47 protein-coding genes (1 of these 47 running past the window's edge) are annotated in these 57,671 nt (G+C 38.8%); 7 read left to right on the top strand and 40 right to left on the bottom strand.

What is annotated here, in order from left to right:
- Both xylB and xylA read right to left on the bottom strand, forming a co-directional pair.
- Window positions 1-1,393: the 5' portion of a xylulokinase gene (gene xylB, locus QBK89_RS08035; RefSeq protein ID WP_284140523.1), read on the bottom strand. It extends 107 nt beyond the left edge of the window; the window shows 1,393 of its 1,500 coding nt (coding positions 1-1,393); the start codon lies at window positions 1,391-1,393; the stop codon falls past the left edge of the window.
- 79 nt (window positions 1,394-1,472) lie between these two features.
- Window positions 1,473-2,795, bottom strand: a complete 1,323-nt coding sequence (xylA, locus tag QBK89_RS08030) for a xylose isomerase (protein ID WP_284140615.1) — start codon at window positions 2,793-2,795, stop codon at window positions 1,473-1,475.
- A 209-nt stretch (window positions 2,796-3,004) separates the two neighbouring features.
- On the opposite strand from xylA, the gene QBK89_RS08025 reads away from it, so the two are divergent.
- Window positions 3,005-3,628 carry a YesL family protein gene (locus tag QBK89_RS08025; RefSeq protein ID WP_284140522.1) on the top strand — a complete coding sequence of 208 codons (624 nt, stop codon included), beginning with the start codon at window positions 3,005-3,007 and terminating at the stop codon, window positions 3,626-3,628.
- Window positions 3,629-3,697: 69 nt separating this feature from the next.
- Here QBK89_RS08025 and QBK89_RS08020 read toward each other — a convergent pair whose 3' ends face one another.
- The 3 genes from QBK89_RS08020 to QBK89_RS08010 form a co-directional block, all read right to left on the bottom strand.
- On the bottom strand, window positions 3,698-4,519 hold the full coding sequence (locus QBK89_RS08020; protein ID WP_284140521.1) for a carbohydrate ABC transporter permease: 822 nt from the start codon (window positions 4,517-4,519) through the stop codon (window positions 3,698-3,700).
- Between the two features lie 13 nt (window positions 4,520-4,532).
- The gene (locus QBK89_RS08015; protein WP_284140520.1) at window positions 4,533-5,411 is read right to left on the bottom strand and encodes a carbohydrate ABC transporter permease; all 879 of its coding nucleotides are present in this window, start codon (window positions 5,409-5,411) and stop codon (window positions 4,533-4,535) included.
- Between the two features lie 96 nt (window positions 5,412-5,507).
- Window positions 5,508-6,824 carry an extracellular solute-binding protein gene (locus QBK89_RS08010; RefSeq protein WP_284140519.1) on the bottom strand — a complete coding sequence of 439 codons (1,317 nt, stop codon included), beginning with the start codon at window positions 6,822-6,824 and terminating at the stop codon, window positions 5,508-5,510.
- A 266-nt stretch (window positions 6,825-7,090) separates the two neighbouring features.
- Here QBK89_RS08010 and QBK89_RS08005 point away from each other — a divergent pair, with 266 nt between their 5' ends.
- Both QBK89_RS08005 and QBK89_RS08000 read left to right on the top strand, forming a co-directional pair.
- Complete coding sequence (locus tag QBK89_RS08005; protein ID WP_284140518.1) at window positions 7,091-8,275, top strand: ROK family transcriptional regulator; 1,185 nt, start codon at window positions 7,091-7,093, stop codon at window positions 8,273-8,275.
- A gap of 87 nt (window positions 8,276-8,362) precedes the next feature.
- On the top strand, window positions 8,363-9,979 hold the full coding sequence (locus tag QBK89_RS08000) for a glycoside hydrolase family 43 protein (protein WP_284140517.1): 1,617 nt from the start codon (window positions 8,363-8,365) through the stop codon (window positions 9,977-9,979).
- Between the two features lie 112 nt (window positions 9,980-10,091).
- On the opposite strand, the gene QBK89_RS07995 is transcribed toward QBK89_RS08000, so the two are convergent.
- From QBK89_RS07995 to QBK89_RS07975, 5 genes are all read right to left on the bottom strand, one after another.
- Window positions 10,092-10,676, bottom strand: coding sequence for a class D sortase (locus tag QBK89_RS07995; RefSeq protein WP_284140516.1), 585 nt, complete (start codon window positions 10,674-10,676; stop codon window positions 10,092-10,094).
- Window positions 10,677-10,694: 18 nt separating this feature from the next.
- A complete protein-coding gene (locus QBK89_RS07990) occupies window positions 10,695-15,005 on the bottom strand; it encodes a SpaA isopeptide-forming pilin-related protein (RefSeq protein ID WP_284140515.1) in 4,311 nt (1,436 codons plus the stop codon).
- Between the two features lie 54 nt (window positions 15,006-15,059).
- Window positions 15,060-15,644, bottom strand: a complete 585-nt coding sequence (locus QBK89_RS07985) for an adhesive domain-containing protein (protein ID WP_284140514.1) — start codon at window positions 15,642-15,644, stop codon at window positions 15,060-15,062.
- A 344-nt stretch (window positions 15,645-15,988) separates the two neighbouring features.
- Window positions 15,989-17,485 (bottom strand): malate:quinone oxidoreductase, encoded by a 1,497-nt coding sequence (locus QBK89_RS07980; RefSeq protein WP_284140513.1) that lies wholly within the window; start codon window positions 17,483-17,485, stop codon window positions 15,989-15,991.
- Window positions 17,486-17,848: 363 nt separating this feature from the next.
- On the bottom strand, window positions 17,849-18,745 hold the full coding sequence (locus QBK89_RS07975; RefSeq protein WP_284140512.1) for a hypothetical protein: 897 nt from the start codon (window positions 18,743-18,745) through the stop codon (window positions 17,849-17,851).
- Window positions 18,746-19,013: 268 nt separating this feature from the next.
- Between QBK89_RS07975 and QBK89_RS07970 the strand changes: the two genes are divergently transcribed.
- Entirely contained in the window at window positions 19,014-19,472 is a 459-nt protein-coding gene (locus QBK89_RS07970) for a staygreen family protein (protein WP_284140511.1), read from the top strand.
- A gap of 114 nt (window positions 19,473-19,586) precedes the next feature.
- Here the strand turns inward: QBK89_RS07970 and QBK89_RS07965 are convergent, their stop codons facing one another.
- Window positions 19,587-20,024 carry an Rrf2 family transcriptional regulator gene (locus QBK89_RS07965; protein WP_284140510.1) on the bottom strand — a complete coding sequence of 146 codons (438 nt, stop codon included), beginning with the start codon at window positions 20,022-20,024 and terminating at the stop codon, window positions 19,587-19,589.
- Window positions 20,025-20,162: 138 nt separating this feature from the next.
- Between QBK89_RS07965 and hmpA the strand changes: the two genes are divergently transcribed.
- Complete coding sequence (gene hmpA, locus QBK89_RS07960) at window positions 20,163-21,392, top strand: NO-inducible flavohemoprotein (RefSeq protein WP_284140509.1); 1,230 nt, start codon at window positions 20,163-20,165, stop codon at window positions 21,390-21,392.
- Window positions 21,393-21,444: 52 nt separating this feature from the next.
- On the opposite strand, the gene QBK89_RS07955 is transcribed toward hmpA, so the two are convergent.
- The 5 genes from QBK89_RS07955 to QBK89_RS07935 all read right to left on the bottom strand — a co-directional run bounded on the left by QBK89_RS07955 (window position 21,445) and on the right by QBK89_RS07935 (window position 27,604).
- Window positions 21,445-21,885, bottom strand: a complete 441-nt coding sequence (locus QBK89_RS07955; protein ID WP_284140508.1) for a cell wall hydrolase — start codon at window positions 21,883-21,885, stop codon at window positions 21,445-21,447.
- A gap of 155 nt (window positions 21,886-22,040) precedes the next feature.
- On the bottom strand, window positions 22,041-24,938 hold the full coding sequence (locus tag QBK89_RS07950; RefSeq protein WP_284140507.1) for a DEAD/DEAH box helicase: 2,898 nt from the start codon (window positions 24,936-24,938) through the stop codon (window positions 22,041-22,043).
- A gap of 38 nt (window positions 24,939-24,976) precedes the next feature.
- Window positions 24,977-25,369: a (deoxy)nucleoside triphosphate pyrophosphohydrolase gene (locus tag QBK89_RS07945; protein ID WP_284140506.1), complete on the bottom strand. Its 393-nt coding sequence runs from the start codon at window positions 25,367-25,369 to the stop codon at window positions 24,977-24,979.
- A gap of 486 nt (window positions 25,370-25,855) precedes the next feature.
- Window positions 25,856-26,440, bottom strand: coding sequence for a choline uptake/conversion transcriptional regulator CudC (gene cudC, locus QBK89_RS07940; protein ID WP_284140505.1), 585 nt, complete (start codon window positions 26,438-26,440; stop codon window positions 25,856-25,858).
- Window positions 26,441-26,704: 264 nt separating this feature from the next.
- Window positions 26,705-27,604, bottom strand: a complete 900-nt coding sequence (locus QBK89_RS07935) for a glycine betaine ABC transporter substrate-binding protein (protein ID WP_284140504.1) — start codon at window positions 27,602-27,604, stop codon at window positions 26,705-26,707.
- Between the two features lie 471 nt (window positions 27,605-28,075).
- On the opposite strand from QBK89_RS07935, the gene betB reads away from it, so the two are divergent.
- Window positions 28,076-29,533 carry a betaine-aldehyde dehydrogenase gene (betB, locus tag QBK89_RS07930; protein WP_284140614.1) on the top strand — a complete coding sequence of 486 codons (1,458 nt, stop codon included), beginning with the start codon at window positions 28,076-28,078 and terminating at the stop codon, window positions 29,531-29,533.
- A 264-nt stretch (window positions 29,534-29,797) separates the two neighbouring features.
- Complete coding sequence (gene betA / locus QBK89_RS07925) at window positions 29,798-31,483, top strand: choline dehydrogenase (protein ID WP_284140503.1); 1,686 nt, start codon at window positions 29,798-29,800, stop codon at window positions 31,481-31,483.
- 197 nt (window positions 31,484-31,680) lie between these two features.
- Here the strand turns inward: betA and QBK89_RS07920 are convergent, their stop codons facing one another.
- The 24 genes from QBK89_RS07920 to QBK89_RS07805 form a co-directional block, all read right to left on the bottom strand.
- Entirely contained in the window at window positions 31,681-32,709 is a 1,029-nt protein-coding gene (locus QBK89_RS07920; protein ID WP_284140502.1) for a lactonase family protein, read from the bottom strand.
- Window positions 32,710-32,728: 19 nt separating this feature from the next.
- Complete coding sequence (locus QBK89_RS07915) at window positions 32,729-34,642, bottom strand: beta-N-acetylhexosaminidase (protein WP_284140501.1); 1,914 nt, start codon at window positions 34,640-34,642, stop codon at window positions 32,729-32,731.
- A gap of 189 nt (window positions 34,643-34,831) precedes the next feature.
- Window positions 34,832-35,644 (bottom strand): lytic polysaccharide monooxygenase, encoded by an 813-nt coding sequence (locus QBK89_RS07910; RefSeq protein ID WP_284140500.1) that lies wholly within the window; start codon window positions 35,642-35,644, stop codon window positions 34,832-34,834.
- Between the two features lie 279 nt (window positions 35,645-35,923).
- Window positions 35,924-36,634: a GntR family transcriptional regulator gene (locus tag QBK89_RS07905; protein WP_284140499.1), complete on the bottom strand. Its 711-nt coding sequence runs from the start codon at window positions 36,632-36,634 to the stop codon at window positions 35,924-35,926.
- Window positions 36,635-36,640: 6 nt separating this feature from the next.
- Entirely contained in the window at window positions 36,641-37,666 is a 1,026-nt protein-coding gene (locus QBK89_RS07900; RefSeq protein ID WP_284140498.1) for a sugar kinase, read from the bottom strand.
- 4 nt (window positions 37,667-37,670) lie between these two features.
- Entirely contained in the window at window positions 37,671-38,405 is a 735-nt protein-coding gene (dagF, locus tag QBK89_RS07895) for a 2-dehydro-3-deoxy-phosphogluconate aldolase (protein ID WP_284140497.1), read from the bottom strand.
- The gene (locus QBK89_RS07890) at window positions 38,405-39,517 is read right to left on the bottom strand and encodes a DgaE family pyridoxal phosphate-dependent ammonia lyase (RefSeq protein WP_349774624.1); all 1,113 of its coding nucleotides are present in this window, start codon (window positions 39,515-39,517) and stop codon (window positions 38,405-38,407) included. The genes dagF and QBK89_RS07890 overlap by 1 nt, the downstream gene beginning before the upstream one ends.
- Entirely contained in the window at window positions 39,468-40,592 is a 1,125-nt protein-coding gene (locus QBK89_RS07885) for an amidohydrolase/deacetylase family metallohydrolase (RefSeq protein ID WP_284140495.1), read from the bottom strand. The genes QBK89_RS07890 and QBK89_RS07885 overlap by 50 nt, the downstream gene beginning before the upstream one ends.
- Window positions 40,593-40,666: 74 nt before the next feature.
- Window positions 40,667-41,284: a YesL family protein gene (locus QBK89_RS07880; protein ID WP_284140494.1), complete on the bottom strand. Its 618-nt coding sequence runs from the start codon at window positions 41,282-41,284 to the stop codon at window positions 40,667-40,669.
- 42 nt (window positions 41,285-41,326) lie between these two features.
- The gene (locus tag QBK89_RS07875; protein WP_284140493.1) at window positions 41,327-42,223 is read right to left on the bottom strand and encodes a carbohydrate ABC transporter permease; all 897 of its coding nucleotides are present in this window, start codon (window positions 42,221-42,223) and stop codon (window positions 41,327-41,329) included.
- A 12-nt stretch (window positions 42,224-42,235) separates the two neighbouring features.
- On the bottom strand, window positions 42,236-43,207 hold the full coding sequence (locus QBK89_RS07870) for an ABC transporter permease (protein WP_481937827.1): 972 nt from the start codon (window positions 43,205-43,207) through the stop codon (window positions 42,236-42,238).
- Window positions 43,208-43,332: 125 nt separating this feature from the next.
- Window positions 43,333-44,964 (bottom strand): extracellular solute-binding protein, encoded by a 1,632-nt coding sequence (locus tag QBK89_RS07865; RefSeq protein WP_284140492.1) that lies wholly within the window; start codon window positions 44,962-44,964, stop codon window positions 43,333-43,335.
- 529 nt (window positions 44,965-45,493) lie between these two features.
- Entirely contained in the window at window positions 45,494-46,399 is a 906-nt protein-coding gene (locus QBK89_RS07860; protein ID WP_284140491.1) for a DMT family transporter, read from the bottom strand.
- Window positions 46,399-47,292, bottom strand: a complete 894-nt coding sequence (gene rbsK, locus QBK89_RS07855) for a ribokinase (RefSeq protein ID WP_284140490.1) — start codon at window positions 47,290-47,292, stop codon at window positions 46,399-46,401. The genes QBK89_RS07860 and rbsK overlap by 1 nt, the downstream gene beginning before the upstream one ends.
- Entirely contained in the window at window positions 47,289-48,116 is an 828-nt protein-coding gene (locus tag QBK89_RS07850) for an energy-coupling factor ABC transporter ATP-binding protein (protein ID WP_284140489.1), read from the bottom strand. Before QBK89_RS07850 ends, rbsK begins: the two co-directional genes overlap by 4 nt.
- Window positions 48,116-48,970 carry an energy-coupling factor ABC transporter ATP-binding protein gene (locus QBK89_RS07845; protein WP_284140488.1) on the bottom strand — a complete coding sequence of 285 codons (855 nt, stop codon included), beginning with the start codon at window positions 48,968-48,970 and terminating at the stop codon, window positions 48,116-48,118. The genes QBK89_RS07850 and QBK89_RS07845 overlap by 1 nt, the downstream gene beginning before the upstream one ends.
- Window positions 48,967-49,710: an energy-coupling factor transporter transmembrane component T family protein gene (locus tag QBK89_RS07840; protein WP_284140487.1), complete on the bottom strand. Its 744-nt coding sequence runs from the start codon at window positions 49,708-49,710 to the stop codon at window positions 48,967-48,969. Before QBK89_RS07840 ends, QBK89_RS07845 begins: the two co-directional genes overlap by 4 nt.
- Before the next feature lie 133 nt (window positions 49,711-49,843).
- A complete protein-coding gene (locus tag QBK89_RS07835) occupies window positions 49,844-50,482 on the bottom strand; it encodes an ECF transporter S component (RefSeq protein ID WP_284140486.1) in 639 nt (212 codons plus the stop codon).
- Window positions 50,466-51,452: a nucleoside hydrolase gene (locus tag QBK89_RS07830; RefSeq protein WP_284140485.1), complete on the bottom strand. Its 987-nt coding sequence runs from the start codon at window positions 51,450-51,452 to the stop codon at window positions 50,466-50,468. The genes QBK89_RS07835 and QBK89_RS07830 overlap by 17 nt, the downstream gene beginning before the upstream one ends.
- 364 nt (window positions 51,453-51,816) lie before the next feature.
- Window positions 51,817-52,842, bottom strand: a complete 1,026-nt coding sequence (locus tag QBK89_RS07825; protein ID WP_284140484.1) for a LacI family DNA-binding transcriptional regulator — start codon at window positions 52,840-52,842, stop codon at window positions 51,817-51,819.
- A 434-nt stretch (window positions 52,843-53,276) separates the two neighbouring features.
- Window positions 53,277-53,714, bottom strand: a complete 438-nt coding sequence (locus QBK89_RS07820) for a MarR family winged helix-turn-helix transcriptional regulator (protein ID WP_284140612.1) — start codon at window positions 53,712-53,714, stop codon at window positions 53,277-53,279.
- Window positions 53,715-53,870: 156 nt separating this feature from the next.
- On the bottom strand, window positions 53,871-55,562 hold the full coding sequence (gene lpdA / locus QBK89_RS07815) for a dihydrolipoyl dehydrogenase (protein ID WP_284140483.1): 1,692 nt from the start codon (window positions 55,560-55,562) through the stop codon (window positions 53,871-53,873).
- A 52-nt stretch (window positions 55,563-55,614) separates the two neighbouring features.
- Window positions 55,615-56,055, bottom strand: coding sequence for an OsmC family protein (locus QBK89_RS07810; RefSeq protein WP_284140482.1), 441 nt, complete (start codon window positions 56,053-56,055; stop codon window positions 55,615-55,617).
- 745 nt (window positions 56,056-56,800) lie between these two features.
- A complete protein-coding gene (locus QBK89_RS07805) occupies window positions 56,801-57,562 on the bottom strand; it encodes an IS3 family transposase (protein ID WP_284140481.1) in 762 nt (253 codons plus the stop codon).
- Window positions 57,563-57,671: the final 109 nt, after the last annotated feature.

Raw genomic sequence — 57,671 nt, 5'->3', positions numbered from 1 at the left:
GAGTAATAACCTTTTCTACCTGCAAAAATTGGTCTGCACAAGCAGCTAACGTTTTGAACCATCCACATCCATAAGCAGCTAACATCGCTGCCCCCATGCCTGGGCCCTGTTCACTTTTTAACTTTACAACTTTAGCATCGAAAATATCTGCCTGGATTTGAAGCCATACGTCACTTTTTGCTCCTCCACCAATAGAAACAATAGTATCAATCGTCTTACCACGCTCACGAAAAATCTGAACTGTTTCATTTAATGAAAATGTAATCCCTTCTAAAACAGCACGTACAAAATGCTTCTTCCCATGAGATGCATCTATTCCGATAAAGCTTCCCCGAATAATTGAATCAGCATATGGTGTTCGTTCACCTACTAAATATGGGGTAAATAACAGACCATTTGCACCAATTGGAATCATTTCTAACTCTGCCAGTAATTGATCAAATGATTCATTGTTTGCAAATGTTTCTTTAAACCAGTTTAAGCTATAGCCTGCAGCTAATGTAACACCCATTGTATAAAACACATCTGGTGCTCCGTGGTTAAAATAGTGAACCTTTCCTTGGAAATCTTTATCGCCTGCTGCCTCATATGATAAAATTACACCTGAAGTTCCAATACTACATAATGTTGTTCCATCCGATAGAATACCGGCTCCAATCGCACCGCATGCATTATCTGCACCACCTGCAAACACACTCGTGGTTGAAGATAACCCTGTCACCTCGGCAATTTCTGCTGTAATATACCCAACTTCCGCATCAGACCTCACTAATGGTGGACAGAGTTCTAAGTCAATGTCTAAGAGCTCACACAATTCAGTACTCCATGCTTTTTTTCTAATATCCAATAGCAATGTTCCAGCAGCATCAGAGTAATCCGTATGCAACCTTCCAGTTAGTCGAAAACGCACATAATCCTTTGGCAACAGGAAGGTGGCAGCTTGTTCAAAAAGCGCTGGCTCATGCTCCTTTACCCACATAATTTTAGGCAAGGTTAATCCTTCAAGTGCCGGGTTCTTTGTAATTTCCAATAATCGTTCCTTCCCAACAACTGCTTGGATCCGCTGGCACTGCTCAGTTGTACGAGTATCATTCCATAAAATTGCATTACGGAGGACACGATTCTTTTTATCTAACAATACAAGACCATGCATTTGCCCAGAAAAGCTGATTCCTTCAATTTCTTTCGGATTGCCTCGAAAAGTTAGAAGTAATTCCTTTAACCCAGCGATTGTTTGCGTAACCCATTCCTCTGGATCTTGTTCACTGTAGCCTGTTTTTTCTTGAATTAATGTAAGAGACTTTGAGACTTCTTGAACTACCTGTCCAAGCTGATCAACCAGTAGTAATTTAACCGCACTTGTGCCAAGGTCAATACCAATGACATACCGCATACGAGCACCTCATTCCATGCTAAAATCAACTAGCCAATACTGGATGGAATTAAAAACATCCCCTCCAGCGCTTATCTTATTATTTGTTAAATGCTGTTAATAAATATCGATTAATGGTAGCTTTTATTTCTTCTAGACGACCTGATTTATTTTCGATAGTTGTAAGCCCTAATGCATATTCTTCTAACTTATGAAAATCGGTTTCTCCATCTACAATCGCTTTACCAATTCCTTTTGTATAACTGCTGTAGCGTGTATCAATCACTCGCTCTAATACGCTATCATCTAATAATTGCTGAGCAACCTTTAAGCCGATTGCAAAGCTATCCATTCCAGCGATATGCGCATGAAATAAATCCTCCGCTTCAAAAGAACCACGACGTACTTTGGCATCAAAATTCAAACCTCCACGTCCAAGGCCCCCATTTTTCAAAATTTCATACATTGCTAGTGTAGTTGAATACAAATCTGTTGGAAATTCATCTGTATCCCAGCCTAGCAATGGATCGCCTTGATTCGCATCAACGGAACCAAGCATCCCATGAATCCGAGCATAACGCAGTTCATGCTCAAAGGTGTGGCCAGCAAGCGTAGCATGATTTGCTTCAATATTGAATTTAAAGTGGTCTTGTAAATCATTTGCTTGTAAGAAGGCGTAACCACTAGCAACATCGAAATCATACTGGTGTGTAGTAGGTTCTTTCGGCTTCGGTTCGATTAAAAACTGTCCGTCAAAGCCGATTTCTTTTGCGTAGTCAATTGCCATATGGAAGAAACGTGCTAGATTGTCTAATTCTAATTTTAAGTCTGTATTTAAAAGTGTTTCATAGCCCTCTCGTCCACCCCAGAACACATAGTTTTCAGCACCTAGCTCTTTTCCAACCTCCAACCCTTTTTTAGCTTTTGCTGCTGCATAAGCAAAAACATCAGCATTACAGGACGATGCTGCACCATGGACATAACGTGGATGTGTAAACATATTGGCCGTATTCCATAATAGCTTCGTTTTACTATCCTTCATATAGTCTTTAATCATCGCAACAATTGTATCTATATTTTTATATGTCTCACTTAAGTTACTTCCCTCTGGAGCAATATCTACATCATGAAAACAAAAATAAGGAACTCCAAGCTTTTCAAAAAATTCAAAAGCCGCCTCAACTCTTGCTTTTGCTAAATCCATTCCACTGAACTTATCCCAAGGTCGAATCATTGTACCTGCACCAAACGGATCACTTCCATCCTCCGTAAAGGTATGCCAATATGCGACCGCAAAGCGAAGATGTTCTTCCATTGTTTTTGCTCCAATTTTTTCTTGCGGATTATAAAATTTAAATGCAAACGGATTTGTTGAGGATGCTCCTTCGTATTTAATGTTTGATATATCTTTAAAATATGCCATCATTTCTTCCTCCTTCAGTATGCTGAACACGATTAATGTAATTGTTTTCAATTTCTATTGTACCAACGTTCAATAGTTTGTACAATCAACAAACTAAGTTTTGAAAAAAACAATCTTACCTCTGTTTTCATGCAAAAAAAGAATGCTTCCTTTATAATAAATGCATATTCTCATCCTAAGCGTTACAACCAAAGAGTGGAGGTAATATAATGAATTTATTTAGCAGTACACTTTATCGTATGATGGAATGGATCTCTCGTTTTGCCTATCTCAACCTTCTATGGATTCTTTTTTCCTTACTTGGACTTGTAGTGTTCGGTTTATTCCCTGCGACAATTGCAGTATTTGCTATTATGCGAGATTGGTTAAGAGGCTCAACTGATAGTCCAGTTTTTCAATCCTTTTGGAAATACGTTAAAGCTGATTTTGTTAAAAGTAATCTCATGGGACTTTTTGTTGTTGCTATCGTCCTGCTAATTCGTATAGATTTGTATTTTATTCAAATGAATATTGATGAAAATGTGACTTGGATGAACATACCTTTATTTGCATTCATAGTTCTATTTCTCCTTTTTCTATTTTACCTATTTCCTTCGTTTGTACATTTTGATTTGAATATTTTCAAACTAATTAAAAATGCATTCCTCATTATGCTCATTAGTCCAATACATAGCTTTCTTATCATTTTAAGTATCGGATCGATATTTTTTCTTTTTAAACTAATTCCTGCATTGGCATTTATATTTGGCTCAAGTATCTATGCATTTATTACCACTTGGCTATGCTTAGACGCTTTCCGAAGAATACAAATTAAACAAAGTAATGCTTCATAATAGAAAAAATTTTCATCTGCTATGGTGCTGTGTAATCGTAATGATTCACAGCATCAAACAAATTACCAACTATCCTTTAATTGCACTTGACGAAATACCTTCAACCACTTTATTACTAAAGAAAACAAAGGCTAAAAGAATGGGTAAAACACTAATGATCAATGTGGCTCCAATAGCGCCCCAGTCAGTCATATACTGCCCGATAAAGTTTTGAATTCCAACTGTTAAGGTTTTATACTTGTCCGAGCTAATAAATGTATTAACAAATACAAATTCATTCCAGTTGTAAATCATATTGATGATTACGGTGGTTGAAATAACTGGTCCTGTCATTGGTAAAATTATTCGGAAAAACATTCGATGAACGGAACACCCATCAATAATAGCCGCCTCTTCAATTTCACGAGGAAGTGTGTAATAAAACCCAAGCAGAATCATCATCGTAATTGGCAAATTATAAGCTGTATACGTAATCACGATGGACCATGGGCTGTCGATTAAGTTAACTTTTAAAAACATGCTAAAAAGTGGGATGATCGCAGAATGGATTGGGATCATTAACCCTACCATAAATAAGCCGAGTACAAGCTTGCTTAGCTTCCATTGCATTCTAGTAATAGCAAACGTAGCCATACTCGCTAGCACTACAGTTAGGATAATTGCTACAGCAGTTATCCAAACACTGTTCCAAAAATAAACACCTATTCCCCCATCCCAAACCTTTTGATAGTTTTCCCATCTAAATTCTGTTGGCAATGCAAATGGAGAGCCAGCAAAAATTTCACGGTTATCCTTTAAAGAAAAGAGGAATAACCATATAATCGGAAAAATTTGAAACAATGCTACAATCGCTAAAAAAACATATAGCAAATAATATCCTATTCGATTCATGATTGATCCCCCATTAATATTGAATTTCGTCTTTCGTAGCCGTTAGTTTACGAATAATCACCGTGACAATTAAGGTAATGATTAGCAACAGGAAGCCAATTGCACTTCCATAACCGAAGTCATTACTTGCAAATGCCAATTTGTACATATAAGAAGCCATTACTTCACTTGCCCCATTTGGTCCGCCACCTGTCATTACATAAATTAAATCGAAGTACTTTAATGAACCAACTATAGCGAGTACAATTGTTACTTTCACTATACCTTTAATTAACGGTAATTTAATTCGATAAGCTATTTGTAAAGGAGAAGCCCCATCAATCTTTGCTGCTTCAATAATCGATTCAGGTATGTTTTTTAATGCAGCATAATAGATAAGAATGTAGAAGCCAGCATATTGCCATAAGATTGGGATAAAGATGGCAAATAAAACAAAGCTTGGTTCAGCAAGCCATGCAGGCGGATTCTCTATACCTAGCTTCATCAGTACATAGTTTAACATCCCATTTGTAGGATTAAATACCTTAATCCAAAGCTGGGCAATCGCAACTGAAGATAACAGCATTGGAATTAGATATATTTTTCTTAAAAAGTCTGCTCCTTTTAATTTTGAAGCCAGTATCATCGAAATCATTAAATATATTGCTAAACTCAACGTAGAAAAGAATGCTAGTAATGTAGAATGCCATGCACTACTCCAAAACTTCCCATCTACGATTGCATTTTTATAATTTTCCAGCCCAATAAAACTCATATCCCCTATTCCATCCCAGTCCATCAAGCCATAATAGCCTGTCAAAACAAGCGGAATAAAGATTAGCACTCCAATTAATAACAAGGCTGGAAGCGTATATATTGCAATGATCCATTTATTGGACATCACTTTATTCATTACATTCAACCCCATATCATTTAATAAGAGGACATCCTTTCGGGAATGCCCTCTTATTTTTTTTACTTTCACCCGAAAGAAATTCGATATTATTAATTATTCTTTAGAAAGAGCTTCTTCATGAGCTTTTACAAATTCCTCCGGTGATGCATCCTTTCCGAATAGCGCTTGTATTTGGTCTAAATGAACCTGTGCTGTATCCGAGCTCATTTGTACATCTGCATATAGGGTGAGATTTGTTGCATTGTTTAAATCATTTAAGACATCCTCATACATTTGCGGAAGATCTAATTCATTCGGATCCACCTTTGTTGCTGGGATAACACCAACATCCGTGACCGCTCTTGCTCCCCATTGCTTTACAAAAAAGGATGCGAATTCTTTTGCTTCTGCTTTTACATCTGAGTCTTCAGAAACAAACAACCCTACCCCAGGACCACCTACAAAGCTATTCACATCGCCATTTCCATCGACTGTAGGAAATGGAAAGTAACCAACCGAATCTCTAAATGATTGTGGCACGTCTTCATTCGTCGTGTAGTTTGGTAAATCCCAAGTTGCTATTAAATACATTGCAGCCTGTTCATTCATAAACATACTTTTTGCTTCTTCATCAGACAATCCATTAAAACCTTTTACAAATGCATCCATGTCCACTAAATTCTGAATCTCCTCTGCAGCTTGTACAAGTGCCGGGCTTTCGAACGATTCTTCTCTATTAATTGCTTTTGTAAGTAATTCCCCTCCACCAATTCGATCCGCAAAATACATATACCACATCGAACCAGTCCAACGATCTTTATTTCCTAAAGCGATTGGAGCAACACCGTTACTTTTTAACGTTTTTACAACTTCCTTAAATTCATCATATGTTTTCGGTACATCAAGACCATTATCGTCAAAAATTTTCTTATTGTAATATACAGATACAATATTTAATTCTAAAGGTAAACCATATGTTTGCCCGTCAATCGCATATGCATCTGTTGTACCTGCAACAAACTCATTACCTAATCCACTATCAAGTATATCATTTAATGATGCAAATTTATTTCCGCTTACATATGGCGCTAAATATCCAGCAGCCCAAGTCATTCCGACATCAGGTAGTTCATTAGAAGTAGATAATACCTTAATCTTATCTTTATACTGTTCATTACTTAAAACTTCTACATCAACCGTTACATCCTTATGCTCTGCTTCAAAATCTGCAACAATGTCACTCACAATTTTATGGTGTTGTGCAGAGCTTCCTTCCGGCCAGAGATGCATAAATTTAACTGTTTTTTTATCTCCGGCATTCTTTCCGCCTTCTGTTGATTCATTATCATCTCCAGATCCGGAACATCCTGCCAATACCAAAACAAATAGTAACGCGGACAACAATAATGATAACGCTTTCTTTTTGCTCATCGTACCCCTCCTAATTTTTGGTCGGCATATAACCGTTAAATTTAGAATATCACCAATAACATAGTTTGTCTAGTGGATAAACTATGTTATTTTTATGAAGATTATGGTATGATTAGTTCAAGAGCTAGCCTAAATGAAAACGATTTACTTTCACTCCTTATTTGGAAGATAATTTAGAGCTAAAATAACATCCTTATTTTTCTTCTCACCAAAAGAGTGAAATGTTCTAATAAATAAAAAATACGAAAAGAGAGTTGATGTCCAGAATGAAAACAACCCAAACATGGAACCAGCACGTTGTTAAAAAAGAAAATAAAACACTCGTACTTGAGACTATTAAAAACAATAATCCTATTTCAAGAGCAGATATTGCTAATATGACAGGTTTAAACAAAGGTACCGTCTCCTCACTTGTTAGTGAATTAATTGATGAAAAATTAATTAATGAATCTGGTCCAGGGAAGTCAAAAGGTGGTAGAAGGCCTGTCATGCTGCTTTTTAATGAAGTAGCGGGTTATACAGTCGGCATTGACCTTGGCGTCAATTATATATTAGGGATATTAACAGATTTGGAAGGAAACATATGCCAAGAAACAGCTATCAGCTTTCAGGATCTGTCCTATCAAGAAATTCAAGATAAGCTATTCCAAATTATTGACACCCTTATTGCATCTGCCCCTTCTAGTCCGTATGGCATTATAGGCATTGGTATGGGTGTGCCAGGCACAGTTAATTTACATGGAGAAATTTTATTAGCACCTAACCTGAAATGGAAAAATGTTCATATAAAATCTATTTTAGAAGAAAAGTACCATGTTCCCGTTATTATTGAAAACGAAGCAAATGCAGGAGCATATGGAGAGAAGAAATTTGGCGCAGGAAAAAAATATAATCATATTATTTATGTAAGTGTAGGAATTGGACTAGGTGTAGGATTAATTTTAAATGGACAATTGTATAAAGGAAATAATGGATTCTCTGGAGAATTAGGACACATGACGATTGAAATGAATGGAAAAGAATGCCGATGTGGCAATCTTGGTTGTTGGGAATTATATGCATCAGAACAGTATTTGTATGAAACAGCTAGTAAACTTAACTTCCCGATTCCGCCTAGTGAAACCATTAGCTTAAATACACTGATAGCATTAGCTAAAAAAGGAAACAAGGATACAATTCATTTATTTGAAACGCTTGGCGACAATTTGGGGATTGGATTAACTAATATTGTAAACATTTTTAATCCTGAGCAAATTATTATTGGGAATCGGATTACCGCAGCCAAGGAATGGATTCAAGAACCAATAAACCATCGTATGAACCGAGCATTAACCTTTCAGCAAAAAGATTTAAAAATTGATTTTTCTTCTTTATCAAAGCATTCCAGTGCACTTGGTGTTGCTGCATTTTCTGTAGAAAACTTTTTCAATGGATATTTAAAGCAAGTTTAATCATACATGCTGAAGTCGAGAAAGCTAGTAATTTAATGTATGCATTAAATTCGCTATAAAAAATAAATATGAAAAGGTGGATCAACAATGACTATAATTCAGAACCCAATCTTGACTGGCTTTAATCCTGATCCAAGTATTTGTCGTGCAGGAGAAGACTACTACATCGCCGTTTCTACTTTTGAATGGTATCCTGGAGTCGGAATCTATCATTCGAAAGATTTAAAGAATTGGCGACTTGTTTCAAGACCACTCAATCGTTTAAGTCAATTAAACATGATTGGAAACCCTGATTCAGGTGGGGTATGGGCACCACAGCTATCCTACAGTGATGGTATGTTTTGGCTAATATATACGGACGTAAAAGTAACAGAAGGACAGTGGAAGGATTGTCATAACTACCTTGTGACATGTGATACGATTGATGGAGAATGGTCAGAACCTATTTATTTAAATAGCTCTGGATTTGACCCTTCATTATTTCACGATGAAGATGGAAAAAAATACTTAGCTAATATGTTTTGGGATCATCGGATTGGGAATCACAATTTCTATGGAATTATTTTACAGGAGTATAGCGTTGACAAGAAAAAGCTTATTGGTAGATCAGAGATCATTTTCAAAGGAACTGATATTAAACTAACAGAAGCTCCACACCTTTATAAAATAAATGGGTATTATTATTTATTAACCGCTGAAGGTGGTACGAAATATGATCATCAAGCAACTATTGCTAGATCCAAGCATTTATGGGGACCTTATGAGGTACATCCGGAAAATCCATTACTAACAGCATTTTCAAATCCACGAAATCCATTACAAAAAGCTGGACATGCTTCGATGGTTCATACACATACTGATGAATGGTTTCTAGTCCACCTTACCGGTCGGCCCTTACCACGAGACGGGCAAGCTTTGCTAGACCCTCGTGGATACTGTCCACTTGGTAGAGAAACTGCGATCCAGCGTCTCGAATGGAAAGATGATTGGCCATATGTTGTGGGAGGGAATCAGCCAGCGCTTACAATTGAAGGGCCGGCAATAAAAGAAATAAAGTGGGAAAGCGATTTTAAGGAGAAGGATCACTTTGATACAGAGAATTTAAATCTTCACTTTCAAACACTACGCATTCCTCTAGGCGAAGAAATTATATCCCTAAAGGAGAACCCTGGACATTTGCGAATTTATGGAAGAGAGTCATTAACGTCAAAGTTTACGCAAGCTTTTGTTGCACGACGCTGGCAGCACTTTAACTTTATTGCAGAAACAAAGGTCACTTTTCAACCTGACTCATTTCAGCAATCTGCTGGACTTGTAAACTACTATAATACGCAAAACTGGACATCGTTACAAATTACATGGCATGAAGACAAAGGAAGAATACTTGAGCTCATGACATGTGATAATTTTACTTTTGATCAGCCATTGAAAGGAAGGGAAATTTGCATACCTTCTCATATACAATACGTTTATTTACGAGTAGAGGTTAACATAAATCACTATCAATACTCCTATTCCTTTGATGGTGAAAAATGGATAGATATTCCAATAGTTTTAGACTCCTATAAGCTATCCGATGATTATATTCAAGGCGGCGGTTTTTTTACTGGTGCATTTGTCGGAATGCAATGCCAGGATACGTCTGGACAACGCAAGCATGCTGATTTTGACTATTTTATTTATAAGGCAAGCCATAGTAGATAACACATAATACACACCTTATACATTAACAAGCCAGCGTTTCTTCACGCTGGCTTGTTTAAATTACCGATAAAGTGATTGGCGTACTCTTTCATCCCCACCTATCGTTTTTGTCTCACTTCATATGTGCTAATTTTCCTTGTAAGGCAATACGTTTTTTTCCATCTATCGTACAAGTAATAAGTGTTAATTCATTTTGATTTGGCTTATCTTCAAGTATTTCTACATATGTTGGGTCAATAACCTGCATACTTGTTATTTCATAAATATACCGCTCTTCTTTATCATGGAGGATAACCTCAGCTCCTATGGGAACATCAGGTAAGCTGTGAAAATGTCTATCTTCTCGATATCCTCTATGACCCGCTATGGTAAAGTTACCTTCACCAAGGGTCTGGTTTGACTTGATTTGAGTTAATGCAATACTTAAATTCTCTTCAGTCGTATTAGGGAGAATTTTTTGCTTTAACTCTATTGCTGGTATTTCTAATTCTATTACTTCGTCTAATTCACTTTGTGAAAGCGATAAATGATTGATAGATGCCAAATCTACTTCATCCGATTGTGAAACCAACGATAAGGCTTCTTCTAACGCCGCTGTCTTTTGATTTTGTTTCCACTCATAGAAGAAAGGAATGGATATCATTATAGCCCCTGCGATTAACAAAATAAAACCCACAACTCTTTTGTTATTTTGCATTCGTTTCCTTCCTTTTCGTTATTCTATTATCCGTCGTCTCTTTCGACTGAATAATAAAAGCGCACCTGCACCCATGAATGACATTCCTAAAATATATAGATATCTTAGCCATTCCTCACCAGTTTGCGGCAGCGTTGTTTGCATCTCTGGTTCCGGATCTACTGGAGTAGATGAATCTACCGGAGTAGGTGGATCTACTGGAGTAGATGGATTTACTGGCGGCACTTCTTTCGCAGTATTCTCAATAATAAGCTCCACTGGTTCTTTTTGACCAAGCTCGATTGTAAAAAGAATTGGATCACTTGCAAGAACATATCCAGAAGGAGCTTTCGTCTCTGTGATTGTGTAATCTCCTGGCTTTAGATTATTGACTACTGCGATCCCAGCTGCATTCGTTGCTATTACCTGTACTACATTTCCATTTTGATCCTTTACCTCAAACTCAGCACCCGCTAACGTTGCATCTGTATCTGCATCCACTTTAATAATCTGCAAGCTTCCTCGCTGTAATTTATTTTCAAATGCCACCTTTAACGGGGTACTTTGTGCTATACCAATTTCAAAAGGAATCGGGGTTGAATCTAGTACATAACCGAATGGTGCCTTTGTCTCGATCAGTTGATAGTTACCCGGCTTTAATTCTGTTATAACTAGCATGCCTTTTTCATTTGTCACGAGGGAGGCTTGTAATTCATTTCCCGTATCATCTAGCAGCTTAAATTCTGCTCCGGCTAACACTTCTCCCGCTTCCCCTACCTTCGTCAATTCAATAGAACCAGTAGTCCACAAATTCGTGAAGGTGACTTTTGTGCTTTCCGCCTGTCCAAGACCTATTTCAAATGGAATTGGTGTGGAATCTAGTACGTATCCTAAAATGGTCTTCGTTTCCACCAATTGATAAGCACCAGGGGTCAAGTCATTTAGAATAATTTTCCCTTCCGCATTAGTAGTCAATCCTTCTCGGATAACATTTCCAGCTGCATCCTGCAATTCAAAAACGACACCCTCTAACGTTTCTCCACCTTCCCCTTGCTTCGTTAATTCAAAAACGCCAGGGATGAGCTTATTTTCCAACGTTAACTGTACTGCTTCTTGTTGGTTAAAAACAATTTCAAATGGAATCGGTGTTTCATCTAGTTGGTAGCCAAATGGTGCTTTTGTTTCCACCAACTGATAGTTACCTGGTTGAAGGTCGTTAATCACTAATTTACCATTTGCAGCTGTCACTAGTCCCGCTTGCAGCTCTTTTCCAGTATCATCTAGGAGCTTGAATTCTGCTCCAGCTAGTATTTCACCTTTTTCTCCTACCTTCGTCAATTCTACTGAACCTGGAATAGGAGAATTTTCAAAAACTAATTCTATTGGAGCTTGTTGAACAAAATCAATTGAAAATGGAATCGGTGTGCTATCTTGTTCATAGCCAGTAGGTGCTTTTGTTTCAACAAACGTATAATTACCTATTGGCAAACCTTCCACAATAATTTTTCCATCTGCATTTGTCACAAGACCAGTTCGTAGTTCATTTCCTAAGTCGTCTAGCAGTTTAAATTCTGCTCCTTCTAGTGGTGTACCTTCCTTTGTTACCTTTAAAAGTGACACAGAATTATCGTAGCTCATATACACACCAACACGAAGTGGCTCTACCGGTTGACCTTGATCAGTTGCAATTGCAAAAGAATTCCATGCTGCTCGTGATGTAGGGTCAATCGATTCATCTAATATATCCTCTGGCACATCAGATGCCAATGGAGCCTGCATTGAGAAGGAAATTAGAATGCTCTCTCCATCTAACCAATCTTCATCATTTTTCGATTGTATCTTAAACGAATGAATATCAGTCCAATCCGTTACTTCACTTGATTTCATCCAGTTGGGCTCTTGCGCACCTGGAGGATTGCTAAGCGGTTGCGTAGTATCCGGGTAATCTGTTTTTCTAATTAAATCATCTCGTTTTGGATTTTCAGCAGTGCTATAAAACACGTCTACTCGATCTTTCCACGATGAAGGTAGAACAATTTCGCCCGTTAACAGAGGAGTAAATCGACTACCTCGATCGACATTGTCGGTAATTCCTAAATCCCCTACAGATGGTAGAACATCGATCAAAGTTAATGAAGAAATATCCTTACCACTTGTATTCGTTAGCTTTAATTGATAATCAATAGACCCACCAGGAAGTGTATGGCCAAATAAAGAAAACGCGGTATCTAGTTCACCCTTCACTAGTTTCTCGGTTTCGATATTGTATTCGCCACGCATGAAATAACGATTACCTGATTTTAATCGCGGCTCATCTGTAATACCATTTTCATTTAAATCTCCTGTATCTGTTTCTAGAACCGTGTCCGTAACTAGCGTACCATCACTCGTAGGAACATCTAATTGGTCATCACCAGAAAAGCCATATACATTAAATAAAAGACTATTTGGAGCACCAGTAGAAACGGTTACATCTAGTTCAGCAACTAGTTTGTTTCCAGGACGTAATAGATTATCATTCCAAACCACCCGAACAAGCTGACGGCCACTCCCATTATAGTTTTCATTCAGTATTTCAAAAGAGCCACCCGCAGCAGACGACGAAGCCTGACTAGATTGTCCATCTTTATCTATAAAGTTAGGATTTGGATTATTATTTATGCTTACTCCTGGAGGCATTAATACAACCGCCTCAAGCTTGTCATTCATAGCAATTGTTGAAGTACTTGCATTATCTAATCCTATTTGCATTCGATTACCGCCAGCTACAACTTCCCCTGCATTTTCATCTAATAGCTTCACACCAACGTATGCAATTGGCGGTTGATCTACTGGTTTTGGTGCAATGGTCGCACTACGAGGACCAGCGATTGTATTTCTCGGTTCTTCATCATAGCGATGATTAAAGGAACTACCATTCGCATCAACGCCATAAACATTGAAGGTGTTAACTACTTCACCGGTATAGCCTTCCTTTATTCCGAAGTAGTAATAAGGTCGTGTACCGTTTAACATGCCCGATGGAGCATACGTAAAATCATACTTGATATAGTCGACTTTATCTGTATTCAATAAACCTAAATCACTTCGTGTGTAATGCTTTTTATGTTCTGCATTTTCTACAAGAAGCTTTTCTTGTCCATTTACGGATGCCACAATATTAAATCGTGGTTGTTCATTTAATGGAATACCCGATGGATAATTCGCATTCGGTCGAAAAATGAATCCTCCAGGTGTCGTAAGTCTTTCAAATATCAGATTTGAATCAATTCGAAAAATAGTTGTATAGCTTTGAAAATCGCCTGGTTCGCTTTCCTTTAAAGGAGCAATCCCATGGCTAAAGCCTAATAATGCATCATCATACACAATTGGATTTGGATTTTGATTACTATTTGGAGCAACTTTCCCCTTTCCATCAGCAGGTCCAACATGTACTGGTACGTACCAGGATCCATCAATATGTCCGTTAGCAGCACTCGAATCAACAATATCAATCTTATCCTGACCTGATGTAGTCCTAGTTGAGTCATCAATATATGTCGTTTCTACATCTACTTGGTTCGTTTGTGTTGTGTTTACTGTACCTGTATTAACGGTAAGCCATACTTGAACCGTTTGCGAATACAATGCCGAATTCGCAGCTGATTGCTCATTTAATGTTGGAGCATCAAATTGCCATGTTAATACATTTCCGTTCTGTACTGGCTCAGGACCAGATTCCATTGAATCATAGGATAAACCAGCAGGCAAAGTATCAGTCATGATAATTTGCGAGCCTTCTTTTAAAAACATTTGCCCCGTATCTTTTTTAGGAATGTCTAATTTGATCTTCCATAACGTTTTTGCCCCGGGAGAAGGAAGGTTTCGATCATTATTCTGAACACCTATAAATTTTTTGGAAACGCTAGTTGCGCTTGCAGCTTCAATATTAACAACTGCATTATCAAATACAGGAGGTTGTTCCGTCGCTTGGAAGGTAGCTCCCGCCTCTAATGCATAGCCATTTGGGGAGACCCCATTATTTGTATTTATTTTTAGTATCGTTTCATAGGTTCGACCAGTCTTAATCTCACCTAGTGCGTAAATCAGTTGCTTATTAACTTGATTATAGATTGGAGTTACGCCATTAATCTTTAGTTCGCTTAAATCCTGTGTAAAATCCGTGAAATCTGTAATAGGTAAATCAACAACAATTTCTGCATTTGTATACGCTGTTCTTGACCCTGTGAATTTCAAGGTCAGCATATAAGTCGCATCATTACCCGCTAATGTTGTCGTCCTCTTTGGAGCTAAATCAATATCAACGTTCAAATTACCGGACAATGGTGTAATCATATTATTCACATTCATTTCTGAAGCTGCTTGAATACTCTCTACCTCTTCATCCTTTGTAATAGACTTAGCTTACACGGTATTTTTATCATTTTTTTCGCTTGTTACTTCATTATTTTCAGCAATTGGTTCATCTTTTTTGACATTATCGCTAGATGTATCCTGCTTTGGGTCCTCATCCGCTGTCGTGTCAATTTTACTTTTGGCTGTTGACTGTTGTGTCACCTGATCAGATGACTCTATTTGCGTTGTAAATAAATAAGTTTGACTGGCTATTATTTTCCCGTCCTTCATTCCATTTACAACTAATTGATTGTCGCTATTTTTAAGATCATTTAAAACCAAGGTAACCTCAACATTTTTTTCTTTAATTTCGTTAAAAACAAGTACTCTTTCTGTATCCGCATCATACGAAAAACCAAGGTTGCTCTGTGATTTTTCTTGGTTAAAGGATACGTCTTTAGGAAGTATAATTTCAAGATTGTCATAAATCTCATTCGACGAATGGACATTTACTATGGTTTCTTTTGAATTATTACCTTCTTCTAGGGAAATTTCAAATCCCTTTTGATCAACTGTTTCTGCAATTAATGGGGAATACGTCAATTGAGAAAAGACCACTAAAACAATCAAGAACATTGAAAAAGCTTTTTTCATACTTTAACCTCCCTTGTAATAATTTTTAAAAAAATTAAATTTTTTTCCATATTATCACCAAAGCTTCAATTATTACATTAAAATGACATAAAATTTGATAAAATGAGTATTTTTGCTCACCATTCGACATTTTATGACTTACAATTATAGACATAAAGTATGAAGCTTCATTACAAATTATTTAAATCAAAAACAAAAAAGAAGCATTGCAACTAGCAATACTTTTCTATGAGCTGATTCTTTAAACTTTTAGAGAACAGAAAATTCTAACCGCTAACGCTCTTCATACAAAAAAGAATGGCTCTCTGCCGTAGGAGATTGAGCCATCCTTTTCTTTTTCTATGTTATGATACGATTTGATCCTCGGGTACGCCTTGATCTAGACCAAGCGTTTGTGCGGTGAATGCATGAATTTCATGGAATAGCATTGGGTTTTCCGAAAGCGATTCACCATAAGAAGGAAGCATTTCTTTGATTTTCGTCTCCCAAGCTTGTACATGCTCTGGAAAGCATTTTTGGATGACATCCAGCATAACATGAACCGCCGTAGAGGCACCCGGAGATGCACCAAGTAATGCTGCAATTGAACCATCCGCTGCATGCACAACCTCGGTCCCAAATTGTAATGTTCCTTTTCCAGATGCCGTATCTTTAATTACCTGGACACGCTGCCCTGCTTCCACAACTTCCCAGTCCTCGTTTTTCGCAGTTGGTATAAAGGTCTGTAATTCCTTCATACGCTGTTCATGTGAAAGTAGAACTTGCTGAACTAAGTATTTCGTCAATGATAGCTCTTTTACACCTGCAGCTAGCATTGTAACCACATTATTCGGTTTGACAGAGCCGATTAAATCTAGATTCGAGCCCGTCTTCAGAAACTTTGGAGAAAAGCCTGCAAATGGGCCGAATAGCAATGTTTTTTTATTATCTATAAAACGTGTATCAAGGTGTGGAACAGACATTGGTGGTGCACCAACCTTTGCTTTCCCATATACCTTTGCATGATGCTGTTCTACGAGTTCAGGATTGTTACAAGCTAAAAACAAACCACTAACTGGAAAGCCGCCAATATGCTTTGATTCAGGAATTCCCGTTTTTTGTAGCAATGGCAGGCTGCCACCACCAGCGCCAATAAAGACAAAGTCTGCAATATGATGCTCGATTTTAGCCTGTTCCATATCATGAACGACTACTTCCCATTTATCATCTTCCGTACGTCGGATATCCGCAACATGATGATTATAGTCTACCGTCACACCTTCGCGTTTTAAATGGTCAAACAATGTCCGTGTTAACGCTCCAAAGTTAACATCCGTACCTGCATCCATTTTCGTTGCGGCAATCGGTTCATCTGATGTACGCCCTTCCATAACAAGCGGAATCCATTCCCGTAGTGTTTCTGGATCATCGGAAAACATCATCCCTTGGAATAACGGATTTTTCGATAATGCTTCGACACGCTTTTTCAAATAAGCAACATTCTCTTTTCCTTCAACTAGACTCATATGTGGAAGTGGCATAATAAAATCTTGTGGATTTTGAATAAGATTGCTGTTCACTAGATATGACCAAAACTGCCTTGATAGCTGGAATTGCTCATTGACCTTGACCGCCTTCGTAATATCGATCGAGCCATCCGCTTGCTCAGGCGTATAATTTAGTTCACATAATGCTGCATGGCCTGTACCCGCATTGTTCCATTCATTCGAGCTTTCTTCGCCGGCATTAGCCAGTTTTTCAAAAACCTTCACTTCCCAATTCGGAGCTAGTTCCTTTAAAAGCGACCCCAATGTTGCACTCATCGTTCCTGCGCCAATTAAGATAACATCTTTTTTCTCCATGACAACCTTCCTTATCCCCATATTTGAACAATAATCACTCTTGCTACGACACAAAAAACAAGGCGCTTCAATTAAAAAACACCTTTTCTAAATTAATTATACCTTAAATAATCGTTTACTAGCATTTTTTTCAAGTAAATATTCCTATGATAACCGAAACAACCATTTTATATATACCATATAGCCTCCCATCATTTCAAAACAAGAATAAACGCCTTGAGCCTACATGGCAAGGCGCTTAATTTTAAAAAAGCATGTCGTGATCATTCAATTATTCGTTAACTAACGAAAGGATTGTACGGTAAAGCGTAATAAGTGCATCATGTACAAACAGGAAGTGGAGATTAGAGATAGAAATTATCCTTACTGTGCTTCCTTTGTTCCAGATGTCTTTGATTTATAAGTATTATATTGCTGACGAAACATTTCTTTTGATACAGCATGAAAGGATAGTTTTTCATTTGTCGTCCAAAATGACAAATCAAACCCACTTGCATTCCCATAAAATTCGCCTTTTAACTTGGTTTCTTTTCCGTCTAAAGTAGTATAGAACTCTACCATAAACCCATCGGTAATACCATATAGGATATACTTCCTTTCTTCATACTGATCTTTGTCGCTTTTTGATTTTGTTATCACGGAAAGCGAAGCAGTCACTTCCCCTTGCAGAAGTGCTTCGTCGATTGTTAGGAACAATTGCGTGGATCCATTATCCGCAGTGGAAAGGTATCCATAAATACTCTCAACCTCTGAGACAAATTGTGCAAAACGTTTTTTTTCTAACCACTCCGTTTGATCAAGTCCAATTTCCAAATCATGTTGCAATGCTTTCACATGGTCGTCTCGTTCTTTCTTATTCATCGACTCATATACTTTGTATTCTTTTGTACGTTGCTTCTGAACTTTCAGATTCTCTCCAGAGATCCAAGCATCAAACACCTTACTTTCCTTCCCATTTTGAGCCTTCAACAAATATCCTTTTTCGGTTGTTTCCACAATCACAGCGTATTCCTTTTCTTCCATAAACGGCAATTCCTCTTGTTTTTGGATGATTTCCTGTTGAAACAGCTTTCCCGATAATTTCCCTTCTCGACTAGTGAATTCAAACCAATGCAGAATGTTAATATCATGAAACACAAACACATCACTTTTGAGCAGCGGATCCTTTCTTTCTTCGATTAGAAATATCATTCCAAAAAAAACTACACCAACGAACACTCCAAATAATACGATCACACTCCAACCTTTTCGCTTTTTCACTTTCTCATCCCCCAGGATACCTTCACTATTAAGCTCTTCCACACATACGTAATGCTTTTTATGAAATGCGTTTAGACGTTCGTTTTTTTTGCAAAAGTTCTATTATAACCATAATCCTATTAAATCAAAAAAGGGCTACAATCGCAAAACTGGCTCGTAGTTAAACGAGCCATTACCCTCTCTTTTTCTCTTTGCTAAAGAATGCAGATTTGTAATCTAAACTTTTTATAAAGCATAGTATGTAGAAAAAATAAAAGGAAGTGATCGCTTGACCGCATTTAACCCTGACAAGCTATTTGTTGAATTGAGAGAAGGCGTCACGGTTACAGAACCTGTTTTCCATCGGCGCTACACGCTGACTCATTCTGATCTTGCCGGTGAGCTCTTTTTAACGATTGGACTGGGATTTGCGAAAGATAAAATCAACCCTTCGAAGGATGAAGTACTCGGGGAATGGACTCTATTCAATGGCATACTCGTTTATAATGCTTATTTGGATGTAGATGGGTTAACCAATGATCCGGCAGCCAGCATAAAACGGAATGAAATATTTAGACGCGAATTACCTCTTGCCTTAACAGCAATCCGATTTGGCGATAAACAATTCTTTTTCGCACATCCTGAGCTCAATGCCTGTCCGATTCTCGTTTCATTTCTTTCAGCCTATCCGCAGCTTAATACCGTTGAAAATTGGGGAAGTTTTTCGGATTATGCTATGTTTGATTAAGGCTTGTTAAACCAATCCTCAAAGAGTGGTACTTCCATCAGATTAAACCACTCTTTTCACGTACATCTTCTTTCTATCTTAAGATAAAATACACTACATTATTCTAGCAGAACCTTACTCTATCCCCATTAGCTCGCGCAATTCATGTTCGTTTTCAATTAAATCATTTAGCGTGTAATCATCAAGCACTTGAAAAAAGGCGTGTAACGCTTTATTTAAAGCATGCTTTAAAGTACAGCCAGGAGATATAATGCAATGGTTTGTTTCTTTATCGAAGCATTCTAATATATCGAAATCTCCCTCCAGCATGCGTACAATACGACCGACATTCATTTCTTCAGGTCGCTTTGCTAAGCGAATTCCTCCATTCCTGCCGCGAATCGTTTCAATTAGCTCAAGCTTCGTTAGTTCATGGACAATTTTTCCTAAATGGTGCGTTGAAATGCCATAGACTGCGGAAATTTCTTTGATGCTTGCTAATTGTCCTTCCTGTTTCAACCCTGTAAATATCAACACACGTAACCCATAATCTGTATATTTTTTTAAATTCATACCTATCTGCTCCTTATTTATACCCTTCACATAATCGTAACATAAATCGCCCCTTACCCTATTGTCACAGTGTTTACCTAATTATACAATAAACATGTATTCAAAATACATGTTTTAATTTTCTAAAGGAGTGTTTAGATGACTACGCAAACTACGGTAGGGTTAGATGAACAAACAAAGGATATTATTAAAGCAACAGTTCCTGTTTTAGAAGCACATGGAACTGAAATTACGAAACGCTTTTATCAATTAATGCTTGGAAATCACCCTGAACTTAAAAACATTTTTAATCAAACAAATCAGCGTAAGGGAGATCAACCAAAGGCATTAGCAAATACCGTGTACGCTGCAGCAGCAAACATCGATAATTTAGAAAATATTTTACCAGTTGTAAAACAAATTGCTCATAAGCATAAGAGCCTAAACATTAAACCAGAACAATACCCGATTGTTGGCAAGCACTTGCTACTAGCAATCAAAGATGTGCTTGGCGATGCTGCGACGGATGACATCATACACGCCTGGGAAAAAGCGTATGGTGTAATTGCTGATGTATTTATTAGTGTAGAAAAAGAAATGTATGAGAAAACATTAAATGAAGTAGGAGGCTGGATCGATTTTCGTAGCTTCAAGGTAACAAAAAAGGTAAAAGAAAGTGATGTCATTACTTCTTTCTACCTTGAGCCTGTTGACGGAAAAGCGATTGCGAGCTTTAAACCTGGACAATATATTACAGTTAAAGCAGAAATAGCTGGTGAACCATACACCCATCTACGCCAATACAGCTTGTCTACCGCACCAGACGCGGGTTACTACCGTATTAGTGTAAAACGCGAAGATAGCAAGGCAGGTTATCCAGCAGGAGTCGTTTCTACTTATTTACATGAACAAGTTGAAGTGGGGAGCACTGTACCAATTAGCGCGCCTGCAGGAGACTTTTTTCTTGATCAGGATGACGCTCGTCCACTAATTCTAATGAGTGGAGGTGTTGGTTTAACTCCGATGATGAGTATGCTTGAATCCGTGATCAAAACCCAGCCAAATAGAGAAGTGATTTTTATCCATGCAGCCCAATCCGCAAAAGTCCATGCCATGAAAGACCGTGTCATAGAAATTACGAAAGCGCATAAACAAGTAACAAGCTACATTGTATATGATAAGCCTTGTGAAGGAGATCAATGTGATAAGGAAGGCCATATTGATGCAGTATGGCTACAGTCTATTCTGCCAACAAATGATGCAGCCTTTTACTTTTGTGGACCTAAAGGTTTCATGCGCGCAGCATACCAACATTTAAAGAAATGCAACGTCAATGATACGGACATCCACTTTGAAATATTTGGACCAAATGAAGATATAACCGCGTAAAGGAAGCACCACCCTTAGAATGGGTGGTGCTCTTTTTGAAAACATTAATTGGCTAGCCCATATAAACACCTTCACATGTATTTGCTTCCGGTTCATAAAAGCAATGTAGTTTATATTGTCCTGTAAATGGTTGATTGTACCATGTAGGAGGACACGGAGCATAAGGATTAAAATACCAAAGTGCATACTTGGACGGATGCTGTCTCCAGGATTCTAATACTCTTTTAGCTAACTTCTTTTCTACACCACGCGCCCTGTTGTAAAAAACATTCCCTTTTTGTACAGCTTCAAAAGAGTAATTGCCACCCTGTATTTGAAATATTACATCGTATATGGACCTTAAATCTTTAAAATCTCCACAATTAGCAACTAATCGGTTTACAATTACATTACCAACCATAAGCATTCCTAGCTGCCCTTCCCCTTCAGCCTCTGCCCGCATCATCCTCGCCACTAAATTCACATCATTATCTGTATATGCTACTCTTGCCATTTTTATCACCTCTAAAAATTATATGAAAGAAATTTATAAAGATGATAATTGATTAAGTTTTTATTGGGTTTTGGGATGCTTGTGATAACGAATTTAATATATCCAGGATTAACTGTTCCAAGTCTCCTTCACATTCATTCCCTTTATTTCTTCATCTAATCATCGCCATGCACGATATAATGATACAGCTTATGATCAATCGGCTTATCTAAAATCATATTCATATGGACAACTGGAATTTGTTTTCCGTTTTTATCTAGCATTTTATCCTGCTCGACAGTATCCTTGTCAGGAAGCATGTTACCTAGATAATAAAACCCACTGCCTTCATCATCATCTTTTTTTACAAATAGCTGAAGCGTCATGTTCGTTTCTTCTGCATAAATGATCTTTTTTACCTCTTCTGATGCTAAGGTTCTTTTACTTCGGGTATACCATTTAAATACCTCTGGACTTATAAATTCATCTCCATAATCAACGCTTGCTTCTACTTCATCATTTTTATGATAAGTCACAAAGATTGGACAAGTTTGATACTTTGGTTTATATCCAAATATCGTTCCGCTTTCATCATTCTTCCAATTTAAAAGTTTACACGCATCTTTTCTCGTGTATTTCTCATAACGTGTTAGTCGTTCCCCAGAGCTATATTTTTTGTTTCGTTCAAATCCGCTCTTGACCACATCAATGATTAAGTCTTTAAATAAGGGGTTAGTTTGTAGACTTTGATTAATTTCATTATTAAAGGAATACGTGTTGTCATTAGGAAACTCAATAATAGGTTTGCCGCCATACTTTTTTTGATCTGTTTGTGTAAAAAAGGACAAGTCAAATATACGCATTACAGACTCTATTGTCTGATCATCAACTATACAACCTGCTTCTTCTAGCCCTTGATAGTATTCTTTAGAAGTAACCGTTCCTTGTTCAAGTAACATTTTAATCAATATAAGCTCATGTTTTCGCTTACCATCTAATACTTCCGAAGAATACATCGTTAAAACACAGTTTTCATATGCTTTTATAGCAGAAACATTTTCATTCATTTTTAACAGAAAAGCATAGTAGTTTTTAAATTTATCTGCAATAACTACGGGATCAAGGGAATGATTTGTAATAAAATCATGTAAAAACGGTATTCTGCCAAGTCGGTTTTTAAGCTCCATGTAAGCGTCGCGAAACACTTTCATAGCTGTTAAATTACTCGCATTGATTGACTTAAATATCTGTTTTTTAGCAATCTCTTCAAAGTTGATCGTCGATACGCCTTTAATATAGCTTGCTTCCGTAGCTTGTCTTCGTATATTATCCTTGTTTTGCGACCTATCTCCAGAAAGCGCGATTGGAATTAGATAGTTGTTTTTATAGTTCCCGATGAAATCAATAACGGTCACAAAATCCTTAGAGTCATGTTTACGAAGACCACGCCCTAATTGCTGAATGAAGATGATACTTGATTGTGTTTGCCTTAACATCACAACTTGATTAATGCTTGGGATATCAATCCCCTCATTGAAAATATCCACGGTTAAAATATAGTCTAAATAACCATTTTCCAACCGATCAACCTGGTGCATACGCTCCTCTTGCGAATGATCTCCTGTTAAAGCAACCGTTCGATACCCTCTCTTGTTTAAGGCATCAGACAGCTTTACCGCTTCCTCTTTTCGACTACAAAACATTAACCCTTTTACACAGTCACCTGAATGTCCATAGTAATCGAGCTTATCAAGAATATGTTCTACTCGCTCATCTGTGACGAGTTTTGATAAAATCGCTGTATCGTCAATTATCTCCCCGTTGTACTCCATATCTGTGACGCCAAAATAATGAAACGGACAAAGCATATCTTCCTCTAGCGCTTCTTGTAACCGAATCTCATAAGCAATGTTGTAATCAAACAGTTCATATATATTAAAATCATCCGTCCGCTCAGGTGTCGCCGTCATCCCTAATAAGAAAACCGGCTTAAAATAATCCAATACTCTTAGGTACGAAGCCGCTCCTGCTTTATGGACCTCGTCAACTAAAATATAATCAAATTCCTCTCGGTTAAATTGCGCTAAAGTCTCCTGTTTAGAAATGGTTTGTATGGTCGTAAATAAATACTTTGCATCCATTTGTTTATGCGTTCCAGACAAAATACCAAAATCTTTACTAAGCCCTCCCATAACGCGTTGAAAATCTGACTTCGCTTTATGTAAAATTTGTTCTCTATGTACGACAAACAGCATTCTCTTTGGAGCAACACGACGCACGTCAAACGCTGCTAAATACGTTTTTCCGGTACCAGTTGCCGAAATGACAAGTCCTTTATCATGTCCTTCTTCTCTTACTTGTTGTATTTCTTCCAACGCTGCTGTTTGCATTTTATTCGGCTTTATACTGATTGCCGCTTTTAAAGGATTAACGTCATAATCTGCGGGCAGTTCAATTATTTTAGCTGCAGCTTGATACTCAACAGGCTTATATACTTCTTCATACGATTTAATCCACTCATCAGTTAATGGTGTTGCTTCATTCCAAACATCTTCAAATTGGTTTTTGAAATGGTTAATGATCTCGCCATCCACATAAGAAGTTAGCCTCACATTCCATTCATAATTCACCTTTAACGCTTGAGCAGTAAGGTTTGAACTTCCCACAATCAAAGAATAATAGTTTTCATGCTCGAATATATAACCCTTAGAATGAAAACCTTCCCGTTTAGTTAATCTTACTTCTACGTTTGTAATTTTCATTAATTCTTTGAAAATTTTCGGCTGATTAAAATTCAAAAATGTTGATGTTAGGATCCGCCCTTTAATTCCTTTTCTCTTCAGGTCTAATAGATGTGACTTTAATGTTGCAAGCCCACTTTCCGTAATAAAAGCAACCGAAAAAATAAAGGAGTTGCAGCTGGTCATCTCTTCAACTATTGATGACAAAACATCTTCATTTTCTTTGGTGTTATTAATTAAAAGCTTCGGTTTGTATGTTTCGGATTTTCCATAATGCTTATTAATAAAACCCTTACGCAAGGAGTCTTCTAGATTTCTGAGTAAGCTTTCCATGTTATCACCAACCCAAACTGAAATATTTCATTAATAAACTACTTATTTGCTAATTTTTCGACCGCAGGAATGTCTGCTGGAGCCCAATCTAACATTTGTAAATCTTGCTTTGGTAACCATTTTATCGAGATATGCTCAGTTAATACTGGTTCACCCTCAAGAAGAGTACAATAATATGTAGTCAAGTGCACAATCCCAAAATCGTATTCGTAAACTGTATGATCAACCTGATTTCCGACCTCGATATTACATTTCATTTCCTCTACTATCTCACGCTTTAACGCTTCTTTGGGTGTTTCTCCCTGTTCGATCTTACCACCAGGAAATTCCCATTTGTAAGCCAACGTTTTCGTTTGTCCTCTTTGGGCACAAAGAACTTTATTATCTTTAATGATGACTGCGCCAACTACATGAATATTCTTCTTTTCCAATTAATATCTCTCCTATTTGCTAATGTTAGTACCAATTATACTAGAATAGTTCTTTAAAAGGGGTACCTTGTTACTAGCAGCTTACCAGATGCAGCTATACAAAAGTACTAACAATTAATATAAATAAAGTCTGTTATTATATGATCTTGCATATTTTCATTAACAAGCAGATTAATAACTAATTATGTATACATTAAAAGGGACGAAACCTAAGGATCGCCCTTAAGCTACTTCTTTCTTCAAATGGGCAGTAACGAAAAAGAATACATTTGGAGATATTATAGTTTTAAAAAGGAAAGAGACTTCCATTGATAGTCTCTTCCCATATATTAATGATATGTTAACATTTAGTAGTTTCGTGAATTCTCCCTTAAAATGATACACAGTAAGGGACGGATCCTAACAAACTAGAAATTAACTGGAACAAGAGGCGTTATCGGAAGAATTATCTATCAGTAAATTTCCGATAAACACTCACGATCTTTCCTACACCTCATCCCTTTCATCCGCTTCGTCTACTGGTATATAGTTAAATATTTCACCGGATTTAGTAAGCTTGGTTAGCTTGTCCAACCACCGATAGTAGACCATGGCATCTGCAAGTTGCTGATAGTCCAATTCAGCTTTTTCTCTTGATGCTTCATCTGTTTCACTATCTTCAATTATTTCTTTAAGTTGTGCTTGGGCCTTCTTGAGGCTAACCAAATACATACTCACTTCTCGTTCCCATTTCATACCATAAAATTGAGAAAAATAATTAAAGAAATTCTTTTCAGCTATGAATGAATCCTTTCTCGAGCCCTTCTGCCATACCTTTTGAACAATATTAATTTCTTGGAGTTTTCGGACGGAAGTACTCATACTCGGTTTACTCATCCCAAGTGCGTCTTTCATTTCATCCAGGGTAATAGGTTCATGTTTAAAATACATGGTTGCGTACAAACGCCCCACTGAAGGAGTAACGCCATACAGATCCATCGTTTCTGAAATCGTATTAATCATCATCCGTTCAACCTGTTCTATTTTTTCGTTTGCATTTTCACTGGGGGAATTTTTCTGGTTTCCTACCATGGTGGCACCTCTTTTTTTGTAGATTGCATTCGCCTCATCTTGAAGCAAGTACAGAAGTTTTTCCTATCATTCTTACCATCATTTATACTTGTTATCGTAAAACAAGAGTTTGTTTAATTAGTTTGTAATAAATTAAACGTTTCTTATATTTTATAATTTGTAATGCAAAGAAGCAAATAAATTCAGCACTAGATTCTTATCTAATACTTCACTCCATTACAAAAGAGACGATTCTCTTATCGAGTATCGTCTCTTGATTTTCGTTTACTTCATCCATTTGTCAATGACATCCTGATTTTCTTCCACCCATTTTTGGGCGCCTTCGATCGGGTTTTCCTCATTTTCCTTAATTTTATTCATTAAATCACCAAGCTGCTCGTCATTCAATTTAAAGTTTATCAGCCAGTTGCTGACCTTTTCGTGATCGGAATCAAATCCATTCCGGGTTGCCATATAGATCTGCTCTATTTCACCAAAGGTTTTTTTCGGATCCTCCAAGAACTTCAGATCCACTTCAGAAAATATATAATGTGGTTTCCATAATGGAGCGACAATCGGTTCTTTATCTTTAACCGCATTCTTAATAGATGTAATCATTGCTGCTGTGCTGCTCGGTGACAATTTATAATCAAGTCCATATTCATCAATAACATCCTGAGCAACCAGCATTGTTCCTGCTCCAGACTCAAAGCCGATTATTTCTCCATCGAATTTATCTTTGTTTTTATTCAAATCCTCAATGCTGTTAATATCCTTCATATACGTTGGAACAGCCAACCCAACTCTACCATTGTCATACCACGGATTTTCAAAAAAGTTAGCTTCGTCCTTATACTTTTCAAAGTAACTCTTATCCTGAACCGGCAACCAGATTTCTGGTGCGACATCTAAATCTCCTGAGGCTAACGCAGCCATCTGTGGCCCCATTTCAAGAAGTTTTAAATCAACCTCATATCCTTCATCTTCTAAAATTGTCTTCCACAAATTTGTAACTGCAATATTTTCAGGCCAATTGATTTGTCCAATCGTAATTGTCCCTTTGCTGTCCTTCGCTTCGCCAGAGTTTTTATCCGAATTTGCATCTTCACTAGTTGAACCACACGCTGCGAGTACAACAAATATTAGAGTAACTAAAATTAATTGACCAACTCTTTTAACATTCATTGATTATAAACACCTTTCCAATTTAGATTTTCGGCAAACATCTAGTAAAAACTCCCCTTTTTCCCAGAAGTGGATTTAAATTACGTAGATGATTCGTCTTCTCCCCTCCCCTTTTATTAAATAAAATAAATTTATTAAATTTTTATTTAATAAACTATCCACATGTAATAGGTTATCGAAATATTTCGTTTTGTCAAATCGAATTAGATCTTTCATCTAGTTTCCTTATTGTTTTATCAGGGTTAGAGAAGATTTATAATTTTTCAGGATAAAAAAATAAGTCCTGCAAACGTATTTCTTAGGAATTCATTCGTTATATTCAGCTTCATTGGTTAGTAACTAGACTCTGTCTGCTTTTATTTGACACGTTAATTAAACTATTGTTACGATTGTTATATTAATAATGTTTAATTTTTATTTAACAAATTTAACAATAAACATTAAAGGAGTGTTGTTGTGAAATTACAGAAAATGTATATAAATGGTGAATGGCTAGATGCCAAATCCGGAGAAACACGGGATATCATTAACCCATATAATCAAGAAGTTATTGCACGTGCTGTAGAAGGAAATGCAGAAGATGCGCGAGCAGCCATTCAAGCTGCAAGAGTAGCATTTGATGAAGGTAGCTGGAGCACATTACCTGCCAGCGAACGCGGGGAGCTCGTTTACAAAATAGGTACATTAATCCGGCGGGATCTGGAGGAATTAGCTGAACTCGAAACATTGGATACAGGTAAAACTGTCGAAGAAAGCCGTGCGGATATGGCCGACATTGCGAATGTTTTCTTTTATTTTGGTGGACTGGCAGATAAAGATGGCGGTGAAGTCATTGCCTCACCAATACCAAACAGTGAAAGCAAGGTCGTTCGTGAGCCTGTCGGCGTTTGTGGTCAAATCACCCCATGGAATTACCCTTTACTCCAAGCCGCATGGAAGCTCGCTCCGGCTTTGGCAGCTGGTAACACCCTTGTGATGAAGCCGAGTGAGATTACTCCATTAACTACCGTGAAAGTCTTTGAACTAATGGAAGAGGTTGGTATACCAAAAGGTGTTGCCAACTTAGTACTTGGTTCCGGAAAATCTGTCGGCGCGGAATTAGCTTCTAATCATGATGTCGATTTAATTTCATTCACCGGTGGCATTGAAACAGGGAAATCAATCATGCAGGCAGCGAGTCATAATGTAAAAAAAATCGCCCTCGAGCTTGGTGGAAAGAATCCGAATATCGTCTTTGCCGATGCTGATTTTGAGACAGCTGTTGACCAGGCGTTAAATGCAGTATTTTTTCATGCAGGACAGGTTTGCTCTGCGGGGTCACGGCTTTTAGTTGAAGAAAGCATCCATGATGAATTTGTTGAAGCTCTAATTGAACGAACAAAACAAATCAAATTGGGTAATGGCTTTGATGAAAGTACACAAAGCGGGCCAATGATTTCGGCAGAACACCGTGCGAAAGTGGAAAACTATGTAGAAATAGGTAAAAAAGAAGGTGCCAAGCTTGCTGTTGGCGGTAAACGCCCAGATAACCCTGAATTGCAAAGCGGTTTCTTCTATTTACCTACCATATTTACAAACTGCACAAGCGAAATGCGTATTGTCCAGGAAGAGGTATTCGGACCAGTATTAACAGTAGAAACATTCCAGACCAAAGAAGAAGCTGTCAAATTAGCGAATGATACGATTTATGGTTTGGCTGGTGCTGTATGGACGCAGGATTTGAATAAGGCAGAATTTGTTGCCGCACGGTTACGAATGGGCACCGTTTGGATCAATGATTTCCATCCTTATTTTGCCCAAGCACCATGGGGTGGTTATAAACAATCAGGCATTGGACGGGAGCTTGGACGGGAAGGCATCGAGGAATATACCGAAGTAAAACACATTTTTCGCAACAAGCAACCTGAACCTGTTAAATGGTTTAAGTAAGATTTTGATAGATTCATAGCTGTAAGTCCTCTTAATTAGGAAGGTTTAGAGCTATAAGGAGTTTTCCGCTATACTTCTTGGCGGATTCCCCAAAAGAGAAGCTGTGCCATGATTTACAAGGTAAAAACATCATGGTGCATTGCTTGCGCACAAATCGTTAAAATAATTTTTAATAAATAGAATAAACTTAATAAAATATAAATGGAAGATATCGTATGTCAGATTGCTAAAATCTATTCAACTATCTTCAAGGAGGTATATTGCATGAATCAAACTTATGATTACGTAATTGTAGGCGGCGGAAGTGCAGGATCTGTACTCGGTAACCGCCTCAGTGCAGATAAGAATAAGACTGTGCTTGTTCTGGAAGCAGGGCGCAATGATTACTTTTGGGATTTATTTATTCAAATGCCTGCAGCTTTAATGTTCCCATCAGGCAATCGCTTTTATGACTGGATCTATTCTACAGACCCTGAGCCCTACATGGATGGGCGTCGTGTCGCACATGCTAGAGGAAAGGTGCTTGGAGGATCAAGCTCGATCAATGGCATGATCTATCAACGCGGGAACCCGATGGACTACGAGAAATGGGGATCTGAACCAGGAATGGAAAATTGGGACTTCGCCCATTGTCTTCCGTATTTCAAGCGATTGGAAACAGCCTTTGGAGCCGATTCTACGGATGAGTACCGCGGACATCGAGGGCCAATAAAATTAAAGCGTGGACCTGCGACAAATCCTTTATTCCAGGCCTTTTTCGATGCGGGTGTGGAAGCTGGTTATGCAAGAACACCCGATGTAAACGGTTTTCGGCAAGAAGGCTTTGGCCCATTTGACAGTCAAGTGCATAATGGCAGACGAGTTTCTGCATCACGGGCATATTTACGACCAGCGATGCGTCGCAAAAACCTTACTGTAGAAACACGAGCTTTTGTTACAAGTATCAATTTTGAGGGTACCAAAGCGCAAGGGGTAACGTATCAAAGGAATGGAAAAACCTATCACGTTAACGCAGGGGAAGTAATTCTTTCCGGTGGCGCCTTCAACACGCCGCAACTATTACAATTGTCCGGTGTAGGGGACGCAGAGCATTTACGCTCACTTGGCATCGATCCGATTCTACACTTACCAGGAGTAGGGGAAAACTTAGAGGATCATCTCGAGGTATATATCCAGCACGCATGTCCACAGCCAGTTTCTATGCAGCCGAGTTTAAATAAAGCAAAAATGCCTTGGATCGGCTTGCAATGGTTACTTGGTCGTACTGGACCAGCAGCATCGAATCATTTTGAAGGTGGCGCATTCGTCCGTTCCAATGAGGAAGTTGATTATCCAAATCTAATGTTCCACTTCCTACCGCTAGCTGTCCGATACGATGGGCAAAAGGCCGATACAAAACACGGATTCCAGGTACATGTCGGACCAATGTATTCCAACTCGAGAGGAAGCGTGAAGATCCGATCACGTAACCCTTTTGAGCATCCAAGTATCGTATGTAACTATTTATCTACCGAAGAGGATCGGCGCGAGTGGGTTGAAGCAATACGGGTCGCACGGGACATCCTTTCTCAACCCGCTTTGAAACCTTACACCACGGGTGAGATTTCACCTGGGCCATCTGTCCAAACGGATGAAGAGATTCTGGAGTGGGTCAAGAAAGACGGAGAAACAGCACTTCATCCATCATGCACGGCTAAAATGGGGCCAGCCTCTGACCCAATGGCTGTCGTTGACCCAAATACCATGAAAGTTCATGGCCTGGACAATGTACGGGTAGTGGATGCATCTGCCATGCCAACTACAACCAATGGAAATATCCATGCTCCGGTATTGATGCTGGCAGAAAAAGCAGCTGATATTATTCTTGGACTTGAACCGTTGAAGCCGGAGTATAAAGATTATTACCGTCATGGTGTCCATCCAGTAGATGCTGGGACGATTGAGGGGTAAGTTGGTGATGGGTTAAAGAAGACCGTTCCTGTTATGGGAGCGGTCTTTTTTGTTTGTAGGAAAGGAAATGAAATTAGACCCTTATCCTAACTTTCGTTTATCATTATTTGTGACACTTGTTCACCATACTTCTAATATGATCCACCTTGTCTTTTGAATCTGTGAGCATTGTTTAGTATCCTTCATCACTTTAAGCCTCACATCGCAAACACCTTCAAGCAGACGGGCGCCCGAATCGAATATTGTTCACCTGTATAAGCTGGAATCCCATCAGCACCTATCTCCATTACGACAATGGAATCGGTATGCTCGTTGGCAATGAGCATATACCTTTCATCAGGTGTGATAGCAAAGTTTCTAGGCCATTTCCCTTCCACAGCTACACAGTCAACATAGGATAATAAGCCATCATCACCAATGCGAAACACCGATATGCTATCATGGCCTCGATTCGATGTATACAAAAAGGATGCTTCATAAGCAATATGAATATCTGCACCATAATTGTTCACTTCAATCGGTTCAGCTATCGTATCTATTTCCTGAACTAATTCAAGACTAGAAAAAGTCGAATCATACGTATAAACGGATACTTGTGAATTAAATTCATTTACAACATATATTTTCCGATGCGTTGCTAGAACAGCAGCATGTCTTGGACCGGAACCGGGAGTGGCTGCGCATTCTTGAATGCGTGTAAGCTTACCTTCCGTACATTCATATAAATAGAGTTTATTACTCCCAAGATCTGTCACGACAAAGCGATCGGTACCTGGAAGTTGCACAATCATATGTGGATGGGATCCAGATGAATACGTATGGTGATCGGTTAATTCCAGAATCCGATGGTCATCCGCCAATCGATACACCGATATCGATCCGCCACCATAATTCACTACAAACAGATAGCGCTCATTCTCATCAAGCATTATATAGCATGGTCCTTCGACGCCATCCTCTTGCTGACTGCTTTTTTCCTGTACCGTGTACGTAACGTTATCAAACGAATAGGAAACTACGTGACCGTCCGCTACCTCGCTGAGCGCATAGAGGGTATCCTGATTTTGATTGACTGTCAGATAGGAAGGATTAGCGATTCCTTGTACATAGGACAACCGCTTTCCAAATTGCCCTATCTTATCAAGCGTTAAAACCTGGATCGCCTTATCTTTTTCAGTTCCATAAGTACCGGCAAATACAATATATCCGTTTCGCTGAAAAGCCATATTGATTCATCCTTTGTGATTAAATTGGTAGTACGTGAAAGAACACATTTGGAGATGCCATACGATAATAATAGCTAGACCAGCCAAGCCCCGTTGAATTTTCTATATTATGATAGAATAAGCGCTCCTGTTCTAATTCGTCGATTAGATCAATATCGCCATTTAAATAAGCGTTAATACGATAAATGGCTGTATCGAGTCTCGTTTTCACCCCACCATAACGAATGTCGATAACCTCCCACCCAAAAGGCTTATGCATCGATAACCACTGCCTTCTATGCGCCTGTCGTAAGTCCTCAACTTTTTCCAAAATTGATGGTAGAACATCCTCTGCAATCCTGCGTAATTCCCGCTTCTCATCATTATCATACGCAGCCTTTAATTCAACACCAACCGTTGCCTTCAAGCTTAGTACACCTGCTAGTTTTTCAGGTACATCAAAAATATAATCCAACTTATGGGCTTTGTTTCTTGAACACTTGAACTGTTCTTCTAAATCTTTGTAATAAGGTGCTAAATCCAATCCTTCAATATGCTTATCAAATACCCCTAATAGCACATCCTGCCATAGCAAAAACTTGGATGGATTCGTCTGTTCTTTGTTATCCTCTTCTACTCCTGGAGGTGTATCGAGTTTATTCAGCAAGAGGAAGTTCTCTTCATCCAGCCCTGTACAAAATGCGAGTCGTTGCTTTAATTTATCCCGGTCTAATGTCTTGGCATAAGCATGCTCTGCGTACATTTGCAACCCGAGTAATGCGGTGAAATAGTTATTTTCATAGCCATCATCTCCCCATAACGTTACAAAAACCTCCTGCACACCCTCTTCCTTACAAGCTTGTAAAGCCGCATCACTTGCTGGCAAGGATAGACCGTAGTTGGTCGCAAAAGTATTCCAAACCCAGATTCCGCCTGCAAACGTTGGGGTTCTTCCAAATGCCTTATGCTTTTGAATCATTGCTACATAATGCTCGACGTTTGTATGGGCGTAATCCCAGTACGTAAATGTTACATTTTCAGGCATTATCTCAACCATTTCCTGTGGAATTTCTGTTGATAAATCATAATGAGCATCCCCGCTTTTTGAAGCAAGCTTAATCAACATATCACTCCACATCATCGGGTTCAAATCATGTTTTGCAGTAATATCCAACACCTTTTGCAAATGATTAATCATAATATGCAGGCGTTCTTTATAGCCATGCTCGTTTAAATAAATCCCTCTTCCCAGCTCTTCGGCTTCGTCCATACCAATATGAATACGCTTGCTGCGAAACGGCTTACTAACAGCCGCAATCATCTTTTCAAGAAAATCGTAGGTGGCGTCGCTTTCAACGAGCAAAACGCCCCTCGTATCCTTTAAATGGGTAGCAGCAGGCCACTTTAGGAATTCCTCTAAATGTGCCAACGTTTGAATACAAGGAATGAGTTCAATACCAAACTGATTAGCGTAATCATCCAACCGCTTTAGTTCTTCATAAGAATAGCGCCCACGCATATAGCCAAAATACGGTTCATCTTCAATTTCATACACGTCCTCCATATATAGCATCGCTGTGTTGAACCCCATTAGCGCCAACGTTTGAAACATCTCTTCAAAACGATCGACCTTCATTACCGCATTCCTCGATAAATCAAACATCGGTCCAATCGTCGTAAATTGTGCCTCTTCCTCTATTTCAAACGCATCTGAAGCTGAACAATGCTCCAGAAATAAACCTAGCCCTCTAAAAAAAGACGTATTTTTCCCATAGACAATCTCTCCCTTTCCTTCTGATAACGATACTTTCAACCTTGTATAAGGACCTGGTTGTTTTTTTATCGTAACTGGAAGGCTGTTAGGATCATCGGTTACTTCAAAGTCTAATTGCTGTTCAAGAATTAAAATACCGTCTAACACCTCTGCTACATCACCTGTAAACGTTAGCTTCAATTCCATCTCTCCTTTGTTTGGATTTTTCAGATTAATCCATTTATTTTTCTATCGTTCTATTATTCCGAGCTCCTACTATTTCACAAAGGAAGCCCCAGTTTCCAGGGGGAAACGGAAAAAGGGGCTGTTCGGAAATCATTTATTTTAAACGCTTATCTACGTTATCCTCTATTAATAGAAACAATGTCGTTACCATGCTAGTAAACTACTAAACGTGTTCGGTACTCCCGCTCCGCTGGTGACTAATTGCCACACAGTTGCTTCTCCCGGGGTTTCATTACGTGTCCACCACTTTGCTTCATAGACAGCCCCATTATAGGTCACACGATCACCACCAAGATAGGTTGTATTTGCATCCCAAGCTGGCGGATCCTCCGTACCTGGGTCACCAGGATTACCCGGTTCAACATATCCACCGTCAAAGTTTACATCAATGACATTATAAAAAGCATTCGCTGTATCAGCTACCTCCCAATAAGCAAGAATAACATGGTATCCTGTTCTTTCTGGCACAACACAATCATGGTTTACTGTAAATGGCGGACGCTCGCCGTTATCGTTAACGGTACAAAACTTTTCAAAATCCGACCGCTTTAAAGGGGCATTCGGATCCCAGTTTTCCTTCGTAATATAGTAATCCCATTTTTCTGTTGCATGTGCTGCCGTTAAGGTCCACTCAAACGTGTAAGGACCGCTCGTCATTGGCACCTTCGCCCATCTATCAGCCGTTTGTTCATCTAGTTCAAAAAAGATATTCGCACTGGCAATTTTGCCATCTGGTGGCCCACCTATTGGGAAATTTCCTGGTGCTTCAAGACTTTGTGGCTCATAAATGATTGGCCCACAATCATAATTCGCACCATCCGCACATAACAACGCTCTACTCTGCGGTTGATTAACATAGCCGTGAGCGGAAACCGTGCTAGCAAACACCATGAAACTGATTACCATCATCAATACACCAAAAGGAATTGCCATCAATTTCGAAAACGATAAACGCATGTTTAGCCTCCTAAAATCATTTTTTAGCGAAAGATATGTTTATTGATTCGGTAGCTTCAACTTGTAGTATCCCTTTTACAGAAAAAGTTTTCTAGAACTAGAGTGATTGTTTAAACGTAAGACACCCTCCTTTCTTTTTAGATCGTATTCACCTTTCGCTTTAAATTATTTATATTAAAAATAATATAAATACAAAATATCGAATATTCCGACAAAATAACATCTACTACTCCATAAAGGGCGTACCCTTTACGAAGATAGATTTTATGCGGCTAATGGTTACACATCAAAGTTAACGACATATCGATGAATGTCTGTATTATAAACAGCCACCGAGTATTCGATAAGTGTTTCATTTACGTCATAAGAATATCTAATCCGGTGTAAAAGTGGTTTTCGCTCTATTTCCAGCGCGTCAGCAATCGACTGATCCGGAACTTCTACGCCAAACTCATCCTTGAAGCGATGAAAGGTAATACCTTGTTGAAAAAAGATTTCATATAAAGAGTCTAAAAGCGCATCCGGGTTATCAGGCAATGTGACGTTCTTTGGAATATAATGCTTAAAATGAATATATGGCTTGTCATTCAACGTATAAAGCCTTTCAACACAATTGCATGTTTTCCCATAATGCTTTGCTAGTTCTGAGGATTCCTCTAGGTGTACGGTAGAAAGAGAAGCAGATTCTTTTTTTAAGTGATAGCCTTCTTTTATTAAATACTCCGAGAATCGTTGTCCTTTAGATAATTTAGAAACAGCATGGTTATCTAAGACAGTCGTTCCTACACCGCTCCGCTTCTCGACATATCCTTGATGCGAAAGCTCTTCCACCGCGCGACGAATCGTTATGAGACTTACATTGAACTCTTCTTTTAATTCCAATTCTGATGGAATTAAGCTGTTCTTTGGATAGACGCCACTAATAATACGCTTTTTTAAAATCTCTTTCACTTGTACATATAGTGGGCCTTTTTTTAACGTTAATTTCATAAGAATCTACCTTTCCATCTCTACATCTGTATTGTTGACCAAAGACCAAATCTCAGCCTCCGTGCAAATTGGGGAATCCCCGTAAGTTGTATGGGCCAGCACACAGGATGCTATCGCAAATTCAACCATCTCTGCAGGAGCGTGCTCACTTATTAGCCCATGCATGATGCCGCTCGCAAATGCGTCACCTGTACCGACCCGTTCCAGCGTTTTATACTCATACACTGTGGAGTAATGAAAAGAACCGTCATGATACATATATCCTTGAATGCTATGCTTTCCATCAGGGTCCTTTTCTCGCATTGTACCTGCAATAATTGGAATATGATAACGATTCGATACGAGAGGAATGACCGCTTCAATCTGCTGCTTCCGATCTGTCAGCTCGCGATCTCCCATTTCCAGGATATATCGTGCATCCTTCTCTGTCATAAAGCATACATCAACATGCCCAAGCATCTTTTCATAGCACGCTTTTGCTTGCACATCGCTTTTTTCCCACAGCTTTGGTCGATAATTAAAATCAAAGACAACGAAGCTCCCTAGCTGCTTTGCTTTTTCAGCTGCATATAATGCATTGTATCGCATTTGCTCCGAAATAGAGAGCATGATTCCACAAAAATGAACCATGGATGTGTCCTGTAATGTAGCTTCTAAATCATATTCTTCTGGAACAGACGTACAAAAGCTACTTTCCTTACGGTTGGAGTACGTCACGTTAGTACTTCTTACATGAAACCCTTTCTCTAGAAAGTACATGCCGATATAAGCTCCACCCCGTACAATATCAGACGTTGAAATACCTAGTGACCGAATATAAGCTATTGCCGCATCTCCTACACTATTATCTGGCAGCTTTGTCAGGAGCGATGTCTGGTGGCCGAATCTTGATAGAGCGCTTAATACATTCACCCCTGTGCCTGAATATAAAACCTTCAAGGTCCGTGCCTGCTCCAGCTTTAAATAATCAGGCGCCTCAAGTCTCATCATAACTTCACCATAGGCTTTAATACGTTTGTTCACTCCTATCATTCCCTCACCCTATTTTCATCATAATATTAAAAAGCTTCTCGACCTCTTCAATGCGTGTTCTACCTGTTGAAGCATCTATGATGGATGAATATACATGTGGTATGACTTTGGGGACCCCCGCTTCTAATGCCAATGATACAATTTCTTCAAAATTATTAACAGTAATACCACCAGTCGGTTCTAATGTGAAACCTTCTTCGGCGCATGCTTCAGCAATTTTAATATAATGCTCACGCCTCGCCAGCCCCTTTAAAGGAAACAGCTTTAACGCATTTCCACCCATTTCACGAATGAGCGTAATCGCAGAACGAACCGGGATATCGATGGCAGATCCAGCTGTAGATAGCGGTCCAGTAGCAATATTCACATAACCAAGCTTTTCTGCAGGCTTGACGAGACAATTGATAAAGGTGTTCTCATCTTGGACACAAGCCCTTGTATAGGCAACTGCCGGAAACACTTGATTAATGTGTTCGGTCGTGACCTGCTTGGAAATATCCGCAACCATTTTCCACTGATTCGGATCTCCAGCACCGAGACCAAGCGAGACCGCGCCGTCTAATGCCTCAGAATACCGTTGTACATCATGTACCGCCTCATTGACATCGGTATAGTTTGAAGCAAGGATGCCAATGATCACATGACCGGCTGCAACATCATATATGTCCTTGGCATTTTCAATGCTATTTGCCAATACATTCAAGGAAATTCTGTCATTGTAAAAACGTGCTGCCTGCATTAAGCCACCTCCATAATCTGTTTGATCCTGTCACTGATGTATTGGGCATCCGCCATGTCTAAGGATCGTGGATCAATATCAAAAAAACCGTTATTCACATTGTAATCACGCGTATAAACTGCAACGTCTCCCTCTTTCAACGCATGGACAACATATGCTGCATCATAAGAGGCCAAATGGTGATCAATGGTAACACGCGCACGATTAATGGCTCTGCCAGCTTCATCCTGGTGAATGGTTACCTCTACACCTGGTACATCATTTAAGCATTGCAGCTGTTTGATAATAGCCAACTGCTTGCTTTGTTCATCCTGTGCATGAAACGCATCATAGTCCGCTAACGCTTTTAACAAGCCAAAAATAGATTCTTTACCAACCTTCATCGCTCTACCAATTCCACGGTAATGTTGTTTTGCAAATTCAACATACTTCTTCTTACCTGCCAGTATGCCTGTTGTTGGTCCCTCAATAGCTTTCGAGCCACTATAAATCAATAAATCGGCATCGCTTGCATAGCCGGTCATATCCGCTTCAGCCGCCGCATCCACGATAAAGGGTAGCTGCAATTCCTTCATTAACGCACCAACTGCTTTTAAGGAAGGCATATTTTTTTGCACACAATGATGAGACTGTACAAACAGCATGGCGATTGTATCGTCATCTACCGCATGCTTTATCTGCTCTAGTGTACATCCATTTGCATAACCGACCGTCTTAACGTTTCCGCCACCTAAGCGAATCATCAATTCTACCGGCGCCCCGTAATCAATCAAATGACCTGTCATTATAAGGATATGGCCTGATTGTTGGTGCCGCTGTTCAAATAGCTGCTCTACTGGTACTTCATTTCTTGTCATTATTCCAGCTACAGCTAAAGTAATCGCAGATGAAGCAGAGTTTGTTACCATTGCCGCTTCTGTATGCATATAGGTAGAGATTATCCTTCCCGCTTCTTCATGTAGCTCTTTCATTTCAAAGTAATGCTGCCCGCCATATTTCATTGCTTCTAGCACATCATCAGATAGCGTTGATACACCTAATATACTCATGCGACCACTTGCATTAATCACTTTCTTTAAGTTCATATGCGTTGCGACACACAATATACTCACCTCCAAGTAGGACAGCATATGGTTTAATTTGCATGGAAACATGCATTGTATTACCCATGGAATCTATTAAATCAATCGGTGTATGTTCCACCTTAAAAAAGGTTAGATCAGCAACAGAGCCTTTTTTCAACGAACCAAGCTGTGGTTGATTCAACACACGTGCTGGCTTTTCGGTTACCCGACGGATCACCTCTTCGAGAGAAAAACCTAACGCCAAAAACTTATTTAAAGTTGTTGCCATGTCATATACAGGTCCATGCATTCGATTAAAATCATATATATCTGTGCTTATTGTCTCAAACGGTATGTTCGCTTGCTTTGCCCTTTGAGCGGTATGAAATGAAAAGCTAGACGTTCCATGACCGACATCCAGATATACACCACGCTTTATCGCTCGTTGTAATGCATCATGTAAAATCGGATCATCCATAAATATGTTATTGCCCTCTTTCTCATTAAAACAATGGGTCACAATATCCCCCTTCTCCAACACCTCTAAAATATCCTTTAATTTCGGGGGGGCACTGCCAATATGGACCATAACAGGCTTATGTAACGTAACCGCACATGCTCTTGCCATGTGTAAAGGCGTAAGCCCATTTTCACCGATAACACTGCCACTCATCCTTGCCTTTAATCCGACAAGCAAATCAGGGTATTTTTGGAACGATTCATATATTTTTTCAGATGAAATCGTTGATAAATCAGCGAGCTCATTCAGAACCTGAAGGCCTATCCGAGAAATATTTAAAAAGGAAAATACTCTCGTTTTACAGTCCTGAGCCAGCTCATAAAGGTCTTGGATATTATCAGCACCACAGCTACCTGCATCGACAACCGTCGTAACACCTGACTTGTATCCAATCGTATCCGGATGCGCACAATACGGTTCAAATTTAGGAAAGGCATGTGTGTGCAAGTCAATCCAACCGGGAGATACGAAAACATCCTCTGGCACTAAGATCACATCTCCTCCAAAAACATCATCCTCGGTAACGTCTTGGATATATCCATCTTTAATAACAATATTGCACTGCTTTCCATTTATTAGTTTTGCACCACGGATGTTTAACATGACCTTTTCTCCTATATACTCAAATTTTTTTACAGATCTCGATGTAGAACTTGGCAAACACGACAACCGTCTAATCAAGCCTCGTGGTATTCATAGTTGGAAAAGCTCTTAGACACTGCCCACATAATAAATAATGCCGTTACACTCCCGCCAAAAAAGAAAAACAGTGCCGGGATGGAAATCCACGTAATATAATAAACACCCCATAAAACAGCCATAACAAATAAGGTTAGGACAGGATGTGTAAAGCTAATAATAAATGGCCATTTAAAATAGTCCAACAACTTTAAGCGAAAATGAACAAAGACTGGAAAGAAATAAATAAATACCGCAACATATAAAATAAGCGAAGCCAGGACCGTATAACTAACGATTAAATAGAGAGCGCTTTCCTGCCCTCGTAATATATTAAACTCTAAAACGAGTACATATCCAATCCCAAATAAGATTAAGCCAGCTCCATTTGCTTTGAAAAATTCGGCCTTATACGCCTGCCAATACGACCGGAATATCGGGACGTCTTCTTCGCCACGAATCCACTTCCTTACAATGGTGAACATCGCAGCTGTCGCCGGCATAAAACCAAGCACGAACAGACCGAGCGCACTAAATAAAATCCAGCATACATTCAAAAAAGCCAACCGCATCGTCCAAATCGCAAATTGATAATAGCCATTTACAAACGATTCCATCTTCTCTCACCCCTGTACTGATGCTAAATATTTATTATTGGACTACTCCTTCACTGAACCGATTAACACACCTTTAACAAAGAAGCGCTGTAGAAAAGGGTACACGATTAACAACGGTAAGGCAGACACAATTATGACAGCATACTTTACTAAAGAAGCTGTTTTAATTTGATCGGAAAAGGATTGCGCAGCACCCGCTGCTGTCGCCGCACTATCTGCACTCACCTCGTTTAAAATGAGAATTTGCCGTAAAATTAACTGCAAAGGAAATAGTTTTTCATCAGATAAATAGATTAACGCGTTAAAATATTGATTCCATAGTGCAACAGCATGGAACAGTGCCATAACCGCAATAATTGGCATCGATAGCGGAAGCACGACTCTCACAAACAAATAGAAGTCACTTGCGCCATCTATTTTAGATGCTTCCACAAGCTGATCAGGAATCGTTTGCTGAAAGAATGTTCGCGCCACTAGCACAGACCAGGCACCAATGACCCCTGGAACAACAATCGCCCACATCGTATTCACCATCCCTAAGCTTTTGACGACTAAGTAGGTCGGGATTAACCCACCATTAAAGAGCATCGTAAACAAAATGAACCATAGGAAAACCTTTTTTGCCATTAGCTCCTTCCGAGAAAGAGCATATGCAGAAGGCAGTAAGATGAACAAATGAATAAGCACACCGGTTGCCGTATAAACAATCGTATTGCGATACCCAATCCAAATCGCATCATTTTGAAATACTCGGTTAAAACCATCCAGTGTGATATCTACAGGCCACAGCCACATCTCTCCGGAGTTGACGGCATGCGGATCACTGATCGATGCACTAATAACGAATATAAGTGGATAAATAATAATTAGCGTTACGAGTAGAACAAATATAAAATTCACCCTATCAAACGCCCGATCGGACAAACTAAACCGCGACATACTTCACACCTCCTACCATAAGCTGTTATTACTTACTTTCCTGGCGATTTGATTCACTGTTATTAATAAAACGATGTTAATCAGAGATTCAAAGAGACCAATCGCAGCAGCAAAGCTATACTGACCTTGTAATAAACCAGTTTCATAGACAAATGTTTGAATGATATCGGAGGTCTCTGAGTTTAAATTGTTTTGCATCAAAAGTACTTTCTCGAAGCCGATTTGCATGAAATTCCCGATATTTAAAATGAACAGGATGATAATTGTTGGCAAAATACTCGGGATATTAATATGTATAATCCGCTGGAATCGCGTGGCACCATCGACTTTGGCGGCTTCATGAAGTTCCGGATTCACACCAGCAAGTGCGGCGAGGTATATAATTGTTCCCCAGCCGAGCGACTGCCATTGTCCGGACCAAACAAATATATGTCTGAACCAATCTGGACTCGTCAGAAACGGTATTGGCTCCATCCCTAATAAACGAACAACATGATTCACCAAGCCCGTATTCGGATCAAGAAAGGCAACGAGCATTCCAACAACGACAACAACGGATATAAAATGTGGTGCATATGTAAGTGTTTGCGACCATTTTTTAAATGCACCATTCTTCAGTTCATTTAACGATAATGCAAAAATTATCGGTAAAGGGAACAAAAGAAGATTGTAGGCATTTAGAATAATGGTGTTTTTCAACAGTCTTTCAAAATAATACGAATCAAAGAACCGTTCAAAATGCTCAAACCCTACCCACGGGCTCCCAAACATACCAAGATTGGCAAAGTAATCTTTGAAAGCTATTTGAATCCCATACATAGGAATGTAATGAAAAATAAAAAAATACACGACGGCAGGTAAAAGAAAAATATATAATTGCCAATTCCGTTGTAAGCTTTTTAGTATTTTCGAATGACCTTTATGTCCGACTGCCTGCTCCACTGCCACCACGTTCAACCCCCTTTTCGCTATAATCGTGAACATAGATTATTCTGTTGAAAGACGTCATCAACAGATAGGAAAGAATAAAAGGGCATGGTTCCCAAAATATCCGTAAGCGCTTTCTTTTATGATGTAAATTAGCCATGCCCACTAATGTTTAACGGTTCTTATTCTCCTCTATATCGATCGTAAGCTTGCTGATACACTTTTACGACTTCTTCAAAGTTCATACTTTCGATCGTTTCCACATACTTATCCCACTCCGATAAATCCTCATCACCTGTGATGAATTTATCACGCATTTCCTCTACATATTTCGCTATATCTTCACCTGCAGATTGAAGCACTTTATTCTCTTCCTCTGTAAATGTGAAGCGTGGCCAGATCTCTTCCGCTACCATCGGTTCAATCTTTTCAGCTGCTGCCATCGATTGAGGTGCTGACTCGCCACCTTGGAAGTAATCCGACTTAATAATACCGTTTATCGAACCAAGCCATGTTAATTGCTTAACAAGGGCCTGCTCAAATGTCATATCGCCCTCTGGATTGAGAATATGATCCATGTATTTAATTTCTCCGTCTTTTTCTTCAAATGTCTCGCCTTCAACACCCATATAATACAGCTTCGCACCTTCATCACTATAGAAATGATCCATCCATCTTACAGTTGCTGCTGGATTGGGATTGTCACTCGTAAGGACTAAATTATCTGTAACCCAAACTGGTGATGAAATTTTGTTATAGCTCTGTTGGCCATCCGGCCCTTCCAATGCAGCCATACTATTATATTGACCACCAATCTCTTCACCGAATAGTTCAATCGGATCATAGAAAATCATACTACCATATAAATTGTTAGAGGCATTCGCAAGGAACTGACCCCATTCAATGGAGAAGATACTTTGATCAATTAACTTCTCATCATATAATTTATGAATGTACGTGAGCATCTCTTTGTACTCATCTGTTGTTGCATAAAATCGAACTTTACTTTCATCCTTAGGGTCTACATCAATATTGGCGGAATTGGATGGACCGCGATTCATCACGCCAAACGATCCGGACAGCCACTGAATTAATTCCTGAATTACCGTACCTCCATAAGGAATCGTTTTGCCATCGCCAGCTGGATCAAGCTCTTTTACTGCTTTTAAGTATTCATAAAATTCCCCAGTCGTTTCAGGAATGTCCATACCTACTTCCTTTAACCATGCTTCATTCACCCATGGACGTGCACTCAGTCTTAATGATAAGAAATCCTTTTCAATAAGCGACGGCATCGAGTAGATGTTTCCATCTGGGAATGTAATCGCTTTCTTTATACTTGGATCTTCTTCCATAATCTTTGTTAAATTTGGAGCGTATTCCTCTATTAAATCATTTAAAGGAAGAAAAACACCCTGCTTTCCATATCGTAATAAATCTGTGTTCGGTATCGATGACAAGAAGAACGCATCAGGCAAATCACCGCTACCAAGTGCAAGATTACGTTTCTCATCAAGTGCATCAGGACTAACTAAATCCCACTTCACGTTAACATTCGTCATATCCCGATAATGATTCCATACGAGAATATCATTCCAGTCATTATCTTCATTTTGTGCGGGCTTGTTCGCAAATATCTCCAAATCAAGTGACTCATCAACAATTGGCATTCCTGTTTTATTCGCTTTACTTGCTTTTGGATCATCCTTACCTGAGCTTGGATCTGAATCGGCTTTGTCACTTTGACACGCCGACAAGGTCAATACTGCCGCTACGATCAAAAGTAGCATTGACCATAAACTTTTCGACTTCATACAAAAACCTCCCTTTAAGCATCGGTATCTATCCACCCTAAAATTAACACTTCAACAATCGGATTCATCGACCCCTCCCCTATCAAAACAACTTAAGCAAATGAAATTTTGCTACTATTCAATATATTAACACTGCTTATATGTATAGTCAATATAACATTATAATGTTTAATACATTATTTTATTTTTGGAAGCTACGTTTAGGTATAACGATGTGAAAACATAGTGGAGATTATGGTGGGACGATGCGTTAGAATGCAAAAAAACAGCTAGAAAAACTTAGCTGTTTAAGTTGGCCATTTGGCTGTAATGGCAATTTTACCAGAACACCAAATGATAAATATGAAATTTCTCAAGAAGAACAGGAGGGGATTAGGACAAAACAATATTTAATGTGCGAAAAATATTTTTGAACAAATAAATTTATCGACACTACGAGACTATTACTCGAATTTGGAAGCAATTACGCTTGTTTTGTCCTCGTTAATATCTAGCTTCTCCTACCATTATATTTTCAGATTTATTCCCCTTACCCTGTCATCACTTCTTTATCAGTCTTTACCTTCCCAATACCTTTCTTTGGCATACTCACCACAAAAAGGCTGGTGATGATTAGCGGTAATCCAATTCCGATACCGAGATGGAACGGTTCATCTAAAATAAAGATTCCTAAGAAAATTGTAATAAACGGAATAATAAAGGTTGTTAATAAAGCGAATATCGGACTTGCTGAAATGACCAAATGATAAAACAAAACATAGCCTAAGCCCGATCCAAGACAGCCTAGAACAACCAAAGATGCGATCACCGGTAACGTATTTACATGCAAAATCGCCGCCGGCTGTTGAATTACACTAATAATCCCATTTAACAATGCTGCAACTCCAAGTGTCCACATCCCAAGCTGCAAGGCCGATATGGTCGGGAAATATTTCTTAACAAGAATAGAATTTAACGCATAACAGGATGTAGCGATTAACATGAGTATGGCATGCGCAATGGAAAATTCTGCATTAGCGGCTTGCCCTGAAAATAACAGCAACGATAATACAGCGAAAAATCCAATCAAAATACCTGCATACTGATTTCCTGTCGGTTTCTCACGCAATACCCATATGGACAATAACAGACCAAGCATTGGTGTAGTCGCATTTAAAATTCCAGCCACTCCTGTATCCAATGCTGTCAACGAAATGCTAACAATGGACCAGGGGATTGCTGCTCCAAGCGAAACGATGAATATGAACAATAGGTTTACGCGAAACTTCGTCTTATGCTTACTGCGCAACCAAAAAGGAAACAAGGCAACGAAACCGAACAGACACCGTAAAAAGACTACAGTTATCGGATCAAAATAAACTAACAGCTGCTTCGTCCACAAAAAGGAAGAGCCCCATAACAAACTCAATACGAGTAATAAGAGAATCGCCTTCATTACTCACCTGGATATAAATCTGTTGGAATTTTTACTTGTGCACCTTTTTGTGTGACAACATGTCCTGCAACCTTGGATGCATAGTCTATTGCTTTTCGTAAGCTATATTTTTTACATAGCCCGACAGTTAATGCGCCATTAAAGGCATCCCCTGCACCTGTTGTATCCAGGGCCTTTACCTTTGTTGCCGCTACCCAGCCACTTTCCTTACCATCTGTAAAATAGGCGCCTTGTTCGCCTAAGGTTACAACAACACATGTAACACCTTGCTCTAGTAACGAGTCACATGCAGCAATGATGCTTTCCTTTGTGTTTATTTCCATTCCAGTTAAGGTGGCTAATTCCGTCTCATTGGGTGTTAATATGTCCACTTTTGCAAGCAGGCTGTTTGATAGCTTTTGAGCAGGCGCTGGATTTAAAATAACAGGAACATTATTTTCTGCAGCAAGCTCTATTCCCGCAACAACTGATTCTAAAGGAATCTCAAGCTGCATGACGACCGCATCTGCATCAACGATCGCATCCTTGGCCTCCTTCACTGAATCTGGTGTGACATGATAATTCGCACCATTCATTAAAACAATCGCATTTTCTCCTGTTTCACTTACTTGAATAAGCGCATTTCCGGTAACTCCCGCTTCACTAACATGTTGCGTAGAAATATGGTAGTCACGTAAATTCGTTAACGCCCTTTTACCGAAATCATCCTGACCAACACAACCAACAAAGTCAACCTGTGCTCCTAATTGAGACATCGTAACAGCTTGGTTAGCGCCCTTCCCGCCAAAGGAAGTTTGATAGCCTGTACTATGAATTGTTTCACCCGGTTTTACAATATAGGGAACATCATATACGACATCTATATTGATACTCCCAATAACCGTCATCTTCATTGCGCTTTTCCCCCTAATAACAACTGTTGCTTTAAATAATCTACTAATTCCGCCTTATGCAATACTCCATTTGGCAACCCTAATAAAGAAGCCATTCGCGCAACCGCTGGGGGCTTTAGCATACTTTCTTCTAAAACATCATGCTGATAAAAAATATTAGCAGCTTTGTCGTTTGCAATGATGCGGCGATTCGCCATTACGATGATCCGTTCAAAGTGCTCTGTAACAAATTCCATGTCATGGGTAATTGTAATAACCGTTTTTCCTAGCTTTTCTAATTCTGCGAGCAACGTACCTAGCAGTTCGAGTCCAATTTTATCCTGCCCTGCTGTCGGTTCATCTAAAATAATGATATCTGAATCCATCGCAATAACAGATGCAATGGTGACAAACTTTCGCGTTGAATAAGGCATGTTATACGGGTTTTCCTCTGCATATTCAGAAATTCCACAAAGCTCCATTGCCCAATTCGTAATTTCTTCCGTCTTTTCCTCATCAAAGCCCATATTCTTTGGACCGAAGCGCACTTCACTCATCACTTCATTATGAAAAATTTGATCATCTGGATTTTGGAAAACATAGCCTACTTTACTCGATATTTGTGCCGTTGTTTTCGTTTTTGTATCCCATTCACCAACTAACACTTGTCCACTCGTTGGTTTTAATAGTCCGTTCATTAGTTTTACAGCTGTTGTTTTTCCAGCACCATTTTGTCCAATAATCGCAACCCTTTGACCACTAGGGATTTCCAATGATAAATTTTCGACCGCATTTGTGCCATCAGGATACGTAAAACTAACATCTTGTAAATGTAGCTTTGTCATTATTCATTCCCCCCATCATTCTTAAAACAGGTCGTTATCTCTGAATCCCGAATAGGAAGGAAGTTTAGCTTAACACCTTGCTTTTGTAGCTCCAACGCTACCTCTGTCACATGTGGGTATTGAATATTCGCTGTGTTAAAAATCTCGCTTTCCAATACTTCTCGGGTCGGCCCCTGCATCAGAACCTCTCCCTTATCTAACACAATTAATTCATCGGAATACTCCGCGACCAAATCCATTTTATGCTCTACAAGAATAATTGTTTTGCCTCTTTCTTTCATTAATCGAATGATCTCAAATACATGCTCTGTTCCAATTGGATCTAATTGGGAAGACGGCTCATCAATGACTAAAATGTCTGGATCCATGACGATAATGGAAGCTAATGCAACACGTTGGCGCTGTCCGCCTGATAATTCAAAGGGATTTTTTTCACGCAAATGCTGAATCTTAACGAGCGACAACACCTCTTCCACTCGTTTATATATGTCCTCTTCAGCAACCCCGAGATTCTCTAAGCCATATGCTACTTCATCAAACACGGTATCCTTCACACCGGAAATTTGAATGAATGGATTTTGAAAGACAAAGCCGATTTTTTCCCCAAGCTGACCTAGCTGATATTCGCTCATATCGGTACCACCGAGCTTAATCGTCCCTTCCAAATCTCCTTTATGAAAATGAGGAATAAACCCGCGCAAAATATTACAAAGCGTTGTTTTACCAGAACCATTGTTGCCAACGATCGAAACAAAGCTGCCTTTTTTAATTTCCAGGGAAACATGCTTTAATATCCATTCATCCCCAATCGGATAGCGGTAGGATACATTGTCTAGTTGAATGATTGCTGTCATAGGAAAACCCTCCAAATAATGAGTCCGATTATAATCCCGACGTATACCCATGGAAGCACACGGTCAATGGGACGTTTTGTTAATTTATGCAGGCTCGTCTTTTTGCCAGGTGCTGAGAAAGCACGCGACTCTAACGTGATTGCTCTTTCTTCTGTACTTGCAATCGAAGAAAGGATAAGTGGCGTTAACGTTGGGAAAAAGGCTTTTGCACGAACAATTAAAGATCCCTCTGTCTCCACTCCACGCGTTTTTTGCGCCTCCATGATCGTATTGGATTGACGACGCATTTCCGGAATGATTTGTAAGGTGGAAAGTACGATATAAGCGCCAGTTGGTGGCATGCCAATATCCTCGAGTGCTTTCACAAAGTCCTTAATTTCTACAATCCTAAAAAATAAAATAAACGCTGAACCTATCGCTAAAATACGGGAGGTTAAAGAAAGACCTTGTAATAAGCCTTCATTCGTTAGTTCAAAAATCCACCAAGAGCCAATGACATCCTCTCCTGGGTAAAAGAACACTTGCATTAAGAAGACAATTGCCAAAAGAATGATTAACGTTTTGAGAATAAATGATATAAATGACTTTGCAACCTTCGCCATAGCAGCGATCACAATTAATACTGGAAACCAAGCATATGCAAATAGATAATTTGGCACAATAATGACTGATACGGTAATAAAGATTGCAAAGTAGAATTTTGTTAACGGGTGAAGCGATAAAATTGGATTTTGATTCATGGTGTAGCTCCTTTCAAAGTGGAGTATGTTCACACAACTCCAAATAGTTTTGTGAAATAATAGATAACACCCCACACTTAAGCGGTATTCTCCTTAAGTGCGGGGCATTGCTATCTCTTGAATATGCCCTTTTTCAAGTAAAAAGATTAGGATGCGTGATCCGTTTTTTGCTCTTTGTGTTTCTCTTTTTCATATATAAATGACCATATTTCATTTTTGATAAATAGCGATCAGAAATACTCTTTACAACAAAGTAAACTAATAATACAGAAACGACCTTATCCGCTATTTCAGTAATGATTGCTGAAGAAAAAACCGCTCCCCAAATATTTTGCCCCATTGCTAAGAATGTTGCTGTAATTGCTGAGGACGTATTACCAGTTGCTCCCCCAAAGAAAATAACCGTAATTGGTGAAGAAACAACAACCGCAATTGCTGTAATTACAAGACCTGAAACAATCGTTTTATACACATTACTTAGCATTCCATACTTGGATAATAGACCCGCTCCAACCCCAATAGCCATGGAAGTAACAACATATGGAAAATAAACCGGATTAAAAATGGCTGTAATCGAATTCGTAATAAGTGCTGCTACTAGCGCAACCCAAGGTCCTGCGATAACCCCAATTAAGATCGTACCAATCGTATCTAGAAAAATTGGTAGCCTTAAAATTTGTGCCACCTGAAAGCCAACAAAGTTAACTGCGATACCAATAGGAATAAGTAAAATTGCTAATAAATTAAAATCTGCCTTAATTTTTTTCAACATGTAAATTTCCTCCTTTAATTAATTGTTCTGCTTTTTGAATTGCATCAATAAACATAGCCACAAATCGCTCACGATCGACCGTATGAAGCACATGAACATTCTTTGCATAAGGCAAGGACTGTGTATAATCCACCATCGTTGTGCCCCTCGTTAGTTCGCTGGTTGTTTCAATTGCTACATAACAATCATCCCCTTGAAACAGCTTTGGTTCGACAACATACCCAACCGCACATAAGTCATGTAACCGAACGTTCGTATCGTAATTCTCTTCATGAAAAGCAGTTTGTGTTGCTGCTTTTGTATAAAAGGTCATTAACTCGACGAGTCTTTCCGTTAGTTCTGTCCCTATATCGCCAATGCGTTTCAGGTCATCCTCATCTAAAAATGCTTTATGCGTGACGTCCAAGCCACTCATGACAATCGGAATACCTGAACGGAAGACAATATCAGCAGCATGTGGATCAACATACACATTAAATTCTGCTGTAGGTGTCATGTTTCCTCCCACTGCTGCTCCACCCATGAAGGAGATAGAGCGAATATTATCTTTTACTTCTGGATGTGCTAACAGGAGTGCGCCAATATTCGTTAAAGGACCTGTTGCAATGAGAACGATTGGCTCATCACTTGTCATTATCGTCTGATAAAGCGCATGGATAGCTGTACGGTTACTTTCTTCAAAGCTTGGTTCAGGAAAAATAACATCCCCTAATCCATTTTCACCGTGAACCTCCTCAGCAACTTCTAAATCAACGAAAAGTGGTTGCTCTAAACCTCTTGCCACTTCCACTTCTTGATTCATGTAAGTTAAAAAGCTTCTTGCATTATACGCCGTTTTATCTTGCGTTTGATTTCCCGCCTCTGTCGTAATTAAACGAATGTCTAATTCTGGTCGGACAAAGGCAAATAATAAAGCCATTACATCATCTATACCTGGATCACAATCAATTATTACTGGAATACGCTTCATTTAGTCATCACTCCTCTATGCTAGTTCTAGTCTCTCTTGCTGTATCTATATATTCACAAGCAATACCTGTGTTTAAGCGACGCACCATCTTGGATGTACAGCATGCTGGGCTCGTCCCCAACCGTGTCGTCACTTTTTCATTTATGCTCCATTACCGATTCGCATTCCTTCTTTCCTCCAGAACTCACTTAAGATAACACTTTTAGCTTTAATACTGAAATAGTATAACACATTATTTTTAAGTGGTATGACATAAAAGTGAAATTTTATTGACATATAACAGAAAAATGTTGATTTATTACCACTTTCATCCTTTTATGGCTTAGACCTTCCACAATTTCAGCTTGTTTGTGCATCAGCCCTATCAATTACCAAGAGAAGGGCTTTGGATGAGGTTTTGGGTGCTATTTCTTACGACAAGTGTTGGTTCGTAAAACAATGATTCAACAGGCTCATTTCGTATTTTCTTAATGAGAAGTTTTACACTGTCCTTGCCAATTTGATATGTATTCTGCCGAATGGTAGAAAGCTTCGGATTCAAAGCCTCTCCAAATGGAATATCATCGAAGCCAATCACAGATAAATCATTCGGAATAGAAATATTTAATTCGAACGCTGCTCGATATACACCACAAGCCATTAGGTCGTTACCAGTAAAAATAGCGGTCACCTCATGTTCCGCAAGAAACCTTTTGGCCAGATCGTACGCATCCTCCATATGATAGTTTCCATTCAAGATGTAATGCGATGGAATCGAAATATCATGTTCATTCAATGCCTGCAGAAATCCTTTTAAGCGCTTGTTCGCGTTCGTAATGTCAGCAGGTCCTGTCATACAAGCAATTTTCCGATGCCCTAATTCAATTAAATGCTTACCCGCTAAATAACCTCCTTTGAAGTTATCCATGAACACCCCCGTGGCTGAATCGACATCAACTCCACGATCCACTAAAATATATGGAATTTGCGAATCCGTTAAGATCCTCTCGTTTCCACGCGTTAATTTGTTCATGCTTGCTAGTAAAATCCCATCAACCTGCTGTTCCTTTAACAGGTGAATGTACCGCTCTTCCTTGTTCGCCTGATCATCTGAATTACAAATAATTAAACTAAAGCCATTCTGAACCGCTTCATCCTCCGCACCTCGACATAATTCAGGGAAGAATGGATTTGAAATATTCGGAACAATTAGCCCGAGCATGTTTGACTTTTTCGTAATGAGGCCCCTAGCAAACTGGTTAGGACGGTAATTCATTTCCTTAACAACTTCTAAAATACGTTTTCTCGTTTCTTTCGACATCCCCTCTTCCTTGTTATTTAATACACGAGATACCGTTGATATCGAATATCCCGTTTCACGCGCGATGTCCTTTATCGTATACTTCGTCATGTTATCACCTAGTTTGAGAAAACGTTTTACGAAAACGTTTTCGTTTGAAATCATATTACTGTAAACGGTTACACATGTCAACAAAATTTTTTCATTATTTTGATGAGTTTTGAATTTAGAGGAGAAGTGATATATAACAGGGCACATTAAATGCAGATGTTAGATGGGAAATTAGAAAACCAAAAAGTAAGTTCATATGAAACTAGCCGCCTTACCAAGATGCAGGGGGAATCAAAGAATACTGTAAGAAAAAACTAATTACTTGGATAAGGGATCGGGAAAAAGAAATTCTAAAACACCTTTAAATACCTGTGCTTCAAACGCTAGGAGAAAAAATATTTCTTATCTTAGTGAAGTTGAAACAGCAAAGAGCACTTTAAGCTTGCTAAAAAAGAAGAGGCTTCACCTAAAGTTTAAACAGGGAAGCCTCTATCTTACTCTTTTATTGTATTCTTGGTCATAATCTCTAATACCTGCTTAAAGGTTTCAAGGTCCTTCTCAGGAATACCTTGAAGCGTGTTCTTTTTAAAATTATCAGCAATAGGAAGTAATTCGTGATAAACCTTGATGCCTTTAGAACTTAACTGTAATTGTTTAATACGCTTATCCTCACTAGTTTCTGAGCGGCGTATAAGTCCGCCTAATTCCAATTTTTGAAGAAGCCTTACCACACTTGGTTCTTTGATAGCCATCTTATCTGCCAGTTCTTTCTGGGTAATAGAGGCATTATTGAAAATATAATACATCGCAATCCACTGGCTTCTTGTTATATGATAAGCCCTGAATTCATTGTCTAGGGCTTCGACTAAAAGTTTCGAGCTCTTATTTGTAATAAAGGCAAGACAGTCATCCAAATTAAACAATGAAAGCACCAACCATTCTTAACTCATTCATTCGGAGTTATATTTCATTTCATTATTATAGCAAACTATTGGTGCGAATGCTGAGATACGCTTTAATTCAAATGAACGTTTCGATTACTTTATCCTACTTGCACTCGGTATTTATTGAGATTGAAATATGACTACTCACGCTTCATGCAGTGCGCCAATACTTAAACCTAATGCTGCTTCGTGAATCACTTCAGCGGTCGTAGGATGCGCAAAAATAGTTTGTGTAATTTGCTGTTCAGTAAGCTTATTCGAAATCGCAATCGTAAGGCTACTAATCAAAGAAGAAGCGTCTGGCCCTATGATAGACCCTCCTATAATCTTACCGGTTTGATTATCCTTAATGAGCTTAATGAAACCGGCTGGCTCATTCATTGTTAATGCCTTTCCGTTACTGGCAAAGGATACCTTACTCACACGATAATCGATTCCTCGCTCCTTACACTCATATTCTTGCAGACCGACGCTAGCAATTTCCGGAGACGTAAAAATAACATTCGGTACAGCTGTATAATCCATTTCCGATTGTTCTCCAAGTATTGTATCAATAGTATGAATACCTTGATGTGATGCTACATGGGCAAGCTGCATAATATTCGTGACATCACCAATTGCATAAATATGCTCCACATTCGTTCGCATCTGTTTGTCAACGGCAATCCCTTTCCCATGCGCCACTAACTGAACTCCTGCCTGATCAAGGTCCAAGCCATCTATATTCGGTTCACGGCCAATTGCAACAAGAACCTTTTCACTTACTAAAAGGTGTTCTCCACTGGCCGTCACATAGGTCACGATCGCTTCTCCATTATGAGCTCGTTGAATCTTAGAGACTTTAGCTCCAGTGTGAACATGGATACCCGCCTGCTTTGCTGCCTGTTCAAGCTCTTCCGTTATATCGCTGTCTAGCATAGTCAGAAGACGATCCATAAATTCCACCACATGCACGTCAACGCCAAGGTTACGGTAAATAAATGCAAACTCCATACCGATGACGCCACCACCGATGATCGTTATACTCTTTGGCAATTCTGTACTAGCTAAAGCCTCTGTGCTGTTCATGACAAACGGTAGATCAATACCGGGAATATTCACCTTAGAAATTTTTGAACCTGTCGCTATGATGATATCCTTGGCAGTAATTTGGTAATTATTTTTTCCCTTCACAAGGACCTTATTTTCGGAAAGGAAGGATGCATCACCATGGATAACCTGAATGTCGTTCTTCTCCATTAAGAAGGCAATACCAGATACGAGTTGATTTACTACTTCTTCCTTACGACGAATAATTTGCTTCATATTCACCTGGAGGCTTGTGTCTGATTCAATTCCAAACAAAGCGCCACTCTTTACGCTATGGCAAACCTCGGAAGATTTAACAAGGGACTTTGTTGGGATGCATCCTACATTTAAGCAAGTGCCTCCTAACGTCTTTTCTTTTTCAACTAACGTGACACGAAGCCCTTTTTTCGCTGCATAAATGGCAGCAACATATCCACCTGGTCCAGCACCAATAATGAGTAAGTCAGCATCCACCTCATCCGTTGGCATCTCCTCATTTTGAGCGTGCTGACCCGCTTCAGCTTCCGTGCTATTCGATTGGACCGGCTCGATTTCAAGCAACACTTCATCCGAAGAAACTTCGCTTCCTTCTTCAACGAGTATCTGACTGATGACGCCGTTTTCTTCAGCAGTAATTTCGAGATTTCCTTTACTAATCTCTACTTCCATTAATGTATCACCAGCAGTTACCTGACTACCAAGAGAAACATGGATTTCTCCGACTATTCCAGTTTTCCCACCAGGAATCATTGACATTTTAACTTGCATCGTTATCCTCCTCAAATATTAAAAGGGGCCTAGACCCCTTTTGATACATGAATTAATATCTAACTACTCCTGATTGTACTAATTTCACACCGTTTGCAAGACAATCACCTACTGGACATGTCTTCTCAATAAATGCTGCAAAGGCTTCTGTCTTTTCTTGAGATTCATTCGTTTTAAAATGCATTGTAAAACGAATTTCCTGAAACCCAGTTCTTACATCTGCAAGTCCCATGAAACCATCTGGGTCTAAATCGCCTTCCAGTTCAACATGAAATTCTTCAAAAGTAAAATTGTGAGCTTGAGCGAATGCACTTGCAACAATGGACTGGCAAGCACCTAGCGCACATAATACGATTTCAACAGGATTCATTGCCTTATCCGTTCCACCCAAATCCTCTGGTTCATCTGCAATAATTTTAAAGCCTCTAGAATTACACTCGACTTGAAGCCCTTCCGGTAATTTTTTCGTAACTGCCTTAAAAGTAGTCAACATTTTTATTCCTCCTAGAAAGTTTGTGAAATACTGAGCATACTTAAATATTAGCACGGTTCTTCAATAACATCAATACTTAGCTAAGTAAGTTTTTTGTTCTCATAAGATTTTGTTATAAAAATGTCACTAACTCTTCGGTGGCTGAAATAGAAAAAGGGAAGAAGCATTGTTAAAGTAGTTCAGTTAATATGGAGAAGTAGCAGTAAAATCCTAACTTCAGTATGAACAGAAAAGCTCATTTAAACTTGTACAACTTTGATTGATATATGCGTACTTTGAGGTGGGGGTTATGCCATGTTTCAATAAATATTAAGTCTGTTCAAAGTGGAAAGCATATCGGACCAGACAAAATTCAAACTATTGATGTGGAGTCTAGATATGAAAATTGATAAGGAAACTAGCAAGGGGGGAATGTAAATCGTAGAGCAGATGATAAATATTTAAATGGTTTTATTCTTACTTTTATTAGAGTACTCTAAGCAAGGATTTAAAGACAAATAGATTATTATAAAAAAACGTTTTCCAGGGAATTAAACTCCAAGGAGAACTTTTTCTTCACTTTACCTTTAAATTGATACGGTTCACCGTATCAATTTAAAGGTAGCAGAAGCAAGTTAGATGTTACTTTATAGAAGATAAGTTTAATGTTATAACAAATATTTTTTAAATTTATTTGGTATGATAAGTATAGTAGACGATTAAAAAGGATAGGGGTGTACTGAACCCATAGAGTTAGACTAAATTATTAAGCAGATAATTGGCTGGTTTGTTTCCGGTATTCAACTGGACTCATTCCAGTCAATTTTTCTTTAATCCGTTTATTATTGTAGTAATCAATATATTGCTTTATTGCATATTCTAATGCTTCAAATGATTCATATACAACACCATAATACATTTCTTGTTTCATTATCCCAAAGAAATTTTCCATAGGTGAATTATCTAGACAATTTCCACGACGTGACATGCTTTGAAAAATACGATTGTCTTTTAACTTTTTACTAAATGCTTTCATTTGATACGCCCAGCCCTGATCAGTATGAACCGTTGTACGATAAGGCCATTGCTTCGCAATTGTGACTACTTCTTCTAATCCGTCTAATATTGCCTTGGCGTTCGGCTTTTTTGATAATTGATACGTTAGGATCTCACCATCGAACATATCTAAATAAGGATCAAGATATGCTTTTTTAATCACAACTTTCCCGTTTTGATCCTTTGTATAATACTTTAATACAGTTGTATCAGTTGTTATCTTTTGACGTGGAAGAGGTGTATTGAATCTACGATTTATACGATTAGTTGCGATCTTACCTACTGAACCTTTATAAGAATTATACTTTCTAGACTTACGTGTGAATTTCTTGTATATAAGGCCAAGCTCATTCATAATACGCAATACTTTCTTATGATTGACGATAAAACCTCGTTCGCGTAATTCTATTGTGATTCTTCGATACCCATAATTATTTTTATTTTCATCTGATATTTTCTGAATTTGGTTCACTTAATCGTTTTTGCCAATACATATACGTAGCCTTTGGAAATTTAATCGCTTTAAGGATAACTGCTAATCGGAATTCTTTTCTGAGTTCGTTGATGATTCGTGATTCTGT

The organism is Virgibacillus sp. LDC-1, from assembly GCF_030137545.1.
Taxonomy (GTDB): Bacteria; Bacillota; Bacilli; order Bacillales; family Amphibacillaceae; genus LDC-1.
This window is presented reverse-complemented; position numbering and strand designations above follow the sequence as displayed.

What these genes read in the sequence shown, in the direction of transcription:
- xylA (WP_284140615.1), bottom strand. Translation starts at nt 2,795, where the DNA reads ATGGCATATTTTAAAGATATATCAAACATTAAATACGAAGGAGCATCC.
- QBK89_RS08025 (WP_284140522.1), top strand. Translation starts at nt 3,005, where the DNA reads ATGAATTTATTTAGCAGTACACTTTATCGTATGATGGAATGGATCTCT.
- QBK89_RS08020 (WP_284140521.1), bottom strand. Translation starts at nt 4,519, where the DNA reads ATGAATCGAATAGGATATTATTTGCTATATGTTTTTTTAGCGATTGTA.
- QBK89_RS08015 (WP_284140520.1), bottom strand. Translation starts at nt 5,411, where the DNA reads ATGAATAAAGTGATGTCCAATAAATGGATCATTGCAATATATACGCTT.
- QBK89_RS08010 (WP_284140519.1), bottom strand. Translation starts at nt 6,824, where the DNA reads ATGAGCAAAAAGAAAGCGTTATCATTATTGTTGTCCGCGTTACTATTT.
- QBK89_RS08005 (WP_284140518.1), top strand. Translation starts at nt 7,091, where the DNA reads ATGAAAACAACCCAAACATGGAACCAGCACGTTGTTAAAAAAGAAAAT.
- QBK89_RS08000 (WP_284140517.1), top strand. Translation starts at nt 8,363, where the DNA reads ATGACTATAATTCAGAACCCAATCTTGACTGGCTTTAATCCTGATCCA.
- QBK89_RS07995 (WP_284140516.1), bottom strand. Translation starts at nt 10,676, where the DNA reads ATGCAAAATAACAAAAGAGTTGTGGGTTTTATTTTGTTAATCGCAGGG.
- QBK89_RS07990 (WP_284140515.1), bottom strand. Translation starts at nt 15,005, where the DNA reads ATGAATGTGAATAATATGATTACACCATTGTCCGGTAATTTGAACGTT.
- QBK89_RS07985 (WP_284140514.1), bottom strand. Translation starts at nt 15,644, where the DNA reads ATGAAAAAAGCTTTTTCAATGTTCTTGATTGTTTTAGTGGTCTTTTCT.
- QBK89_RS07980 (WP_284140513.1), bottom strand. Translation starts at nt 17,485, where the DNA reads ATGGAGAAAAAAGATGTTATCTTAATTGGCGCAGGAACGATGAGTGCA.
- QBK89_RS07965 (WP_284140510.1), bottom strand. Translation starts at nt 20,024, where the DNA reads ATGAATTTAAAAAAATATACAGATTATGGGTTACGTGTGTTGATATTT.
- hmpA (WP_284140509.1), top strand. Translation starts at nt 20,163, where the DNA reads ATGACTACGCAAACTACGGTAGGGTTAGATGAACAAACAAAGGATATT.
- QBK89_RS07955 (WP_284140508.1), bottom strand. Translation starts at nt 21,885, where the DNA reads ATGGCAAGAGTAGCATATACAGATAATGATGTGAATTTAGTGGCGAGG.
- QBK89_RS07950 (WP_284140507.1), bottom strand. Translation starts at nt 24,938, where the DNA reads ATGGAAAGCTTACTCAGAAATCTAGAAGACTCCTTGCGTAAGGGTTTT.
- cudC (WP_284140505.1), bottom strand. Translation starts at nt 26,440, where the DNA reads ATGGTAGGAAACCAGAAAAATTCCCCCAGTGAAAATGCAAACGAAAAA.
- QBK89_RS07935 (WP_284140504.1), bottom strand. Translation starts at nt 27,604, where the DNA reads ATGAATGTTAAAAGAGTTGGTCAATTAATTTTAGTTACTCTAATATTT.
- betB (WP_284140614.1), top strand. Translation starts at nt 28,076, where the DNA reads ATGTATATAAATGGTGAATGGCTAGATGCCAAATCCGGAGAAACACGG.
- betA (WP_284140503.1), top strand. Translation starts at nt 29,798, where the DNA reads ATGAATCAAACTTATGATTACGTAATTGTAGGCGGCGGAAGTGCAGGA.
- QBK89_RS07920 (WP_284140502.1), bottom strand. Translation starts at nt 32,709, where the DNA reads ATGGCTTTTCAGCGAAACGGATATATTGTATTTGCCGGTACTTATGGA.
- QBK89_RS07910 (WP_284140500.1), bottom strand. Translation starts at nt 35,644, where the DNA reads ATGCGTTTATCGTTTTCGAAATTGATGGCAATTCCTTTTGGTGTATTG.
- QBK89_RS07905 (WP_284140499.1), bottom strand. Translation starts at nt 36,634, where the DNA reads ATGAAATTAACGTTAAAAAAAGGCCCACTATATGTACAAGTGAAAGAG.
- QBK89_RS07900 (WP_284140498.1), bottom strand. Translation starts at nt 37,666, where the DNA reads ATGATAGGAGTGAACAAACGTATTAAAGCCTATGGTGAAGTTATGATG.
- dagF (WP_284140497.1), bottom strand. Translation starts at nt 38,405, where the DNA reads ATGCAGGCAGCACGTTTTTACAATGACAGAATTTCCTTGAATGTATTG.
- QBK89_RS07885 (WP_284140495.1), bottom strand. Translation starts at nt 40,592, where the DNA reads ATGTTAAACATCCGTGGTGCAAAACTAATAAATGGAAAGCAGTGCAAT.
- QBK89_RS07880 (WP_284140494.1), bottom strand. Translation starts at nt 41,284, where the DNA reads ATGGAATCGTTTGTAAATGGCTATTATCAATTTGCGATTTGGACGATG.
- QBK89_RS07875 (WP_284140493.1), bottom strand. Translation starts at nt 42,223, where the DNA reads ATGTCGCGGTTTAGTTTGTCCGATCGGGCGTTTGATAGGGTGAATTTT.
- QBK89_RS07870 (WP_481937827.1), bottom strand. Translation starts at nt 43,207, where the DNA reads ATGTTCACGATTATAGCGAAAAGGGGGTTGAACGTGGTGGCAGTGGAG.
- QBK89_RS07865 (WP_284140492.1), bottom strand. Translation starts at nt 44,964, where the DNA reads ATGAAGTCGAAAAGTTTATGGTCAATGCTACTTTTGATCGTAGCGGCA.
- QBK89_RS07860 (WP_284140491.1), bottom strand. Translation starts at nt 46,399, where the DNA reads ATGAAGGCGATTCTCTTATTACTCGTATTGAGTTTGTTATGGGGCTCT.
- rbsK (WP_284140490.1), bottom strand. Translation starts at nt 47,292, where the DNA reads ATGAAGATGACGGTTATTGGGAGTATCAATATAGATGTCGTATATGAT.
- QBK89_RS07850 (WP_284140489.1), bottom strand. Translation starts at nt 48,116, where the DNA reads ATGACAAAGCTACATTTACAAGATGTTAGTTTTACGTATCCTGATGGC.
- QBK89_RS07845 (WP_284140488.1), bottom strand. Translation starts at nt 48,970, where the DNA reads ATGACAGCAATCATTCAACTAGACAATGTATCCTACCGCTATCCGATT.
- QBK89_RS07840 (WP_284140487.1), bottom strand. Translation starts at nt 49,710, where the DNA reads ATGAATCAAAATCCAATTTTATCGCTTCACCCGTTAACAAAATTCTAC.
- QBK89_RS07835 (WP_284140486.1), bottom strand. Translation starts at nt 50,482, where the DNA reads ATGTTGAAAAAAATTAAGGCAGATTTTAATTTATTAGCAATTTTACTT.
- QBK89_RS07830 (WP_284140485.1), bottom strand. Translation starts at nt 51,452, where the DNA reads ATGAAGCGTATTCCAGTAATAATTGATTGTGATCCAGGTATAGATGAT.
- QBK89_RS07825 (WP_284140484.1), bottom strand. Translation starts at nt 52,842, where the DNA reads ATGACGAAGTATACGATAAAGGACATCGCGCGTGAAACGGGATATTCG.
- lpdA (WP_284140483.1), bottom strand. Translation starts at nt 55,562, where the DNA reads ATGCAAGTTAAAATGTCAATGATTCCTGGTGGGAAAACTGGAATAGTC.
- QBK89_RS07810 (WP_284140482.1), bottom strand. Translation starts at nt 56,055, where the DNA reads ATGTTGACTACTTTTAAGGCAGTTACGAAAAAATTACCGGAAGGGCTT.